Source organism: Sphingomonas sanxanigenens DSM 19645 = NX02 (genome assembly GCF_000512205.2).
Lineage (GTDB): Bacteria > Pseudomonadota > Alphaproteobacteria > Sphingomonadales > Sphingomonadaceae > Sphingomonas_D > Sphingomonas_D sanxanigenens.
In genome coordinates, this window is record NZ_CP006644.1 from 111,967 (window position 1) to 168,754 (window position 56,788).

General features: G+C 69.0%; 53 protein-coding genes and 1 tRNA gene (2 of these 54 running past the window's edge). 36 read left to right on the forward strand and 18 right to left on the reverse strand.

Annotated elements, in window-relative coordinates; genetic code table 11:
- The 3 genes from NX02_RS33845 to epsC form a co-directional block, all read left to right on the forward strand.
- On the forward strand, positions 1-539 hold the 3' portion of the coding sequence (locus tag NX02_RS33845; protein ID WP_025290265.1) for an SPOR domain-containing protein. Its footprint begins 220 nt before the window's first position; the window shows 539 of its 759 coding nt (coding positions 221-759); its start codon lies off the left edge, out of view; the stop codon is at positions 537-539.
- A gap of 146 nt (positions 540-685) precedes the next feature.
- Positions 686-775 (forward strand): ribbon-helix-helix domain-containing protein, encoded by a 90-nt coding sequence (locus NX02_RS31130; RefSeq protein ID WP_245648910.1) that lies wholly within the window; start codon positions 686-688, stop codon positions 773-775.
- A 99-nt stretch (positions 776-874) separates the two neighbouring features.
- The gene (gene epsC / locus NX02_RS00545) at positions 875-1,879 is read left to right on the forward strand and encodes a serine O-acetyltransferase EpsC (protein WP_025290266.1); all 1,005 of its coding nucleotides are present in this window, start codon (positions 875-877) and stop codon (positions 1,877-1,879) included.
- A gap of 10 nt (positions 1,880-1,889) precedes the next feature.
- On the opposite strand, the gene NX02_RS33050 is transcribed toward epsC, so the two are convergent.
- Positions 1,890-2,057: a hypothetical protein gene (locus NX02_RS33050; RefSeq protein ID WP_169787206.1), complete on the reverse strand. Its 168-nt coding sequence runs from the start codon at positions 2,055-2,057 to the stop codon at positions 1,890-1,892.
- Positions 2,058-2,159: 102 nt separating this feature from the next.
- Here NX02_RS33050 and NX02_RS00550 point away from each other — a divergent pair, with 102 nt between their 5' ends.
- The 6 genes from NX02_RS00550 to NX02_RS00575 all read left to right on the forward strand — a co-directional run bounded on the left by NX02_RS00550 (position 2,160) and on the right by NX02_RS00575 (position 8,420).
- A complete protein-coding gene (locus NX02_RS00550; RefSeq protein ID WP_025290267.1) occupies positions 2,160-4,826 on the forward strand; it encodes a bifunctional [glutamine synthetase] adenylyltransferase/[glutamine synthetase]-adenylyl-L-tyrosine phosphorylase in 2,667 nt (888 codons plus the stop codon).
- A 48-nt stretch (positions 4,827-4,874) separates the two neighbouring features.
- Entirely contained in the window at positions 4,875-5,336 is a 462-nt protein-coding gene (locus NX02_RS00555) for a peroxiredoxin (protein WP_025290268.1), read from the forward strand.
- Between the two features lie 163 nt (positions 5,337-5,499).
- Positions 5,500-6,318: a ferritin-like domain-containing protein gene (locus tag NX02_RS00560; RefSeq protein ID WP_025290269.1), complete on the forward strand. Its 819-nt coding sequence runs from the start codon at positions 5,500-5,502 to the stop codon at positions 6,316-6,318.
- A 200-nt stretch (positions 6,319-6,518) separates the two neighbouring features.
- On the forward strand, positions 6,519-7,586 hold the full coding sequence (locus NX02_RS00565) for a M23 family metallopeptidase (protein ID WP_245648725.1): 1,068 nt from the start codon (positions 6,519-6,521) through the stop codon (positions 7,584-7,586).
- A 92-nt stretch (positions 7,587-7,678) separates the two neighbouring features.
- Positions 7,679-8,011, forward strand: coding sequence for an iron-sulfur cluster insertion protein ErpA (gene erpA, locus NX02_RS00570; RefSeq protein ID WP_025290271.1), 333 nt, complete (start codon positions 7,679-7,681; stop codon positions 8,009-8,011).
- Positions 8,012-8,030: 19 nt separating this feature from the next.
- Entirely contained in the window at positions 8,031-8,420 is a 390-nt protein-coding gene (locus NX02_RS00575) for a RidA family protein (RefSeq protein ID WP_025290272.1), read from the forward strand.
- Positions 8,421-8,519: 99 nt separating this feature from the next.
- Here NX02_RS00575 and NX02_RS00580 read toward each other — a convergent pair whose 3' ends face one another.
- The 5 genes from NX02_RS00580 to NX02_RS00600 form a co-directional block, all read right to left on the reverse strand.
- On the reverse strand, positions 8,520-9,062 hold the full coding sequence (locus tag NX02_RS00580) for a hypothetical protein (protein ID WP_158013842.1): 543 nt from the start codon (positions 9,060-9,062) through the stop codon (positions 8,520-8,522).
- 68 nt (positions 9,063-9,130) lie between these two features.
- The gene (locus tag NX02_RS00585; RefSeq protein WP_039996336.1) at positions 9,131-9,979 is read right to left on the reverse strand and encodes a hypothetical protein; all 849 of its coding nucleotides are present in this window, start codon (positions 9,977-9,979) and stop codon (positions 9,131-9,133) included.
- A complete protein-coding gene (locus tag NX02_RS00590) occupies positions 9,955-11,274 on the reverse strand; it encodes an MFS transporter (RefSeq protein ID WP_158013843.1) in 1,320 nt (439 codons plus the stop codon). The genes NX02_RS00585 and NX02_RS00590 overlap by 25 nt, the downstream gene beginning before the upstream one ends.
- Before the next feature lie 81 nt (positions 11,275-11,355).
- A complete protein-coding gene (locus NX02_RS00595; protein ID WP_053000553.1) occupies positions 11,356-12,207 on the reverse strand; it encodes a phosphodiester glycosidase family protein in 852 nt (283 codons plus the stop codon).
- A 340-nt stretch (positions 12,208-12,547) separates the two neighbouring features.
- Positions 12,548-15,118: a TonB-dependent receptor gene (locus NX02_RS00600; protein ID WP_084717562.1), complete on the reverse strand. Its 2,571-nt coding sequence runs from the start codon at positions 15,116-15,118 to the stop codon at positions 12,548-12,550.
- Positions 15,119-15,340: 222 nt separating this feature from the next.
- On the opposite strand from NX02_RS00600, the gene NX02_RS00605 reads away from it, so the two are divergent.
- Positions 15,341-16,477, forward strand: coding sequence for an ROK family transcriptional regulator (locus tag NX02_RS00605; RefSeq protein ID WP_162232647.1), 1,137 nt, complete (start codon positions 15,341-15,343; stop codon positions 16,475-16,477).
- A gap of 90 nt (positions 16,478-16,567) precedes the next feature.
- On the opposite strand, the gene NX02_RS00610 is transcribed toward NX02_RS00605, so the two are convergent.
- The 3 genes from NX02_RS00610 to NX02_RS00620 all read right to left on the reverse strand — a co-directional run bounded on the left by NX02_RS00610 (position 16,568) and on the right by NX02_RS00620 (position 18,690).
- Positions 16,568-16,771: a hypothetical protein gene (locus tag NX02_RS00610; RefSeq protein WP_025290278.1), complete on the reverse strand. Its 204-nt coding sequence runs from the start codon at positions 16,769-16,771 to the stop codon at positions 16,568-16,570.
- Between the two features lie 97 nt (positions 16,772-16,868).
- Positions 16,869-18,092, reverse strand: coding sequence for a S8 family peptidase (locus NX02_RS00615; RefSeq protein ID WP_158013845.1), 1,224 nt, complete (start codon positions 18,090-18,092; stop codon positions 16,869-16,871).
- 151 nt (positions 18,093-18,243) lie between these two features.
- A complete protein-coding gene (locus NX02_RS00620) occupies positions 18,244-18,690 on the reverse strand; it encodes a hypothetical protein (RefSeq protein WP_025290280.1) in 447 nt (148 codons plus the stop codon).
- 165 nt (positions 18,691-18,855) lie between these two features.
- Between NX02_RS00620 and NX02_RS00625 the strand changes: the two genes are divergently transcribed.
- Positions 18,856-19,365, forward strand: coding sequence for a MarR family winged helix-turn-helix transcriptional regulator (locus NX02_RS00625; RefSeq protein WP_025290281.1), 510 nt, complete (start codon positions 18,856-18,858; stop codon positions 19,363-19,365).
- A 75-nt stretch (positions 19,366-19,440) separates the two neighbouring features.
- Here NX02_RS00625 and NX02_RS00630 read toward each other — a convergent pair whose 3' ends face one another.
- The 6 genes from NX02_RS00630 to folK form a co-directional block, all read right to left on the reverse strand.
- On the reverse strand, positions 19,441-19,701 hold the full coding sequence (locus tag NX02_RS00630) for a hypothetical protein (protein WP_025290282.1): 261 nt from the start codon (positions 19,699-19,701) through the stop codon (positions 19,441-19,443).
- Between the two features lie 178 nt (positions 19,702-19,879).
- Positions 19,880-20,692: a trypsin-like serine peptidase gene (locus NX02_RS00635; RefSeq protein ID WP_025290283.1), complete on the reverse strand. Its 813-nt coding sequence runs from the start codon at positions 20,690-20,692 to the stop codon at positions 19,880-19,882.
- Positions 20,689-21,429, reverse strand: coding sequence for a hypothetical protein (locus NX02_RS00640; RefSeq protein WP_025290284.1), 741 nt, complete (start codon positions 21,427-21,429; stop codon positions 20,689-20,691). The genes NX02_RS00635 and NX02_RS00640 overlap by 4 nt, the downstream gene beginning before the upstream one ends.
- 118 nt (positions 21,430-21,547) lie before the next feature.
- Positions 21,548-22,333, reverse strand: a complete 786-nt coding sequence (locus NX02_RS00645) for a hypothetical protein (RefSeq protein WP_025290285.1) — start codon at positions 22,331-22,333, stop codon at positions 21,548-21,550.
- Positions 22,334-22,784: 451 nt separating this feature from the next.
- Positions 22,785-22,860: transfer RNA gene (locus tag NX02_RS00650), tRNA-Lys, on the reverse strand.
- 49 nt (positions 22,861-22,909) lie between these two features.
- Positions 22,910-23,452, reverse strand: a complete 543-nt coding sequence (gene folK, locus NX02_RS00655) for a 2-amino-4-hydroxy-6-hydroxymethyldihydropteridine diphosphokinase (RefSeq protein ID WP_245648726.1) — start codon at positions 23,450-23,452, stop codon at positions 22,910-22,912.
- Positions 23,453-23,544: 92 nt separating this feature from the next.
- Between folK and NX02_RS00660 the strand changes: the two genes are divergently transcribed.
- The 22 genes from NX02_RS00660 (at position 23,545) to NX02_RS00765 (ending at position 50,029) form a co-directional block, all read left to right on the forward strand.
- Positions 23,545-24,549, forward strand: coding sequence for a cysteine synthase A (locus NX02_RS00660; protein WP_025290287.1), 1,005 nt, complete (start codon positions 23,545-23,547; stop codon positions 24,547-24,549).
- A 47-nt stretch (positions 24,550-24,596) separates the two neighbouring features.
- Positions 24,597-24,935, forward strand: coding sequence for a hypothetical protein (locus tag NX02_RS30465; protein WP_025290288.1), 339 nt, complete (start codon positions 24,597-24,599; stop codon positions 24,933-24,935).
- A gap of 14 nt (positions 24,936-24,949) precedes the next feature.
- A complete protein-coding gene (locus NX02_RS30470; protein ID WP_025290289.1) occupies positions 24,950-26,344 on the forward strand; it encodes a Gldg family protein in 1,395 nt (464 codons plus the stop codon).
- Positions 26,345-26,578: 234 nt separating this feature from the next.
- The gene (locus NX02_RS00675) at positions 26,579-26,992 is read left to right on the forward strand and encodes a division/cell wall cluster transcriptional repressor MraZ (RefSeq protein WP_053000554.1); all 414 of its coding nucleotides are present in this window, start codon (positions 26,579-26,581) and stop codon (positions 26,990-26,992) included.
- Positions 26,989-27,963, forward strand: a complete 975-nt coding sequence (gene rsmH / locus NX02_RS00680; protein WP_025290291.1) for a 16S rRNA (cytosine(1402)-N(4))-methyltransferase RsmH — start codon at positions 26,989-26,991, stop codon at positions 27,961-27,963. Before NX02_RS00675 ends, rsmH begins: the two co-directional genes overlap by 4 nt.
- Complete coding sequence (locus NX02_RS30475; RefSeq protein WP_025290292.1) at positions 27,960-28,580, forward strand: hypothetical protein; 621 nt, start codon at positions 27,960-27,962, stop codon at positions 28,578-28,580. Before rsmH ends, NX02_RS30475 begins: the two co-directional genes overlap by 4 nt.
- Entirely contained in the window at positions 28,577-30,274 is a 1,698-nt protein-coding gene (locus NX02_RS00690; RefSeq protein ID WP_025290293.1) for a peptidoglycan D,D-transpeptidase FtsI family protein, read from the forward strand. The genes NX02_RS30475 and NX02_RS00690 overlap by 4 nt, the downstream gene beginning before the upstream one ends.
- Positions 30,274-31,689, forward strand: a complete 1,416-nt coding sequence (locus NX02_RS00695) for a UDP-N-acetylmuramoyl-L-alanyl-D-glutamate--2,6-diaminopimelate ligase (RefSeq protein WP_025290294.1) — start codon at positions 30,274-30,276, stop codon at positions 31,687-31,689. Before NX02_RS00690 ends, NX02_RS00695 begins: the two co-directional genes overlap by 1 nt.
- Before the next feature lie 199 nt (positions 31,690-31,888).
- Positions 31,889-33,331, forward strand: a complete 1,443-nt coding sequence (locus tag NX02_RS00700) for a UDP-N-acetylmuramoyl-tripeptide--D-alanyl-D-alanine ligase (protein WP_025290295.1) — start codon at positions 31,889-31,891, stop codon at positions 33,329-33,331.
- Positions 33,332-33,335: 4 nt separating this feature from the next.
- Positions 33,336-34,406 carry a phospho-N-acetylmuramoyl-pentapeptide-transferase gene (gene mraY / locus NX02_RS00705; protein ID WP_025290296.1) on the forward strand — a complete coding sequence of 357 codons (1,071 nt, stop codon included), beginning with the start codon at positions 33,336-33,338 and terminating at the stop codon, positions 34,404-34,406.
- Positions 34,403-35,806, forward strand: coding sequence for a UDP-N-acetylmuramoyl-L-alanine--D-glutamate ligase (gene murD, locus NX02_RS00710; protein ID WP_025290297.1), 1,404 nt, complete (start codon positions 34,403-34,405; stop codon positions 35,804-35,806). The genes mraY and murD overlap by 4 nt, the downstream gene beginning before the upstream one ends.
- Complete coding sequence (locus NX02_RS00715) at positions 35,803-37,041, forward strand: peptidoglycan glycosyltransferase FtsW (RefSeq protein ID WP_025290298.1); 1,239 nt, start codon at positions 35,803-35,805, stop codon at positions 37,039-37,041. The genes murD and NX02_RS00715 overlap by 4 nt, the downstream gene beginning before the upstream one ends.
- Positions 37,038-38,177 carry an undecaprenyldiphospho-muramoylpentapeptide beta-N-acetylglucosaminyltransferase gene (gene murG / locus NX02_RS00720; protein ID WP_025290299.1) on the forward strand — a complete coding sequence of 380 codons (1,140 nt, stop codon included), beginning with the start codon at positions 37,038-37,040 and terminating at the stop codon, positions 38,175-38,177. The genes NX02_RS00715 and murG overlap by 4 nt, the downstream gene beginning before the upstream one ends.
- Complete coding sequence (gene murC / locus NX02_RS00725; protein WP_025290300.1) at positions 38,174-39,592, forward strand: UDP-N-acetylmuramate--L-alanine ligase; 1,419 nt, start codon at positions 38,174-38,176, stop codon at positions 39,590-39,592. Before murG ends, murC begins: the two co-directional genes overlap by 4 nt.
- The gene (gene murB, locus NX02_RS00730) at positions 39,592-40,488 is read left to right on the forward strand and encodes a UDP-N-acetylmuramate dehydrogenase (RefSeq protein ID WP_025290301.1); all 897 of its coding nucleotides are present in this window, start codon (positions 39,592-39,594) and stop codon (positions 40,486-40,488) included. The genes murC and murB overlap by 1 nt, the downstream gene beginning before the upstream one ends.
- A complete protein-coding gene (locus tag NX02_RS00735; protein WP_047099712.1) occupies positions 40,455-41,423 on the forward strand; it encodes a D-alanine--D-alanine ligase in 969 nt (322 codons plus the stop codon). Before murB ends, NX02_RS00735 begins: the two co-directional genes overlap by 34 nt.
- A complete protein-coding gene (locus NX02_RS00740; protein WP_025290303.1) occupies positions 41,420-42,388 on the forward strand; it encodes a cell division protein FtsQ/DivIB in 969 nt (322 codons plus the stop codon). Before NX02_RS00735 ends, NX02_RS00740 begins: the two co-directional genes overlap by 4 nt.
- Positions 42,388-43,647, forward strand: a complete 1,260-nt coding sequence (ftsA, locus tag NX02_RS00745; RefSeq protein WP_025290304.1) for a cell division protein FtsA — start codon at positions 42,388-42,390, stop codon at positions 43,645-43,647. The genes NX02_RS00740 and ftsA overlap by 1 nt, the downstream gene beginning before the upstream one ends.
- Before the next feature lie 108 nt (positions 43,648-43,755).
- Positions 43,756-45,261: a cell division protein FtsZ gene (gene ftsZ / locus NX02_RS00750; protein ID WP_025290305.1), complete on the forward strand. Its 1,506-nt coding sequence runs from the start codon at positions 43,756-43,758 to the stop codon at positions 45,259-45,261.
- 140 nt (positions 45,262-45,401) lie between these two features.
- Positions 45,402-47,378 carry a tetratricopeptide repeat protein gene (locus NX02_RS00755; RefSeq protein ID WP_158013846.1) on the forward strand — a complete coding sequence of 659 codons (1,977 nt, stop codon included), beginning with the start codon at positions 45,402-45,404 and terminating at the stop codon, positions 47,376-47,378.
- Between the two features lie 2 nt (positions 47,379-47,380).
- Positions 47,381-48,541, forward strand: a complete 1,161-nt coding sequence (locus NX02_RS00760; protein ID WP_025290307.1) for a deoxyguanosinetriphosphate triphosphohydrolase — start codon at positions 47,381-47,383, stop codon at positions 48,539-48,541.
- A 150-nt stretch (positions 48,542-48,691) separates the two neighbouring features.
- Entirely contained in the window at positions 48,692-50,029 is a 1,338-nt protein-coding gene (locus tag NX02_RS00765; protein WP_053000556.1) for a hypothetical protein, read from the forward strand.
- 29 nt (positions 50,030-50,058) lie between these two features.
- On the opposite strand, the gene NX02_RS00770 is transcribed toward NX02_RS00765, so the two are convergent.
- Positions 50,059-51,216, reverse strand: a complete 1,158-nt coding sequence (locus tag NX02_RS00770) for an HlyD family secretion protein (RefSeq protein ID WP_025290309.1) — start codon at positions 51,214-51,216, stop codon at positions 50,059-50,061.
- A 92-nt stretch (positions 51,217-51,308) separates the two neighbouring features.
- On the opposite strand from NX02_RS00770, the gene NX02_RS00775 reads away from it, so the two are divergent.
- Genes NX02_RS00775 through NX02_RS00785 form a run of 3 tightly spaced genes read left to right on the forward strand, consistent with a single transcriptional unit; the run spans position 51,309 to position 54,977 of the window.
- On the forward strand, positions 51,309-52,937 hold the full coding sequence (locus NX02_RS00775) for a DHA2 family efflux MFS transporter permease subunit (RefSeq protein WP_211258266.1): 1,629 nt from the start codon (positions 51,309-51,311) through the stop codon (positions 52,935-52,937).
- Between the two features lie 11 nt (positions 52,938-52,948).
- Complete coding sequence (locus NX02_RS00780) at positions 52,949-54,349, forward strand: efflux transporter outer membrane subunit (RefSeq protein WP_025290311.1); 1,401 nt, start codon at positions 52,949-52,951, stop codon at positions 54,347-54,349.
- A 10-nt stretch (positions 54,350-54,359) separates the two neighbouring features.
- A complete protein-coding gene (locus NX02_RS00785) occupies positions 54,360-54,977 on the forward strand; it encodes a TetR/AcrR family transcriptional regulator (RefSeq protein WP_025290312.1) in 618 nt (205 codons plus the stop codon).
- Positions 54,978-55,017: 40 nt separating this feature from the next.
- On the opposite strand, the gene NX02_RS00790 is transcribed toward NX02_RS00785, so the two are convergent.
- Both NX02_RS00790 and NX02_RS00795 read right to left on the reverse strand, forming a co-directional pair.
- Positions 55,018-55,899, reverse strand: coding sequence for an alpha/beta fold hydrolase (locus tag NX02_RS00790; RefSeq protein WP_084717566.1), 882 nt, complete (start codon positions 55,897-55,899; stop codon positions 55,018-55,020).
- A 146-nt stretch (positions 55,900-56,045) separates the two neighbouring features.
- Positions 56,046-56,788, reverse strand: partial view of a glycosyl hydrolase 115 family protein gene (locus tag NX02_RS00795; protein ID WP_025290314.1) — the final stretch only. Its footprint extends 2,017 nt past the window's final position; the window shows 743 of its 2,760 coding nt (coding positions 2,018-2,760); its start codon lies off the right edge, out of view — the gene reads right to left on this strand; its stop codon occupies positions 56,046-56,048.

Sequence of the window (56,788 nt, forward strand, 5' to 3'; positions counted from 1 at the left end):
CGGGCCCCTACAAGGTCAAGCCCGACACGCCCGGCGGTATGGAAGTGGAAGGGCAGGGCGATGCGGTGCCCGCCGCCACCGAGGGCATCGACCCCGAGGGGCGGCTGGACATGGATGCGGTGCCCGAGACGCCGGTCGCCACGCCCACCCCGACGCCCACTCCCACCCCCTTGCCGACGCGCACGCCGACCCCCAAGCCCGGCGGCGTCAGCGCGCAGGTGCCGGATTCGAGCGGCCGGCTCACCGCCCCCGCGCCGTTGCGCCGCGCGGCCAGGCCGCGCGCCCCGGGTTCGGCGAGCGGAGGATCGCTGATCCAGCTCGGCGCGTTCGGATCGGCAGCGGAGGCCAATTCGGCCTGGACGCGCATCTCCAGGCGCTTCGCGTGGATCGCCCCGCTGAACAAGCAGGTCGTGGCGGTCGAGGTCGATGGCCGCACATTGCACCGCCTCCGCGTGGCGGCGGCGTCGCATGCCGATGCGGTGTCGGCATGCAAGCGGCTGAAGGTGGCCGGGCAGGATTGCCTGATCGCGGCGCAATAGGGGCAGGCGCATCGCCGAAGGCGCGGGCGGTTCCCGGCCGCGTGGTCATGGACCGTGCCGCCGACAGGCTTATATCATAAACTGGTATCGGCTGAGGAATCGCCAGGCCGTCCAGTGTCACGCGCGGTACCCATTTCGAGGGCTTCATCAAGTCGCAGGTCGAAAGCGGCCGCTATGCCTCGGCAAGCGACGTCGTGCGCGACAGCCTGCGCCGCCTGGAAGAGACGTGGACGTGATGCGCCGATCGCGGATGGTGACGGTGTGAGGCCCAGCTTGGCCACGGCCAAGACAAGCTATATTCCAAACCCGCATCCTCCGATCGATACTCAGCGCCCATGACCAGGATCGAACCAGACAGAACCCGCCTCGACGACACGTGGAATGTCGCCGCGATCGCCGGAGAGCTCCATGCCGCGCGTGAGGATTGGCGGGCCAAGCATCGGCGGCGGGGCGATGCGGGCTTCCCCTCGCGGCGCAAGCTCGAGGCGATCATGGCGGATCTCTCGGGGGCGCTGTTTCCGTTGCGGCTCGGTACCGGCACGGTGCGGCCGCACACCGAGTGCGACTATGTGCTCGAAACGCTCGACCGCGCGCTCGGCCGGCTGCGCGAGGAGGTGCGGTTCGAACTCGCGCATCGCGATGGCGCGGCGGGTGCCGATGACCGCGCGGGCGAGATCGTCGGCGGCTTTGCGGGGTGCCTGCCCGAGATCCGCCGGCTGCTCGATCGCGATGTCGAGGCGGCCTATGCCGGCGATCCGGCGGCGCGCAGCGTGGATGAGGTGGTGCTGTGCTATCCCGGCATCGCCGCGATCCTCCATCATCGCCTCGCACATCAGCTCCACCGGCTCGGCGCGCCGCTGGTCGCGCGGATCATCGCCGAAATCGCGCATTCGACGACGGCGATCGAGATCCATCCGGGCGCCCGTATCGGCCATAGCTTCTTCATCGATCATGGCAGCGGCGTGGTGATCGGCGAGACCGCGGTGGTCGGCGATCGGGTGCGGATCTACCAGGCGGTCACGCTGGGCGCGCGCAGCTTTCCCAAGGATGATGATGGCACGCTGGTGAAGGGGATCGCCCGCCACCCGATCGTCGAGGACGATGTGGTGATCTATGCCGGCGCGACCATCCTCGGCCGCGTCACCATCGGCGCCGGCTCGGTGATCGGCGGCAATGTGTGGCTGACCGAAAGCGTCGCCGCCGGCAGCATCATCCATCAGGCCTGCGCCGAACAGGAGCGGACGGTGGTGCGCAAGGGACGATGCCCGGACGCGCTCCCGGCGGGCCACGTCGTGGGCGGCGATGCCGCGCGCGTTCAGGACGTTGGTGCCGAGCCGTGAGGCGTCGGGTTCAGTTGAGCTTGCCGAGCAGCTCGACCATTTCCGGCGGCAAACGGTCGGTGCCGCCGCGATAGGCGGAGCGCAGGGCACGGGCCACCCCCTCATGCGGTGAGGGGGCGACAATCACCATGCGCTCCGACGGGCGGTCTGGTAGGTAATTGGACGCGTGTTGCTTCATTTGGCTCCTAACGCGCATTCACTGACTAAGTTGCTAGACGTTAACTCCGTTCGTCTAAAGCTGGCCTTGTTCCCTTCGTCCCGGCGGGGCTAGAGCGCGATCATGTCGATTGTCGAAGCTCTGGCGCGCGCCGAGGCGCATTCGCCTTTCCTGCGCCGGCTGATGGTGCTGCATCCACCGATCGTCGCGCTGCTCGAAGCGGGCCGGATCGACGATGCGCTCGCGGCCGCGCGCACCGCCGCCGGCGACGCCGGGAATGTGGCGCAGGCGTTGCGGATCGAACGGCAGGGCGTCGCGCTTGCGCTCGCCATCGCCGACCTCGCGGGCGTGCAAGATCTGACCGCCACCGTCACCCGCCTCTCCGATTTTGCCGACCGCGCGCTCGACATCGCGATCGCTGCCGCGATCCGTGAGCGCACCCCGGATGCCGAACCGCGGGGCTTCGCGGTGATCGCGCTGGGCAAGCATGGCAGCCGTGAGCTCAACTATTCGTCGGATATCGATCCGATCCTGATCTTCGATCCCGAGACGCTGCCCCGCCGCGGCCGCGAGGAGCCGGTGGAGGCGGCCGTCCGCATCGGCCGCCGCGTCACCGAATTGCTGCAGACGCGCGACGGCGACGGCTATGTCTTCCGGGTCGACCTGCGGCTGCGCCCGACGCCGGAGGCGACGCCGATCGCGCTGCCGGTGGAGGCGGCGATCGGTTATTATGAATCGAGCGCCGTCGCCTGGGAGCGGGCGGCCTTCATCCGCGCCCGCGCCGCCGCCGGCGATCGTGCGCTGGGCGCATCCTTCCTCTCGGCGATCCGCCCTTTCGTGTGGCGTCGCGCGCTCGATTTCGGCGCGGTGGGGGAAATCCGCGCGATGTCGCATCGGATCCGCGACCATCACAGCAAGGGGCAGGTCTTCGGCCCCGGCTACGACCTCAAGCGCGGCCGCGGCGGCATTCGCGAGGTGGAGTTCTTCGCGCAGATCCACCAGCTCATCCATGGCGGCCGCGATCCGGCGCTGCGCGTGCCGGCGACGCTCGATGCGCTCGCGGCGCTGGCGGCGGCGGGGCGGATCGATGGTCGGGAAGCGCAAGCGCTGGCGGCGGCCTATCGTCTGTATCGCGACGTCGAGCATCGGCTCCAGATGGTCGACGATCAGCAGACGCACACCTTGCCGCGCGACCCCCGGGCGATGGAAACCGTCGCCGCGCTCGACGGCAGCGGCGATGCCGCGGCGCTGGTCGAGCGGTTGCGCCCGCACGTCACGCGGGTCGGGGCAATCTACGATGCGCTCGAGGACGAGGATGCCGGCGAACTGCCGCAGGATCCCGAGCGGCTGGGCGAAACGCTGACCGAGGCCGGCTTCGCCGATTGCACGCCGGTGGTGGCGCGGATCGAGCGCTGGCGATCGGGGACCTTGCGCACCTTGCGCAGTCCGGCGGCGCGCGAGGCGCTGGAGGCGGTGCTGCCCGGTCTCGTCCAGGCGCTGGGGCAGGCGCCCGATCCGGCGGCGGCGTTCAACCGGCTCGACGACATCGTCGAGAAGCTGCCGAGCGCGATCAACCTGTTCCGCCTGCTCGAGGCGCGGCCGGGGCTGGCGGTGCAGCTCGGCGCGATCCTCAGCCACGCGCCGCCGCTGGGCCAGGATCTCGCCCGCCGCCCCGACCTGCTCGACGGGCTGATCGATGCCAGCGCGCTCGACCTGCCGGGGACGGTCGACGAACTCGCCGCCGCCTTCCGGAACGGTGAGCGCGGCGAGGATTATGAGGCCTTGCTCGATCGCGTACGACGGCAGGTGAGCGAGCGGCGCTTCGCGCTGGGCGTGCAACTCGTCACCGGCGCGCAGGACGCGCTCGATGTCGCGCGCGGTTATGCGCGCGTCGCGGAAGCGGCTCTGGTGGTGCTGGCGGATGCCGCGATCGCGACCTTTGCCGAGGCGCATGGCCGGGTGCCGGGAAGCGCGTTCGCGGTGCTGGCGCTGGGGCGGCTGGGCGGCGGCGTGCTCACCCACGCGTCCGACCTCGACCTGATCTATCTCCACACGGGGCTCGACCTTCAGGATTCGGACGGCCGCAAGCCGCTCGGGCCGTTCCATTATTACAATCGTCTCGCGCAGCGGATCAGCGCCGCGCTGTCGGTGCCGACCGCGTCGGGCCCGCTCTACGAGATCGACACGCGGCTGCGCCCTTCCGGCACGCAAGGGCCGCTGTGCGTCTCGCTCGACGCGTTCGAACGCTATCAGCGGGAGAATGCGTGGACGTGGGAGCATATGGCGCTGTGCCGCGCGCGGCCGGTCTATGGATCCGATGCGGCGAAGGGCGAGATTGCGGCGATCGTGCGCCGCCAGCTCGAAGCGCCGCGCGATGTCGGGAAATTGCTGGCCGACGCGCGCAAGATGCGGGCGGACATCGCCAGGCACAAGCCGCCGGCCGGGCCGATGGACGTCAAGCTGATCGATGGCGGGCTGGTCGATCTGGAATTTTGCCTCCACGTGCTGCAATTGCGCCATCGCACCGGGCTCGATCCCGATCTTGGCCGTGCGGTGCGGTTGCTGGTGGGGGAGGGGTTGTTGCCGCTGGCGGTGATCGGCGCGCACGAGATCCTCGCACGGCTGCTGATCACGCTGCGGCTGGTCGCGCCCGGCGGCGGCGAGCCTCCCGAAACCGCGCGTGCGCTGGTGGTGGGCGCCTGCCGCGCGGAAAGCTGGGAGGCGTTGCTGGCGGATTATGCCGCCGCGCGCAGGACGATCGCCGAATGCTGGCGGGAGATTTCGGCGTAACTCCCCTCGCGCTGTGCGGGCGGAGAGACTTGAGGAAGGAGACCTTGCATGCTCAACGAAGGCGATAGCGCGCCCGATCCGACCCTGCTGATGGCCGACGGCACCGAAAAGCCGGTATCCGCCTGGGCGGGCAAGCCGCTGGTTCTCTATTTCTACCCCAAGGACGACACCCCCGGCTGCACCACCGAGGCGAAGGATTTCAGCGCGCTCGGGGCAGAGTTCGCGGCGGCCGGCGTGGCGGTGGTCGGCGTCTCCAAGGATCCCTCCGCCAAGCACCAGAAATTCGCCGCCAAGCACGGCCTGACCATCGATCTTGCCACCGATGCGGACGACAGCGTGTGCGAGGCGTTCGGCACCTGGGTCGAAAAGTCGCTCTACGGCCGGAAATATATGGGCATCGACCGCGCGACGTTCCTGATCGACGCGGACGGCAGGATCGCCCGGATCTGGCGCAAGGTGAAGGTGGCCGGCCACGCCCGGCAGGTGCTGGAGGCGGCGCAGGGGCTGTGAGAGGCATGCCGCACGACGCCCTCTCCCCTCCGGGGAGAGGGTTGGGGAGAGGGGCAGTCGCGCCCGGCGTACAGCCCTGTCAAACCCGGCACTCCGCAGATCGTGCGTTGCCCGATCTTCCCCTCTGCCGACCTTTCGCCGGAGGGGAAAGGGGTGGTTTGGCATGACTCTCGCCCTGGCCTGCCGCGCGGTCCTCACCGCGCCCGACCCGCGCACCAAGACCATGCTCGCCCGCCGCACGGCGCGTGACTGGCGTCTCGGCCGGCTCGAGCACGCCTTCGACGTGGCCATGCCCGATGCCCCCGCGCGCCCGGCGCGGCCCGAACTCCTGCCGCCGTCCCGCATGCCCAGGCGCGGCAAGGCGGGGTCGTTGCGCAACCGCATCGCCTTGCTCCACGCGCTGGCGCATATCGAATATTCCGCGATCGATCTCGCCTTCGATCTCATCGGCCGCTTCGGCGCGCGGTTCCCGCGCGGGTTCGCGGACGACTGGCTGCGGGTCGGTGCCGACGAGGCCATGCACTTCGCGCTGCTCGACCGGCGGCTGCGCCAGCTCGGCAGCCAATACGGTGCGCTGCCCGCGCATGACGGGCTGTGGGAAGCGGCAGACGCCACGCGCGGGGATGCGCTCGCCCGGCTCGCCGTCGTGCCGATGGTCCTGGAGGCACGCGGGCTCGACGTCACGCCGGCGACCGCCGACCGGCTGGCCGCGCTGGGCGACGGTCAGAGCGCACGCATCCTGCAGCGCATATTCACCGATGAAATTCGGCATGTGCGCGCCGGCACAGCATGGTTCCTGCGTGCATGCGAATCATCTGGATTCGCACCCCACGCACATTGGCGTTTGCTGATCGGTGTCCATTTTCGCGGTGCGCTTAAGCCGCCGTTCAACGACTCAGCGCGTGCGGCAGCCGGTCTGACGCGGGATTTTTACGGCGTGCTTGATCCCCACGATGCCGCACCGCAAACAAGCCACGTCTGATGCGGTTGGGGCAAAATCCGCAAGGGATGGGGTTTCAAAAGCGGTGCCGATCCCCGTCGGCGCCGTAAATGGTCGCCGGGGATTTGATGCTGCTTACACATTCAAACAACACGGGAGCCGCTACACGGTTCCGTTCCTTTTTCAGGACGCGAGATTTTTTTCTCCACGACGGTTCGTCGTTGCGCCGGATTCGCATCGGCTTGAAGACCCAGGTCGCCGCTGCTGGTGCTGCGGCGATTTTGTTTTGTGGGTCGGCGGTCGGCGTCGCGCAGATGACCGGGATGGGTGCCGAGACGGCGGATGCCGCCACGGGATCGAGCGACGCGCAGGTCGCGCACATGCAGTCCAAGGTCGCTGCGATGCGCGCCGATATGGAAGCGGTGAAGCGGGCCGCGGCGGTTCACGCGATGCAGATGGAGCGCCGCCAGGCCTTCCTCGCCGCGGTTCTCGCCGGTGAGGACGATCCCAAGAAGCTCGCAGCGCTGCTGCCGCAGGAAGTCGGCACCCCCGATGGCACCGCCGCTTCGGTGGTTGCCCCCCTGCAGACGGTGGCGGGCGAGCAGGGCGCGCTGGCCGAGAAGGTCCGCGCCGCGACCGAGGCGCGCTACAAGAACACCGCCCGGCTGATCCAGAAGCTGGGCCTCTCGCCGCAGCGTTTCCATGTCTCGCCGGGTGCGATGGGCGGCCCTTATGAGCCGGTCGATGCCGCTGCCGCCAAGGCGGCCGAGGGCGATACCGACGCGCAGTTCAAGGCGCTGTTCCTCTCGTGGAAGAAGCTCGACCAGCTTGAGCAGGGCGTGATCGCGATCCCCTCGCAGAAGCCGGTCGACGATGTGAAGTTCACCTCCAGCTTCGGCGTCCGTTCGGATCCGTTCCGCGGCACCGCCGCGATGCACTCCGGCGTCGATATCCCCGGTTCGCATGGCAGCGCGATCTACGCCACCGCCGACGGCATCATCGGTCGTGCCGGCTGGGCGGGGGGCTATGGCAACCTGGTCGAGATCGAGCATGGCAAGGGCATCCAGACCCGCTACGGCCATCTGTCCAAGATCCTGGTGGCACCCAACACCCGCGTGAAGCGCGGTCAGTTGATCGCGCTGATGGGCTCGACCGGCCGGTCGACCGGCTGCCACCTGCATTATGAAGTTCGGGTCGACGGCCGCGCCGTAAATCCCATTCCTTTCATGCAGCAATCTGAGTATTTGGCCGACGTGCAGCAGCACGCGGATACGGCGAAAGTGGCGCTGGGCGGCCCGCTCAACAACTGAGGCCCCCGAAAAGACCCCTCTCGCCCGCACGGTCAGGGGAGGAGAAGGGGTCGCCCATTGCAGGCGACCCCCCACTCCCCTAAATTCAAGGCATGAACGCCCCTTCCATAGCCTTGACCGACAGCGCCGCCCGGCGCGTCTCCCAGATCGCCATTAAAACCGGCAAGGCGCCGATCCTGCGCCTTGCGGTGGAAGGTGGCGGTTGTTCCGGCTTCCAGTATCGGTTCGGCCTCGCCGAGCGCGTCGAAAGCGACGACGCGGTGACCGAGAATGGCGGCGTGACCCTGGTGGTCGATTCGATGAGCCTTGATCTCGTCCAGGGCAGCGCGGTCGACTTCGTCGAATCGCTCGGCGGCTCTGCCTTCCAGGTGACCAACCCCAATGCGACCGCCGGCTGCGGCTGCGGATCGAGCTTTGCGATCTGATCGCGCGGATGCCGACGGCATGAACGACCCCATCGCGCGCATTTCCGCCGCGGTAGTCCCCGAGCCTGCCGGCCATTATGCGCAGGCGACCGCGTGGCGCGATCTCGTCTTCGTCTCGGGCCAGCTCGGCCCGCGCAGCGATGGTAGCCATACCGCCGACCAGCCGTTCGAGGTGCAGGTCCGCCAGGCGCTCACCAACCTGCTCGCGATCCTCGCCGAAGCCGGCAGCGGTCCCGATCGGGTGCTGCGCGTGACCGCCTATATCGTCGGGGTCGAAAACTGGCCGGCGTTCAACCGTATCTATGCCGAGATGTTCGGCGAGGCGAAGCCGGCGCGCACCGTGGTCCCGGTGCCGGAACTGCACCATGGCTATCTGGTCGAGGTGGATGCGATCGGAACGCGCGGGTAATTCGCCGCCGCGGCGGTAAAATCCGCATGTGCAATATAGTGCACTCTCCGAAACGCGGTTTTCCTCCCCGGGCGGCGCCCGGGGAGGCGTTGTCAGGGCTTATGGCCCGCACTGCCAGAAGCCGTTGACCTTCAGCAGCGCCTTCTCCTTCGGCGTGTCGTCCTTCGCCCCATCTGCCGGCGTATATGTCAGCCGCGCGGGCTGTGATGGGGATTCGCCGCCGCCGCGGGTGGGGGCGGTCGCCTTGACGGTGAAGGACAGGCCGTCGCCCGAGAAGCTCGCGCCCTTCACCATCGCGTTGAAGCCGCCCGCCGCCGCGACGCGGTGGATGGCGCCGCCGATGCGGACGATCGCGTCGCTCGGCTGGGTGCCGCCGACATTGCCCTTGGCCATCAGCAAGGTGCGGCCGCGGCCATCGGCGAAGCTGCAGCCCAGTTCGCCGCGCAGCGCGGTCCGCCGGTCGGCCGGGCCCAGTTCCTCGATCGCTCCCGGCTCCTGATCCTCGGGTCGTGCCGCCTTCGGCCGGCTGGTGTTGCTGATCTCGATCGCGCTGGTCTGCGCATTCTCGGCTTCGCCCGAGCAGCCCGCAAGCAGCAGTGCGGCGGTGGCGGCCGGCAGGCCGATAAGCATCCTGTTAGTCATGATGTCGTCCGTCGAAGAGGAAGGGAAGGGCCGCGCGCGGGTCAACGCGTGGGCGGCGGGATCGGTTCTCAGCGGACCTTGGGCAGGTCCATCACCACCACCTCGCCCGCCTTGCGGGTGATGCCGAAGATGCGGCGCGGGGCGGAGCGGTCCCAGGCCCAGGCCTGGCCTTCCAGCGGCGCGGCGATCGTCGCGACATGCTCCATCACCGGCCCCTCGCCGGGCGCGGCCAGCACATAGATTTCCGGCAGGTCGTGGCCGGTCAGGTAAAGCAGCCCGTCCGCGCCCCAGCTGCCACCCGAATTGCTCATCGGCGCGAAGCGCTCCAGCACGCTGTCCGGCAGGCGGTAGCCGCCGGTCATCCGCCACTGGTCGTCGAACGTGGCGACCAGGGTGAAGCGATGGTCACGGCCCGGCTCGCCGCCCTTGGTGTCATAGTTGGCGAAGCCCGCCCACCACTGGCCGTCGCGCTTTTCCACCCACGTCAGCGAGCCGAGCCGCATCCCGAACGGGATCGAGCGGATGTGGCGCATCGTCGCGGTGTCGAAAATCTCGACGCTGCTTGCCATCGGCACCTGCGGGAAGTTGGAATTGGCGCAGACGAGTTGCGCGTCCGCCGCGACGCAGCTGTTCAGATGACGGATGCGGCGCTTGTCTCCCACCCATTCGCCGAGCTTGCGGCCGCTCTGCTTGTCGTACTTGCCGATGTGGCTGTTGGTGATCGCATAGAAATGGGTGTCGTCCACCGCGACCCCCTGCCGCGCCTCGGGTGCGGTGTAGCGGCGGACCTCCTTCGCCTGGAGCTGCGCCACCGGCGGCGCCGCCGGCTCGCTGCGCGGGGAAGCAGGGGGCGCGGCAGCAGGGGACGGGGCGGGCTGCGCAGCGGCGGCGGCTAGCGCGGCGAGGGCGACAAACATGGCGTTTCTCCGGTCAGTGAGTGGCGGGACGCGCGGCGCGCGAAGAGGAACAGCAGCAGGCCGGCGGCGCCGCAGGCGGGCAGCCAGGTCATCACCGGCACCAGCACCCCCGCGCGATCGCTCGCCTCGGCGAAGCGGCTGACGTGGAGGATCTGGCCCAGCACCAGCGTCGCGACCGCGCCGGCGGTCTTAGAGGTGAAGGTGAAGGCGCCGAACAACCGCGTCGCCTGGCCGCGATGGCGATGCGCGATCGTGGCGAGGCGCGTCCACAGCAACATGCTGATCCCGCCCTGGCCGGCGCCGAGCACCAGCCCGGCGACCAACGCGGTGACGATACCGAATCCGGTGATCTGGAAGGCCGCACCGCCCAGCGCGAGCACCAGCGCCGCCTCCGCGAGCACGCCATCGGCGCTGCGATGGCGCGCCCGGGCCGTCCACAGCGGCTGCGCGACCATGCTGCCGATCGCGATCGCCATCATGAAGGCGGCGCCGTCGGTCGCCGCGCTGAACCAGTAGGCGGCGACATAGGGCTCCAGCTTGCCGACCACGCCGGTGGTGACGGTATAGGCCGCCATCATGCCCAGCAGCAGCGCGAAGCCGCGCCATTCGGGCATGCCGGTGTCGGTGGCGGCAGCGTCGGCGCGATCCTCGCCGGCGGGCAGCGGGTGCGCGGCGACGCGCGCGAGCAGCCCCGCGCTGCCGATCACGATCAGCCCGATGGCCATGCTCAGTCCCAGGAACCCGTTCCCCGCGTGCGTGGCGGGCAGCCCGCGCATCAGCAGCGCGAAGGCGGAGACGACGAGCAGTTGCGCGACGCCGGAAAGCACCAGCCGCGCCGCCGACAGCCGCATGCGCCGACGATCGTCGAGCGGAGCGAGGCTGAGGATCGCGTTCTGCGGCACGTCGAGCAGCGAATAGGCCAGCGCGAACAGCCCGAGCCCACCCGCGGCGAGCGCGACCTGTGACGGGCCCTCCAGCCGCGCGGCACAGGCGAACAGCATCAGCCCCGAGACGGAGGCGGCCGCCCCGCCGAACTGCGCGCGGCTCGCCGCGGCGAAGCCGGCGACATGGCGGGCAAGCGCACGGCCGACGACAAGGTCGGTGACCGCGTTCACCAGCAAGGCCGAAGCAAGGACGATGCCCATCAGATAGGGCGAGAAGCCGCACGCTTCGGTGAGGAAATAGGCGAAGAGCAGCTGGCTGCTGTGCCACAGCAGGCTCTTGCCGAAATGGGCCTGGCCATAAGCCCATTCGATGCGCGACACGCGCGGGATGGCCAGTCGTCGCGGCTGCACGGCGTGGGCGCTAGTGGGGAATTGCGACAGGGGGATGACGGTTCTGCTGAAGCCCACCGCGCTCGAGCGGGGGCGCTGAACTCATCGCTCCCCCGCGAACAGCAGGATATGGTTCGCCACCGGCCGTTCGCGCCCGACGACGCCGGTGTGGATCGTGCGGTTGAGCAGCTTCGGCTTCCGGTCCGGCCCCTCCACCGCGAGCGTCGAGGATCCGCCGCCGTCGAGGTTGATCGCGTCGCTCGCGCCGAGCTGGCGAAACAGCGCTGTCAGGCGCGGCAATGTCATGCCGAGGCTGTCGGGCTGGCGGCCGTCGACGGTGACGATCCACGCCGTGCGCCGGTCTTTCGAGAGGCCGAAGGCGGTGCGGGGGTGGGGTTTGATCGAATAGTCCTGCGTCGAGGGGATCGCCCGCCCGTTCGCCAGCAGGCGCGGGCCGGCGGCGACGCCGTCGGTATAGCCGGCAGGGCAGGCCTGGCCGTCGACGATCGTCGCGCGCGCGCCGGCGAAGCAGAGCATCGCGTCGACGCGTTCGTCGAGGCCGGTCTCGATCGGGGAGACGGTCCTGCCGTCCGCGATCGCCGCCCCCGAGACGTTCACCGGATCGCCTTCATGCGGATAATAATCCTCGCCGCCGCGGCTGCCGCCCTCGAAGGGCAGGAAATAGCTGGCGTTGATCGCGAGCTGCGCGTGGCGCGCCGCCATATAGGCGCTGGTCAGGTGCGCGACATGCTCCATGCCCTTGCCGGTCTCCGCCGGGGTGACCGCGAAGCGCAGGCCCGGGCGGGTGAGGCTGATCCGCACGACATGGACGTGCGCCGGGATCTCACCGGCGATGTCGCGGCGTTGATAGTCGATGCCGCCGAACAGGGGCGCTTGGCGGGTGGTGGCGCAGGCGGCGAGGGTGAGGAGGGCGAGGAGGGGGAGGGTGCGCACGATGACTGGCCTTGGTGGAGGGATGAGATAGCCCCCTCCCCTTCAGGGGAGGGGACGGGGTTGGGGAGCGACGGCGCGGGCTCGATGCCCCGTTGGCGCTGTTATCCGGCGTTGCCGGAAGCGCGCTGCGCTCGCCGTTGCACGATATGTCCTCCCCGGAACGGGGAGGGGGACCGCCGGCGAAGCCGGTGGTGGAGGGGATGGCGCCGAAGCATCCGATCACACGACAGTATGAGCGATGATGTCCGAGCCGGCCCCTCCACCACCGCCTTGCGGCGGTGGTCCCCCTCCCCGAGCAAAGCTCGGGGAGGAAAAGCGCTGGCCTTCTTTCACGCTCACCTCACAGGCGGAACGCCACGCCCAGCCAGAACTGCCGCCCGAAATAATTCTCGTCGCGCGTGCCGAAGCCGTCGAAGTTGCGGCGATTTTCGTTGGTCACGTTGCGCGCCTCGGCGATCACGTCGAACCGGTCGAAGCCGATGCGGGCCTGCAGGTCGAGCTGGTCGAAGCCCGTGTCGTAGCGGCTGGCCCTGGGGTCGGTGGCGCTGATCGCGGTGTAGAGCTTGCCGATCCGGGCATAGCTGGCGCGCGCCTTCAAAGGGCCCTGCTCATAGAACAAGGCGGCGTTGAACTGCCATTTGGGCTGCTGGATGAGCCGGCCGAAGCGGACGCCGCCGGGCAGTTCGGAGCGGCCGTCGAGCCAGGTGACGTTGCCCGACACGCCGAAATTGGCGAGGAAGCCGGGCAGGAAGTCCAGCCGGTTGCGGATCGCGCCCACCTCGACGCCGAACACGCGCGAGCCCGAGAGGTTCTGGGGCTGGGTGACGGTGTAGGCGGCACCGTCGATCACCGTCTGGCCCACCGTGGCGCTGAAGATATCGTCCTGGATATCCTTGTAGAAGGTGGCGAAGGTCAGCGCGCCGCCATTGCCGGGGAAATAATATTCCAGCGACAGGTCATAATTGTCCGCCTGGCGCGGCTTCAGTTCGGGGTTGCCGCGGCTCAGGGTGAGCGCGGTCTGGTTGAGCGTCTCGTTGGCGCCGAGCTCGCTGGGATTGGGCCGGCCGATCGCCTTGGCATAGCTCATCCGCAGCTTGAGCGCGTCGGTGAGGTCATAGTTGAGCGCGACCGAGGGCAGGAAATTCTCGTATTTGCCCTTGCGGGTGAGCGGGGTGAGCGTGCTGCCCGAGACGCGATAGCCATCGATGCTGGTGTCGGTGTGCTCATAGCGCAGGCCGAAGATCACCAGGTGCCGGTCGCCGGCATGGCGGGCGAGGGCATAGCCGGCCGCCACCTTCTCCGTGACCACATAGTCGTTGCGGCGCGCGTTGAGGGCGGTCGCCGCTTCGTCCAGCACCAGCGCGCCGGCATTGTCCGACTGGAAGGCATCGAACTTGCGATAGTCGATGATCAGCATCGGATAGTTGGAGAAGATCGGTACATAGTCGGTGGGCAGAACCACGTCCGCCAATGTCAGCGAACGGCCGGCGGCGAGGCGGTAGATCTGCTGCTGCGTATCGAAGTCGCGTTCATTCTCGCGATACTTGCCGCCTACGCCGATGCCCCAGCCCATGTCGCCCGGATCGGCGTTAAAGCGGTAATCGACCGCGCCCTCCCGGATGATGTCGGTGCTGTCGTCGCGATAGGGGTTGTAGGATCCGAAGGCGTAATTGGCCGGGTCGAGGAAGGTCGAAGCGTCATCCAGCTCGGCGGTCGGGATGCCCTTGTCGATCGCATAGTCATAGGCGTTCGCCGCCGAGGTCGGCAGGTTGAACTGGAGCTGGTTCGAATCCTCGAGGAAGGTCGCCTTCGACCAGGAGGCGCGGGCCTCGATCGTGTGATCCTCGCCGGGCTTCCAGGCGAGATCGCCCTGCACCACGGTCAGCGGCTTTTCGATCGGGAAGTCGTTGAAGCGCACGAAGCCGCCGGCGCTGCCGATGCGCGCGGTGTTGGTGCCGGTCGCGGTGCGGTTGGTGCCGGGGGTGAGCTGGTGCGACAGCCGCACCTCATGATCGTCCTGCCGGAAATGGGTGCCGCCGACCGAGAGATGCAGCGTATCGTCCGGCTGCCATTCCAGCTTGGCGGTGCCGCCATAGCGATCCACCGTGTTGGGATAGCCCTGATAGAGCAGCGAGGTGGCGACCGGCACGCCGCCGGTCAATGCATAGCCGCCGGGGTTGAACCGTTCCTGGTCGCGCCGCTTGCGGCTGAACGATCCGGTGAGGAGGATGCCGAACTGCCGATCCGGCCCGAAGCGGGTGGACAAGGTGGCGTCGCCGCGGAAGTTGAGGCCGTCATCGCTGTTGCGGCCGAAATTCTCGCCCGGCACGTCCTGGCTGTCGCCCGTGCCGATGAAGGCGCTCCCGACCAGATAGGTGCCCGGGCTGTCGAAGGCGGAGCGGGTGACGAGGTTGATCGTGCCGCCGATCGCATTGCCCTCGATATCGGGCGTGCGGGACTTGTAGACTTCCAGCCGCTTCACCGCGGTGGTCGGGATCGCTTCCATGTTGAGCTGGCGGTTGCCGCGCTCGGCGGTGGCGACCGCCGATCCGTCTAGCGTGCCGAAGGTGAAATTGGGGTTCAGGCCGCGAATGCCGACGTAGCGGCCCTCATCCTCGTCGAACACGGTCTGCACGCCGGGCAGGCGGCGGAAGCTGTCCGAGATATTATAGTCGGGCTGCTGGCCGATATCGTCGCCGGAGAGGAATTCGGCGATCTGCTCGGCATTGCGCTTGGCGGCGACGGCGCGGGCGTTCTGCGCGCCATAGCCGGTGACGACGATGTCCTCGGCGGCCGCGCCCGTCTCGTCCGGCGCCTGCTCCTCCGCCGCCTGTGCCGAGACCGTCGCCGGAACCGCGAGCGCAAGGATGGACACCGCGCCAATCATGGCGCGCTGTGCTGCACTGATCATGACTTCCCCCTGGTGAATTTACGGCGACGAAAGGCCGTATGCTCGTTCAATATCACTCTATGTAGGTGTTATATGTGACAAACCGGCGACGATTCGGCGAGAAAACCGGCCATGACACGTTGAATACGCGATCATAGCACGTCATTTGAGTGTTAAGTGACGGCAAGGCTTGATCCCGGCGGCGCGGGCGGCAAAGGTGGCGACGGTGGTGGGAGCAGCATTTTGGCGGCAAGGCTTGATCGGGCGGTGGATGCGTGGCCGGCGGTGACGACGACCGAGCGGCAGGTGCTGGCGCTGGTTTCGGGCGGTGGCGACGTGACGCAGAGCGACATCGTTGCCCGCACCGAACTCTCGCAGCAGACGGTGTCGCGCGTCGCTGGCGATCTCGTCGAGCGCGGGCTGCTGCTGCATGGCGAGCGCGTCTCGCGCGGGCGGCGCGGCCAGCCGAGCGCGCTGCTGGCGCTGAATGGGGAGCGGCTGTTCATGCTCGGCGTGTCGATCATGGCCGATGCGGTGTCCGCGACGCTGGTCGATTTCGAGGGCCGGGAACGGGGGCATGTCTTCGCCCAGCCGCAGCCGATGTCACGCGCGATGGTTCTCGAAAGCGTGCGCGCGGCGTTCGGCCGGCTGTGCGACGAGGCGGCGGTGGACCCGGCGCGGGTGCTGGGCATCGGGATCGGCATCACCGGCTATGCGCTGCCCGGCGGTCGCACCTTCAACCCGCCGCCCGCGCTGGACGACTGGGTGGGTACGGATGTCGCCGCGCTGTTCGGCGAGGCGTTCGGCCGGCCGGCCTGGGCGGACAATGACGGCAATGTCGCCGCGGTCGGCGAAAGCCTGGTCGGCGTCGGCCGCTGGGCGCGCAACTTCGCCTATCTCTACATCGCCACCGGCTTTGGTGGCGGGCTGGTGATCGACGGCCAGCTCATGCGCGGCACGCACGGCAATGCCGGCGAATTCGCCGGGCTGCTGCCGACGCAGCTCTACGCCTCCCCCACGCTCGGCCTGCTGCGCCACTGCTTCGCGCGCGCGGGCGAGGTGCATGAGACGATCGCCGACATGCTCGCCGCGATCGACGTCGACGCGCCGGCGGTGGACGACTGGCTGTGGCGGGTGGGCGACACGCTCTCGCTGGTGTGCGGCGCGAGCGCTGCAATCGTCGATCCGGAAGCGATCGTGATCGGCGGCCGCCTGCCGCGCGGCCTGGCGGAACGCATGATCACCCGCATCGACATGCGCCAGACGCCCCGCTGGGGCGTGGGCCGCCCGCAGCCGAAGATCGTGCCGGCGGAAGCGGAAGGCGACGCGACCGCGCTGGGCGCCGCGATCCTGCCGCTCAAGCTCAATTTCTTCGGGTAGATGGCAGCTTCAATAAGCGCCATCGAAACGTTCATTCTTACGCGACGTGGCGTCCTGAGCCCCGCGCGTGGACAGAGGAGACGTGCTGCGTTAGATGCTGCCGCCGTCGTACTGCTGTTCCGGCAACACCTTTGCGCCAAGCAATCTCAGCCGCTGCTTGGTAACTTCAGATAGCTCGCCCGTCGACAATGTGCGGCGGCTATCCGATATTACAAACACCTTGGCGTCCGCTACGGCCACCTTCTTCGCAGCCTCAAATGCCGCGAAGGTTTCAGCCTTGACCTTGTACCTCATAAAACATCCAACTCTGGTGCAGGCACCGAATACGCCCTATTTAGGGTTTTTGAGCCCGTCCGCCAACTCCAAATCGCGGCGGTGAATGTTGGATCGCCTACGGGCACTGGATCAGCCCCGCTCCTTGCGACGCTGGATGATGGCCAAGCGACTTCGCCGTGGAACAGATATGGGCAAATAATTCCTGTCTGGAAAGGGTCGGGCGATCGAGCGGGGCGCTGCGCGACATGATCAAAGCTGCCAGGCCGGCCGCCTGCGGGCAGCAGCCGCTGGTTCCCCACCCGACCGGCATGGTCCGAACGTCGCTGCCGAACAAAATCCGGCCATTGGCGGGTGTCATGCCTACCGCGTCGGGCTTGGCGCTTGTGCCGGGGCTTGGGTAGAATTGACCGAGCCCGCGACTTGAATAATACCACATCGCCATCCGCTCGTCGCATGCGCCGACCGTGAAGACGTCGTGCCGCCCCTTATGGAGCCAGATCGAGTTGGGCTCATGGGCGTGGGGGTCGCCGCCTGCAATGTCGTGATAATTGCCGGCGCTGAAGAACGGCATGACGCCGGCTTCGATCGCATCGTCCAGCGCAGGAAGAAAATCGCTGTCGGCGGGTTCGGGTGGTGGTGTTCCGGTCTTGCTGCCGAAGCTGTTGCTGGCGATCACCACATTGCCAGCTCTCGCCAGCGTGGTCAGCTCGTCATAGATCGCCGCCAACTCCAGATCGTAAAAGCGCGTCTTGCATGACATCAGCCGCGCATCCGGAGCAACCCCATCAAATTGCCCCCCCTCGGCTCGCGTCGCCGTGGCGATGCAAGCGCACATCGTGCCGTGACCCTGCCAGTCCTGCCAGGGATCGTCGCCGATCGGTGCCCACGATTGCGATACCCGTTTCCAAGCCGGAAATTCCGGCCGGGTTCCGTCGATACCTGTATCGACGATCGCGATGATTACATTGCGTCCACGCGACTGCGCCCATGCACTCCGTGCGCCGATCTCTTCGAGAACATCGTCGAGCGACGGAGCCTCGGCAGTGTCCGGTCCGAAGTTCAGCGGGTCGAAAAGATCCGTATCTTCAAGATCGTAGCGATAATCCTCAACCGCGGTAGCCCCATATTCGCGCTCAAGAGCTTCAATCTGAATCGACGCAAGTTCGTTGCCGTCGGCCAGATCGAAGCTGACAGCGTTTCTGCCGGCATGGTGCACCGCGAGTGGTACCGTGAGCTCGGTGGACAGTGCGGCATTCAGGTGATCGATACTTGGAAACTTCAGTTTCATACGTCGTCCCGTGTCAACGGGCCGGTCCAATACTGGAGGGTCGTCGATCATGATGCTTCCCCCTGCCCTGAAGATCATGCGAGTCGGATGACCACATCATTTCATTATCTTCTGGAAGATCCAATGGTTATTCATCTATGGTTGAAAGTCTGTTGCCGCTCGGTGCACGCATCGGCGAACCGCGGCCGCATCACACGCGCGCTCAGGCGGCGGGCAGCGGGACCATCCGGCTGGTCACGCGCGGCGCATAGGGGCGGCCGCTGCCTTCGACCAGGAAAACGCAGCGATCGGGCAGCGCCGCGGCGCGGCGGGATATGGTGGCGTTGAGGCGAACCAGCGTGTCGGGATCGTCGGCGATCTGGTTGGGCGAAAGCCGGGCGATATCCTGCTGGCCGAACAGCACCGGCACGCGGTCGGCCGGGCCATCGGGCGCCGAACAGGCGGCGATCTTCAGGTCGAGCGTGCCGCGCCGGTCGATCAGGTTGCGGAACTGGCCGGCGCGGACGTCGACCTGAAGGTCGACGCCGGCGTCGCGGCGGGAGATCGGCAGGCGCTCGACCGAAACGATGTCGATCGGCGCCTGGCCGCGATCGCAGCCGCCAACAGCGGCGAGGCCGGTAGCGGTCAGCAGGACAAGAAGCCGTCGCATGGCGTCAAGGTACGACATGCGGCGTGCGACTTCAATGCGCGCCGCAGCCGCCCTCGGAATTTGCCGATCCCGTCCGCGGCGCAGCGTCTCGGACCCCGGCGGCGGCTGGCCAAGTGCGCGCTGTGCAACTAGGGTAGGGGCCAGATCAGCCTCCAGGGAAACTCCATGCCCGTCCCGCCGAGCGCCGGCTTCCAACTCTCGTGGATCGCGCGGATGCTGCGCACGCGCTTCGATGCGCGCGCACGCACCGTCGGTCTCACGCGCGCGCAATGGACGATGATCGTCGCGGTGCGGCTGTCCGAAGGCGCGACCCAGGCGGAGGTCGCCTCGCATCTCGAGATCAACTCGGTGACGGCGGGGCGGATCATCGACCGGCTGCAGGCGGCGGAGTGGATTGAGCGGCGGCCGGATCCCGTCGATCGCCGCGTCAACCGGCTCTATGTAACCGCGAAAGCCGCGCCGGTCCTGGAGAAGCTCAGCGTGCTGGGTGCAGAGGAGGAAGAGGTCTCGCTCGCCGGCTTCTCCGCGGAAGAGCGCGATACGCTCATGCGGCTGCTCGGCCGGATCACCGACAATCTGGTCGCGGCGCCGGCGCCCAGCCTCCTGCCGATCGACGACTGCGGCGATGAGGACGAGGCCATTCCGGCCAAGCCGCTGACGCGCGCGGTCGGCTGAGCAGTATAGCGCACAAACGAAATCGGCCCCCGCCGCACGCGCTGGCGGAGGCCGCTTATCTTGCGATCACCGCGCTTATTTGATGTCGCCGATTTCCTTCTTGGTCAGCGATGTCGTCAATTTGCCATCGACAACCGACAGCGTGCTGGCGGGAACGACAACGAATTTGGAGCCGACGATCAGGCTCACGGAGCCGTCCGGACGGACCTGATCGACGCGGCCGAGGCGGACGTGGTTGGCGTCGCGAAGCATGGCGCCGGTGGTCGCAGCGGGCGGCTCGGCGAGGGCGGGCGCAGCGGACAAGGCGAGCGCCAGGGCGACGACGAAGAAACGCATTTCAAATCTCTCCCAAGATCCGGGCGGTGGTGCTGCCACCGATCGATAGCAAGCTTGCTATCGGCACGCTATCGGTGTGTCAAGCAACCTTGCTGCGGCGCAGCGTGGATCGCTGCCGCTGCCTACGAGACGGTCGTTGGGAACGTTCGGCGTCACCCGAAGCGTGGATCGTCCCACGCTAGCTGTTCATCCAGGCCCGGATGGTCCTGATCTTCGCTTCGTCGAGACGAACGCCGAAGTTGGTGTCCAGTCCGGCATCACCGGCAACGTGCACGCCGACGATCGTGTAGCCGATCGGAAGAGGCAGGTTGGCGACCGCCGCGGCGCCGCTTTCGCCCCGATAGGTGTTGATCCGGTAGAACAGGAAATGTTCATCCATACCGGTCAGCGGCTTGCGGTCGGTCCACATCGTGCCTTCGGGCTTGTCGCCCGGATAGCCGGTGATCTGGATTTCGCCGCGAAGCTCCCGGTCGGTCGCCGCGTACATCCCGAAAATGGAAAGATCGATGGGGTTGCGCAATCGTACGACGGCATAATCCTCGGTGTAGAGCGTATAGTCCTCCACCGGCACCGCGTTCGGATCGGGGGGCGACAGCGTGTAATAGTCTTCGGTGATGAAGAGCCTCGAGGCGGGCAGGAAGCCGTAGGGAACGACGTCGCCATTTCGTGCGGGCGCAAACCACACATTGCGTGCCCATCCGCCGATATCGTTGCCGAACACATTGTGTGCGGCCGTCAGCACATGCTGCCGATCGATCAGCGTCCCGGTGCCGCTATATTCCTCGCCATCGGGGAATTGCATGATCAGCTGCCCCTGGGGCTGATAGGGAAAGGCGGTGGTGTTGTGCACGCGCGTGCGGGTGTCGGGTGGAAAGACGATCGCCGGCAGCGGCGCGGTGCCTGCGCTGGCCGGCGACCGGCGTGGCCCGGCATAATCATCGCCGGACAGATCGCTCCATGCGCGGACGACATGATCGACAATATCGTTCATCCTATGTGCTCCGTCTGCTCGAGTTGTACCGCAGAGACGAGGTAGCTGGGGCGGTCGCCGAGCTTATCGATGATCGTCTGACGCACCTTGGCGTAGAGACCCTCGTTCAGTGTCAGGTCCAGCCAGGTGGTGTCGATGTCGTATTGCAGGCCCCAGGCGAGGAAGCCGGTGTTCGGCACCGCCGACTGAAATCCGCACAATGTCAGGCTGAGCGCGGTCGAACTCCCCGCCGACGGTGCGGCTGCGATCACGAAGAAGTTGCTCGCCGGGCCAACGACCGCGTCATTCCAGATGAGGATCGCGTCGGCCGTGGGCGGTAGCGCATCGCATGCGGCGATGCCCTCATCGGCCAGCCGCGCAGCTGTCCGCGACATGCGGGATGTCGCAAGCGCGGCCCAGTCCACGGCGCCGCGCGCCGTTTCCGACTTGTTCGATGTGCTTTGAACGATCCAGCCGACGATCGACAAGGTGCCGAGGAAGACTGTCGACCACTCCTGCGGCGCCGCCTTTCGATCGAACTTCTTGTCCGCCGCCAGTTGGCAAAACAATATCGAATTGGAAATATCTTCCAGCGCCTGTTCGGGTATGGACGCATCGAAGGTAATGAGCGCACCCGAATTGACCTGCGCCGAATTATCGCCTTTGCGCACCTGCGCGGGCAACCGGCGCGCTCCCGCGGTTCTGGTCGGCACGAGATCGGGCAGCGCAATCGAATCCAGGTTCGTTTCGAAGAGCATGGCCACCTCCGGGGGTCCCGGCCGCGCCCCTGCGCGGCGCGACCGGCACCCGGTTGGTCCGAATGGACCGAGCTGTTTGGGCAAATGCCGCAGCGACTTCGCTGCAGCCGCGGCGCGGTCAAATCTCGATTTCGGCCACGAGTTGCTCGGCGCGGTCGCCGAGCTTGTCGACGATCGCCTGACGAACCCGCGAATAGACGCTTTCGTTCAGCACGAACTTGTTCGCCGCGCGCTGGATCTGGATGCTCGTCGAATCCCAGGTCCACCACAGGAAGCGGTAATGGCTGCTCGTCGCGTTGAATTGCATGCCGTCGAGGATCATGACGACATCGTCATTGGCAAGACGATCCACAGGGAAGATCTGGAAGTTGCCGTTGTTACCGCTGTTGGAATTCGAATCCCAGATCAGCATCTGCTTGGAGTCGTCGGAAAGGCCCCGCAGACCTTCCATCGTTTCAGCGATCATCGCGATCTCGTTGGCGGTCGCGATCGCGGCCAGGATGCCGAGCACGGCTTCATCGAGCTTCACGGTCGTTCCGCCCGAGGTGTAGCTGTCGAACGCGAACGCCGGCTGGTTCCAGCCGATGCCGCCCAGGATATACGTATAGTGCGAATACCAATCCATCGGCTGCGTATTGCGATCGAATTTCTTGTCGGACGCAAGTTGAGCGAGCAACGTCGAGTTCTGAACATCCGCCTTGTTCTGACCCGAAAGATTTTCCGTAAATGAAGTCAGGCTTCCGGCGTTGACCTGCGCACTTTTTTCATTGTCCTGCAGCGTCAAGGATTTCGAGAACGGGCTGCTGGCGTGCTTCAGTTTCTCGAGGAACAGGCCGAGATCGCTGTCCGAAGGCAGCTGCAATTCCTTTACGAACGACACGGGGTTATCCAGGACACTCGCCATTTCAGTCTCCTCTCGGTGAAAAAACTATACTGCTCGGAAAGTCGTTATCCGACCTTACGCCATTATCTTTTGGATATGTCCGAGTCGATTTTGGTTATAACAGATTTCTAAAGGATAGATAACGAACAATCGTTCGAGATACTGATTGAACACATGGCGGATGCATTCGAACGCAGACTCGGAACGACTGAATGAATTTTAACACTATACAGTGTATCGCGCGATATTTCTGGACGTTCGTCCAGAATGCGGTGACGACGGAGCGCGTTCTGAAAGCAGCTCACCTGTTTTCGGCACATCCTCCGATCCGGAGATGGCGCAACGACCCGTCATGCCAAGCTGCGGGGCGTCAGGCGCACCGCCTTTTGGTGCAAGCGCCTGCCGAAACGCATCCGGGGCGGTTAGGGCGCTTTCGTCTCGGGAAACCCGGGCGTGCGTCGCCGCCGGGAACTGGTGGGTCCGCCGGGACTCGAACCCGGGACCTCTCGATTAAAAGTCGCTTGCTCTACCAACTGAGCTACGGACCCACACCAGTCCGATCCGCCGGGCAAATGCCGCGGATTGGAAGGCGCTGACCTAGAAGCGCCGGCGGCGCGGGTCAACGGGCTTTGCGTCGATGAGGCGCGTGCGGAGCTGACGCACGCTCCATCCGGTGGCGGGGTCGCGCCAGTCGGGAACGATCCTGGCGAGAGGGGCCAGCACAAAATCGCGCCCGCGAAAGGCGGCATGCGGTATGGCGAGTCGCCGGTCGTGCCACCGCCCGCCCGACCATAATATGATGTCGAGGTCGATGACGCGGGGCCCCCAGCGCCGACCGCGCCGCCGCCCGAACGCGCGCTCAACCGCTTTCAGCCGAGCGAGCAATGCGGGCGGATCGAGCGGGCTTTCGACCAGCGCCGCGGCGTTGGCGAAGGCGCGGCCGGCCGGGCCGAGCGCCGGGGTCGCGAGAATCGGGGAAAGCCGGATCAGCCGCGTGTCGCGTTCCGTGAGCGCGGCGGCTGCGGCGCGGATGATCGCGGCGGGCGCACCGTAACGGCCGTGGCGGCGGTTGGACCCGAGGGCGATGGCATAAAGATGGGGCACCGCCGCGCGGTAGAGCCTGGGGCGGGCCGCGATCAAGCCTTGCGCCTGCGCCGGAGGAACAGCGGCTTCATCGCCGGCAACGCACGCTTGCTTGCCCGGCGTACCCCACCCGGCCTATTGAGCGCCGCATGATCGTCACCCCCGACACGCTTTCGCTGATCGGCAACACGCCGCTCGTCCGCCTCGCCGGCCCCAGCGCCGCAACCGGGTGCGAGATCCTGGGCAAATGCGAATTCGCCAACCCCGGCGCCTCGGTGAAGGACCGTGCTGCGCTCTATATCGTCACTGACGCGGAGGAGCGCGGGCTGCTCGAGCCCGGCGGCACCATCGTCGAGGGCACGGCCGGCAACACCGGCATCGGCCTCGCGCTCGTCGCCAACGCCAAGGGCTACAAGACGATCATCGTCATGCCCGAGACGCAGAGCCGCGAGAAGATGGATACGCTGCGCGCGCTCGGCGCCGAGCTGGTGCTGGTGCCGGCCGCGCCCTATTCGAACCCCGGCCACTTCGTCCACACCTCGCGCCGCATCGCGGAAGAGACCGAGAATGCGCTGTGGGCGAACCAGTTCGACAACATCGCCAATCGCCGTGCGCACATCGCCGGCACCGCGGAAGAAATCTGGGCGCAAACCGGCGGCAAAGTGGATGGATTCACGTGCGCGGTCGGCACCGGCGGGACCTTCGCCGGGGTGGGGCTTGGCCTCAAGGCGAAGAACGAGAAGATCGTCGTCGCGCTCAGCGATCCGCACGGCGCCGCGCTCTATAATTACTACGCGAACGGCGAACTCAAGGCGGAGGGCAGTTCGGTCGCCGAGGGCATCGGCCAGGGCCGGATCACCGCCAATCTGGAAGGCGCGCCGGTCGATACCCAGTTCCGCATCGCCGATGGCGAGGGGATGGACTGGGTGATCCGCCTGCTCGCCGAGGAGGGGCTGTGCCTCGGCCTTTCGTCCGGCATCAACGTCGCCGGTGCGGTGCAGTTGGCGCGGCAGCTCGGCCCCGGTCACACCATCGTCACCATCCTGTGCGACACCGGGTTCCGCTATCTTTCGTCGTTGTGGAACCGCGATTGGATTGCGGCGAAGGGGCTGCCGATGCCGCCCTGGTTCGCCCAAACGTCTGGTCGGGCTTAACAATGCGCGGTTCCCCGTCTATCTTCGGCTTGGGGAGGCGAGGACGTATGGCGCTTGCCGATGGCAAGGAAGCGGTACCACGGGTCGATTCGATGCAGCGCGTCCGCGTGGGCCTGACTGGCCTCGCCTTCGTGATGCTCATCGTCGCGCTGGTCAGTTTCATCTTCAACGCCGCCAGCGACGAGGCACCGGTGATGCCGATGATCGACCTCGCCAACATCACCCAGCCGCCCCCCGTGCACCTCAACACCGTCGTCGAAGAGCCGAAATCGGCCGATCCGATCTCGGAGATCGGCGTGGCGCCGAGCAGCGCGACACCGTCCGCTGCCGCCGGCGGCGGCAACAGCAGCGATCCGGCCCCGGCCCCGGCGGGGCGAGCCAACTGACGCGCGCGGGCGCGGTGCGTGTCGCCGCGCTCGCAGGCGGCTGGGCGCTGGCGGAAATGCTGCTGGGGCTCACGATCGGCGAATTCGCAGCGCGCGCGCGGGCGGAGGCGGTCGCGTTTCTCGCCGTCCGCCCGCCCTTGCTCGTCGTGCTCGCCTGGGCGGCGACGCCGGCGCGCCTGCCCGAACGCTGGCGCGCCTACGCATGGGCGCTGATCGCGGCGACGCTGGGCGAGAGCGCAATGACGACATGGCTCGGCGGGCCGCCTTCGGCGGCGGCCTTGCTTCGCCAGCTTGCGCTCAGCCTGTTGTTCGTCGCGGTCGCCGATATCGTCATCCAGTTCGTCCGTCGCCGCGGCGGGCGCGTGGCGACCGTGGCGGTGGCCGTCGTGCTGCTGGCGCTGGCGAGCGTTGCGCCGTTGCGCGAGGGCGGGGTGGCGCTTGCGCTGTCGGGTCCGCCGCGCGCGGCACCCGCCGCGGCGACGCCGGGCCGCCGGCTAGCCATCCTCACCGCGCTGCCGATCGTCTGGGGTGAGGGGGATGTGTCCGACATTCTCGGCGGGCATGTGCGCGGCGCCGACATTCATCCGATCCTCCAGCGCGCCTATGCGGTGCAGCCGATCGATCGCATCGATCAGGTGACCTTGGCCAACCAGACGCTGCTGCTCATCGCCCAGCCGCGCGCGCTGGATCCCGTCGAACTCGTCGCGCTCGACGATTGGGTGCGCGGCGGGGGCCGGGCGCTGCTGCTCGCCGATCCGGCGCTGGCGTGGCCGAGCCGCTGGCCGCTCGGCGACCGCCGCCGCGCGCCCCCGACGACCTTGCTCGATCCGCTGCTGACCCATTGGGGGCTCGGCATCGCGGCACCGGCCGATGCGCATGCCCGGGCGGTGCGGATGATCGGCGGCGCGCGGCTCGAAAGCCAGGGCGTCGGACGCTTCACGCGCAAGGGCGGTGGCTGCACGCTTGCCGTCGAAGGGCTGGTCGCCGATTGCCGGATCGGCCGTGGCCGGGCGCTGCTGGTGGCGGATGCCGACTTTCTCGATGCGCGCCAGTGGCGCGGCCCCGGCCCGCGCGGCGCCGAGCGCGAGCAGCGCCGCGCGGACAATGTCGCGCTGCTGCTCGGCTGGCTCGCCGCGCTCGACGGCCGGGGTGGGGTCGCCGCGCGCCCCGAGACCCTCCCGACTCGCTGGATTGATCCCGCCGCCCATTCGGACTGGCCCTTGCTCATTGGCCTGCTGCCGGGGCTGGGATGTCTGGGGACGGCATGGGCGATCCGCGCGGGCCGGCTGGGGAAATTCGGGGAAAAGGCGGGTGAGTCACGCGATTCCGGCGTTGGCGCCGTGAACAGTCCGGGAACAGCGCCGATCGGCCCTGCAACGCAACCCGAGATTCCCAAGGGAAATTCCTAATGAATCCCTGATTTCCCCGGAAATCCCCTAAAATCCCTTGCCTGCCCCGCGGTCTGTTGGTAGCAACCAGATCGGTTGAGGGCGGTCATTCCGCATTTTTGTGATGTGTAACCGGGTCGCCTGTGCGTCCCGGCGCGGGATGGCTTGTGCCCCCGTCAGGGGCGTAACGTGGGAACAAGGGGTAAGTATTTCGGCTACGGACTGAGTGGCGTTGACGATAAGGGTCGCGTCTCGGTGCCCGCCCGACTCCGCGCCACGCTCGAAGCCAACAGCGCTGGCCGCACCCTGTTCGTCTCGCGCCATCCGGTGGCGCCCTGCCTGATGGCCTACGACCGCCTGTTCCACGAAGAGCTGCCCGATTTCCTGCTCCGGCTCGCCGAGGAAGAGGGGCAGGACAAGGATCGCAAGCCCACCCAGTCCGAACTCGCGCGCGCCGCCGGCGTGTCCGACGAGCTGCCGTTCGACGGCAGCGGCCGCTTCGTGCTGCCGCCCTTCATGCGCCGCACCGGCAAGATCGAGACCAAGGCGCTGTTCGTCGGCGCGCTCGACATCGTCGAGATCTGGAACCCCGAAATCGCCCTCACCGCCGATTGCGTTCCCGCGGCCACCCGCGAGGTCGCCGAATTCCTGCTGGAGGGCGGCAAATGACGCCCTTCAGGCCGCTCGATGCCGCCCCCCATATTCCCGTGCTCGGCCCCGAAGCGGTGGCGGCGCTCGCCATCGCACCGGGCGAAACGCATGTCGACGGCACCTTCGGCGCGGGCGGCTACACCCGGCTGATGCTGGCCGCGGGCGCGCGCGTCTATGCGTTCGATCGGGATCCCGATGCGATCGCCGAGGGCGCAGGGCTCGTCGCCGAGGCGGCCGGCGCGCTGACCCTCGTGCCTGAGCGCTTCTCGCAGATTGCCACCGCGCTCGGCGAGCGCGGCATCGCGCCCGTCGACGGCATCGTGCTCGATATCGGCGTCTCGTCGATGCAGCTCGACCGCGCCGAGCGCGGCTTCAGCTTCCAGACCGACGCCGCGCTCGACATGCGCATGGAGCAGGCGGGCGAAAGCGCCGCTGACTTCCTCAACACCGCTCCCGAGGCCGAGATCGCCGACACGCTCTATCGGTATGGCGACGAGCCCCGCTCGCGCCGGGTGGCGCGCGCGATCGTCGATGCGCGGCCGATCACCCGCACTGCCGAACTGGCGACGATCATCCGTCGCGCGCTCGGCCACCGCCCGCACGAGCCCAAGGATCCGGCGACGCGCAGCTTCCAGGCGATCCGCATGCGCGTGAACCGCGAGCTGGAGGAACTGGAAGGCGGCCTCGCCGCCGCCGAGCGGGCGCTGAAGCCCGGCGGCCGGCTGGCGATCGTGACCTTCCATTCCGGCGAGGACCGGCTGGTCAAGAATTTCCTGCGGGCGCGTTCGGGCGCCACGCCCGCGGGGTCGCGCCATATGCCAGACACGCGGGGCGCCGCGCCGCTGCCCAGCTTCGAGGCGGTGGCCAAGCCCGTCCGTCCCTCCGCCGAAGAGACCGCCCGCAACCCTCGAGCCCGGTCGGCGACGCTGCGCGTCGCGCGCCGCACCGCCGCCCCCGCCTGGCCCGCCGCGTTTGGAGAAGCCGCATGATGATCGCCCGCCGCCTCCGCCCGCTCGGATGGGCTCTCGCCATCGGTACCGCCGCGGTCAGCTTCTACCTCGTCTCGCTGCGCGTCGCCTCCGAACGCGGCGCGCTGGAGAAGGTCGAGCGCGAGATCACCGGTACGCAGCACGACATCCGCCAGCTGCAGACCGAGCTGAAGACGCGCGCCAGCATGCGTCAGCTCGAGCGCTGGAATGGCGACGTGCTTGCGCTGTCCGCGCCCAGCGCTGCCCAGTATCTCGAAGTCGCGCAGCTTGCGCGGGTCGATGCGCTGCCGGATGGCGATCCCGCGCAGCTCAACATCCCGCAGACGGTGCGGCTGGCTTCCTATGAGCCAGCGCTTGCCGCGCCCGCCGTCGTCGCGACGTCAGCCGCCGCGCCGAAGCCCGTCGCGCCGCCGCCGGTCACCGCGACGCGGACCGCCGAGGCCGATCTGCCGCCGCCGACGCGCGTGGCGAGGGTGGATGACGCGGCGGCCGCCGCCCGGCGGCGCCAGCGCGGCGAGATGCTCGCGCGCCGGCTGGTCGATGGTTCGGGCGAGATGGGCCGCGTCGCGATGCGCGATCCCGCGCGTATTCCTGCCGTGGCGCCCGCCCGGCGATGACCACGCTAGTCGCCCGGCCCCAGCGCGCGCATCTTGCGGATCAGCGCCATCAGTCGGCTGCGGTCGCGCATTTCCGGCTGATGCTGCTGATGCTGCTGTTCATCGGCGCCGTCGGTGCGGTCAGCGTGCGGCTGGTGTGGCTGACCTTCGTCAGCGACGGCCCGTCGGCACGCGGCGCGATCGGCAGCGCGCCGGTGCGCGCAGATATCGTCGATCGCAACGGCGAGCCGCTGGCGCAGACCGTCGAGGCCTGGTCGATCGGCATCCACCCCAAGAAGGTGCTGGGTGACCGCAACGAACTGGCCGAGAAGCTGGCGGAGCTGATGCCCGAGCGCAGCGACGCCGAGTATCGGCGCATCCTCAATTCCAGGGTCAACTTCACCTATCTGCGTCGCCGCGCGCTTCCCGAACTGGTGGAGCAGGTCAACGCGCTGGGCGAGCCCGCGGTCGCGCTCGCGCGCGAGCCCGAGCGCTTCTATCCGCAGACCACCCTCGCCGCGCAGGTGCTCGGCTATACCAATCGCGACGGCAAGGGCGCGGCGGGGATGGAGCGCGTGCTCGACGAGCGGCTGAGCGATCCGGCGCTGCGCGGCAAGCCGGTGCAGCTTGCCATCGACATGCGCGTGCAGGCGGCGATGGAGAGCGAACTCTATGCCGCGATGCAGAAGCACAGCGCGCTGGGTGCGGCCGGCCTGATCCTCGACGTGGATACCGGAGAGGTGGTCGCGATGGCCTCGATGCCGGTCTACAACCCGAACAAAGTACCCGCGATCCCCGCCGACGCGCAGGTCAGCCCGCTGCGCAACGCGGTGACGCAGAGCGTGTATGAGCTTGGCTCCACCTTCAAGCCGCTGACCATCGCCGCGGCGCTGGATACCGGCGTGGTGCCCTCGCTCGCCAAGCGCTACGACGCGACCGCGCCGGTGCCGATCGGCCGCTTCCGCATCAAGGACGATCACCCGCTCAACCGCTGGCTGAACATCCCCGAAACGCTCGTCCACAGCTCCAACATCGCGACTGCGCGCATCGCCGACGAGATGGGGCAGGCGCGCATGGAAAAGCTGTTCCGCAGCGTCCATTTCGATGGCCCGCCCGATATCGAGCTGAAGGAGCGCGGCTCCTCGCTGTGGCCGGTCAACTGGGGCCGCGCGACGACGCTGACCACCTCCTACGGCCACGGCATCGCGGTGACGCCGCTGCAGCTCGCCAGCGCTTATGCCGCGCTGGTCAATGGCGGCATCTGGCGGCCGGCGACGCTCTACAAGATCGAACCGGGCAAGGCGCCCAAGGGCAGCCGCGTGTTCACCGCCGAGACCAGCGAGAAGATGCGCCATTTGCTGCGGCTGGTGGTGACCGACGGCACCGGCCGCCGCGCCGATGCGCCGGGCTTCCGCGTCGGCGGCAAGACCGGCACCGCCGAAAAGGCGCAGGCGGGCGGCTATTCGCGCAGCCGCAACGTCTCCACCTTCGCCGCGGTCTTCCCGATGGACCGGCCGCGCTATGTGGTGATCGCGATGCTCGACGCGCCGGTCGGCACGTCGGACACCTATGGTTTCACCTCCGCAGCATGGACCGCCGCGCCGGTGATCTCGCGCACGATCGCGCGCGCCGGGCCGATGCTGGGCGTGCTGCCGGGCGCCGATCTCGACAACAGCGCGCTGCACGCGCTGCTGGGCAAGGACAAGGAGCACTGATGAAACTGGGCGCGCTCACCGGCACCGGCGATGACGCGACCGTCACCGGCTTCGCGATCGATCACCGCAAGGTGGCCGCGGGCACGGTGTTCGGCGCGTTCCCGGGCGCGCGCTTCAACGGCGAGGATTTCATCGCGGATGCGGTGCGGGCCGGGGCCGTCGCCATCGTCGCGCGACCCGGGGCGGCGGTCGCGGGCGCGGTCCACATCGCCGCTGCCGAGCCGCGCCAGGCGCTCGCCGCGCTGGCGGCGCGCTTCTTCGCGCCCTTTCCCGAAACCGCGGTCGCCGTCACCGGCACCAACGGCAAGACCTCCACGGTCGAGCTGACCCGCCAGCTCTGGCGGATGGCGGGGCGCCATGCGGCCTCGATCGGCACGCTGGGCGTCACCACCGCGGACGAGCAGGTCTCCACCGGCCTCACCACCCCGGACATCGTCACCTTCCTCAGCAACGTCGCGGGGCTGCGGCGCGAGGGCGTGACGCACCTCGCCTTCGAGGCGTCCTCGCACGGCCTTTCGCAATATCGCACCGAAGGGCTGCCGGTCGCGGCCGCGGCGTTCACCAACCTCAGCCGCGACCATCTCGACTATCACGGCACCATGGCGGCCTATCTCGACGCCAAGCTGCGGCTGTTCACCGAGGTGGTGGAGCCGAGCGGCACGGCGGTGATCTGGGCGGATGACGGCGCGTCGTCCGCAGTCGAATCCGCGGCCAGCGAGCGGGGGCTCCGGCGGCTGACGGTGGGCGAGAAGGGCGAGGGGCTCCGGCTCGTCGGCCGCTCGCCCACCCAGCTGGGCCAGACGTTGCAGATCGAGGTGGAGGGCAGGCCCTTCACCGTGAAGCTGCCGTTGATCGGTGCCTATCAGGCGGCCAACGCGCTGGTTTCCGCCGGGCTGGTGATCGCCACCGGCGGCGACGTGCCGACCACGCTCGCCAACCTCGCGCGGGTGCAGCCGGTACGCGGCCGGCTGGAGCGCGCGACGATCACGCGCGCCGGCGCGCCGGTCTATATCGACTATGCCCATACCCCCGACGCGATCGAGGCCGCCATCGCCGCGCTGCGTCCGCATGCGAAGGGCCGGCTGATCATCCTCGTCGGCGCGGGCGGGGATCGTGACACGGGCAAGCGCCCCGAAATGGGCGCGGTGGCGACGCGGCTGGCCGACAGGGTGATCGTGACCGACGACAATCCCCGCAGCGAGGATCCCGCGGCGATCCGCGCGGCGATCATGGCGGCCGCACCCGGTGCGACCGAGATCGGCGATCGCCGCGAGGCCATCGCCGCGGCGGTGGCCGACGCGGGCGCGGACGATATCGTCCTCGTCGCCGGCAAGGGGCATGAGCAGGGGCAGATCGTCGGCGATCTGGTGCTGCCGTTCGATGATGTTCAGGTCGCGCGCGAGGTGGCGGCGTGAGCGGGGCTGTCTTCTTTACCCCCTCCCCTTCAGGGGAGGGGTTGGGGTGGGGGCGAGCACAGCGCGCTTCCGCGCAAGCGGAAACAACGGCGCCGCCGGGGGCATTGAGCCCCCGCCGCCGCTTCCCCACCCCTTCCCCCTCCCCTGAAGGGGAGGGGCTTTGCAGCGCACCTCATCAGAGGCACGGAGGGATCGTCCCATGACGCCGCTGTGGACCGCGTTCGAGATCGCATCCGTTACCGACGGCGAGGTGCATGGCGGTTTTTCCGCCACCGGCGTCGCGTTCGATTCGCGTGAGGTCGGCCCCGGCGACCTGTTCGTCGCGCTCGCCGGCGAGAACACCGATGGCCACCGCTTCGTCGACCAGGCGTTCGCGCAAGGGGCGGCGGGCGCCATCGTCAGCCGGCCGATCGCGCAGCCGCACGTGCTGGTGAACGACGTCACCGCTGCGCTCAGCGCGATCGACGCGCGGCCGCATGTGCTGGTGCGCGATACGATGACGGCGCTCAACGAGCTCGGCGCGGCGTCGCGCGCACGCTCGGCGGGCAGGATCGCCGGCGTCACCGGCTCGGTCGGCAAGACCGGCACCAAGGAGGCCCTGTTCCAGGCGCTCGATCGCGCTGCGCCCGGGCTCGCCCACCGCTCGGTCAAATCCTACAACAACCACACCGGCGTGCCGCTCAGCCTCGCCCGCATGCCGCGCGAGGCGCACTATGGCGTGTTCGAGATGGGCATGAACCATGCCGGCGAACTCGCCGCGCTCACCCGCCTGGTGCGTCCGCACGTCGCGCTGGTCACCGCCATCGCCCCCGCGCACGCCGCCTATTTCTCGGGCGAGGAGGAAATCGCCGACGCCAAGGGCGAGATCTTCGAAGGCCTGGAGCCCGGCGGCATCGCGATCATTCCGTTCGACAGCCCGCATCGCGATCGGCTGCTCGCCAAGGCGCGCCGGCATGCCGGCACGATCTGGACCTTCGGCCGCGGCGAGGGCGCGGATGTCCGTGCGCTCTCTTCGGCGCGCACCGATCGCGGCACCGCCGTCGTCGCGCGGCTGCCGGGTGGCGAGCTGCGCTACACCGTCGCGGCGCCGGGCGATCACTGGGTCTCCAACTCGCTGGCAGTGCTGGCCGCGGTCGAGGCGCTGGGCGGGGATCTGGCCGCCGCCGGCCTCGCGCTCGCCGAGATGGAAGGGCTGGCGGGGCGCGGCGCCCGCTCGCGGGTGGCGGTCGATGGCGGCGAGGCGCTGGTGATCGACGAGAGCTACAACGCCAATCCCACCTCGATGACCGCGACGATCCGCCAACTCGGCGAGGAACCGGCCAAGCGCCGGGTCGCGGTGCTCGGCGGGATGCGCGAGCTGGGTGCAAAAAGCGACGACTATCATGCAGCACTCGTCGGCCCGCTGCTGGCGGCGGGCGTGGACTATGCACTTCTTGTCGGCGAGGAGATGGCGCCCCTCGCATCGAGGCTTGAGGGCAGCGTCGATTTCGACCATGTGCCCGACGCCGCTGCCGCGCGCGAGCGCCTGCTCGTCAGGATTCGTCCCGGGGACGCGGTTCTCGTCAAGGGTAGCAACGCCATCGGGCTCGCGCGTCTCGTGGAGGCCATGACCTCCGGAGCGATGGCGGGTGGGAAGACCTGAACACATGCTCTATCTGATCGCCGAACATCTGGGCTTTCCGGGTGTCCTCAACCTGATCCGCTATCTGAGCTTCCGCACCGGGGGCGCGGTGGCGACCGCGCTGCTGATCGGCCTGATCATCGGCCCGAAGTTCATCGGCTGGCTGCGGCTGCGCCAGGGCAAGGGCCAGCCGATCCGCGAGGATGGCCCGCAGACCCACCTCGCCAAGCGCGGCACCCCGACGATGGGCGGGCTGATGATCCTGACCGCGCTCAGCATCTCGGTGCTGCTGTGGATGGACCTTGCGAACAGCTTCACCTGGGTGTGCCTGTTCGTGACGCTGGCGTTCGGCTCGATCGGCTTCCTCGACGATTATGACAAGGTCACCAAGGCAAGCCACAAGGGGCTTTCCAGCCGGATCCGGCTGCTGCTGGAGTTCGCGGTGGCGGGCTTCGCGAGCTGGCTGGTGATCCGCCAGATCGGCACCGAACTCTATCTGCCCTTCATGACCGGCGTCTCGATCGACCTCGGCTGGTTCTACATCGCCTTTGCGGCGTTCACGATCGTGGCGTTCGGCAACGCGGTGAACCTGACCGACGGGCTCGACGGCCTCGCGACGATGCCGGTGATCATCGCCTCGGTGGCGTTCCTGATCATCGTCTATCTCGTCGGCAACGTCCGCTTCGCCGCCTATCTCGGCATCCCGCACGTGCCGGGCGCGGGTGACCTCGCGATCTTCTGCGGCGCGATCATCGGTGCCGGGCTTGCCTTCCTGTGGTTCAATGCGCCGCCGGCGGCGGTGTTCATGGGCGATACCGGCAGCCTCGCGCTGGGCGGCGCGCTGGGCGCGATCGCCGTCACCTCGCACCATGAGATCGTGCTCGGCATCATCGGCGGCCTCTTCGTGGTCGAGGCGATGTCGGTGATCATCCAGGTGTTCTACTACAAGCGCACCGGCAAGCGCATCTTCCTGATGGCGCCGATCCACCACCATTTCGAGAAGATGGGCTGGGCCGAGCCCACCGTCGTGATCCGCTTCTGGATCATCGCGCTGATCCTGGCGCTGGCCGGTCTCTCGACGCTCAAGATCCGGTGATCGCCAGCCCCGCCTTTCGCGGCAAACGCTATGCGGTTCTCGGGCTGGCACGCTCGGGCCTCGCGACCGTGCGCGCGCTGCTGGAAAGCGGGGCGGAGGTCGTGGCGTGGGATAGCCGCGCCGAGGCGCGGGAAGCGGTGCTTTCTTCCCCCTCTCCCCTGCGGGGAGAGGGGCAGTCGCGCTTGGCCTCCGAGCCTGCCGACAGCCCCCTCTCCCTGTCATCGCTGCGCGATGACGGTCCCTCCCCCCGGAGGGGGGAGGGTTTGGTGCTCGCCGACCCAATGGCCATCGATCTCGGCGGCTTCGATGGCCTCGTCGTCTCCCCCGGCGTGCCGATCAACCGCCATCCGATCGCCGCCAGGGCGCGCGAGGCGGGGGTGCCGCTGATCGGCGATATCGAACTGTTCGCACAGGCGCGCGCCGCGCTGCCGCCGCATCGCGTGGTCGGCATCACCGGCACCAACGGCAAGTCGACGACCACCGCGCTGGTCCATCATATCTGCGAGACCGCGGGGCTGCCGGCCCTGATGGGCGGCAATATCGGCGTGCCGATCCTGTCGCGCGATCCGCTGCAGCCCAACCCCAAGGGCAGCGGCGTCTATGTGCTCGAACTCTCGAGCTACCAGATCGACCTCACCACCAGCCTCGATTGCGACGTGGCCGTGCTGCTCAACATCACCCCCGATCATCTCGATCGCTATCTCGACTTCGCCGACTATGCGGCGTCGAAGGCGCGGCTGTTCCAGCTGCAGTCGAAGGCGAGCGTGGCGGTGATCGCCACCGAGGATGATCCGAGCCGCGCGATCGCGGCGCACGTCAACCACCGGCTGGTCCGCGTCGCTTCCACCGAGATCACCGATCAGTCGCGCTGGCCCAGCCTCCAGGGGCCGCACAACGCGCAGAACGCCGCCGCGGCGATCGCGGTCGCGCGCGCGCTGAACATCGCCGATGCGGTCATCGAAGCGGCACTGGAAACCTATCCCGGCCTGCCGCATCGCATGGAGCGGGTGGCGGAGCGGGACGGCGTGCTGTTCGTCAACGACAGCAAGGCGACCAACCCCACCTCGACCGCGCCGGCGCTCGCCGCCTATCCGGCGGTGCACTGGATTCTCGGCGGGCAGGCCAAGACCGACGAGCTGGATGCATGCGCGCCGTGGTTCGGCCATGTCCGCGCCGCCTACACGATCGGCGAGGCGGGGACGCTGTTCCAGAAGCTGCTCGGCCCGCACATGAAGGTCGAGGATTGCGAGATGCTGTGCGAGGCGGTGAAGCGCGCCGCGGCGGCGGCGGCCCCGGGGGAAACGGTGCTGCTGAGTCCGGCCTGCGCCTCGTTCGACCAGTTCAGGGACTATGAAGCGCGCGGCGATGCCTTCCGCGCCGCAGTGGGGGCGCTGAAATGAGCACGACATCGGCACCCGGCCGCAAGATCAGCGCCAAGCGCATCGGCGCAGCCGCCCGCACCATCGGCGGTCGTGGCGACAGCACACCGATCGGCGCCTGGTTCTGGGAGATCGATCGCGTGCTGCTGACGATGGCGCTCGTGCTCATCGTCATGGGGCTGATCGCGGTCGCCTGTGCCTCGCCGGCGGCGTCGCAGCGCTATTCGGGCGGCGGCATCACCTACGCCCCGCTCCATTATTTCTGGCGCCAGCTCATCTGGGTGGTGCTGAGCCTGCCGGTGCTGGTCGGCGTGTCGATGATGTCGAAGAACGCCGCGCGGCGCTTTTCGCTGATCGGCGCAGGCGTGTTCACCCTGCTGCTCGCGGTGGTGCCGCTGATCGGCAGCGAGGTGAACGGCGCGGTGCGCTGGATCGGCCTGGGCTTCACGCAGTTCCAGCCCTCCGAATTCCTCAAGCCGCTGTTCGTCGTCTCGACGGCGTGGCTGCTCTCGCTCAAGGCCAAGGATCCCAGCCTGCCGGTGGCGCCGCTCAGCGGCCTCGCAACCGCGGCGATCGCGGTGGCGCTGATGCACCAGCCCGATCTCGGCCAGACCATCGTCTTCATGATCATGTGGTTCGCGCTGCTGATGATCTCGGGCGTATCGGGCCGTGCGCTGGGCCTGCTCGTGGGGTCCGGCATCGGCGGGCTGATCGCCGCCTATTTCTTCTATCCGGTCGCGACCTTGCGCATCAACGGCTGGCTCGGCATCGGCGCCGATGCGGGGCAGGCGGTGGATACCTACCAGACCGACATGGCCTATGCGACGCTGACCGCGGGCGGCTTCTTCGGCACCGGCCCCGGCGGCGGCACGATGAAGTTCAAGCTGCCCGAGGCGCATACCGACTATATCTTCTCGGTGATCGGCGAGGAATTCGGCCTCATCGCCTGCCTCGCGATCGCGCTGCTGTTCCTCGCGCTCGTCGTTCGCGTGTTCGTGAAGCTGCTGGACGAGGAGGATCCCTTCACCGTCCTCGCCGCGGCCGGCCTTACCGTGCAGTTCGGCGCGCAGGCGCTGATCAACATCGCGGTCAACGTCCAGCTCGCCCCCTCCAAGGGCATGACCTTGCCGTTCATCTCCTATGGTGGCTCGTCGATGCTCGCCCTGTCGATGGGGTTCGGATTGCTGCTTGCATTCACCCGGCGAAATCCCTTTCTCACCCGCTCTCCCTATGTCGTGAAATGGAGCGGACGATGACCGCCTCTCGCCACTATGTCCTCGCCGCCGGCGGCACCGGCGGCCATATGGTGCCGGCGCATGCGCTGGGCGCCGAGCTGATCGCCCGCGGCCACAGCGTCGCGCTCGTCACCGATGAGCGCGGCGCACGCATCCCGGGCCTGTTCGAGGGCATGGCAACGCATGTCATGCCCGCCGGCCGCATCGCCGGCGGCCCGATCGGCTGGCTGCGCGCCGGCCGCTCGATCCTGGCCGGCCGGGCGATGGCGCGCGGGCTCAACCGGCAGGTGCGGCCCAGCGCCGTCATCGGCTTCGGCGGCTATCCGGCGCTGCCCGCGCTGCTCGCCGCGCTGAAGGATGGCGTGCCGGCGATGGTGCATGAACAGAATGCGATCCTCGGCCGCGTCAACCGGCTGCTCGCCGGTCGCGTCGATATCATCGCCACCGCCTATCCGGATGTGCAGCGGCTGAAGCCGGCGCATGCCGGCAAGGTCCGCCTCGTCGGCAATCCGGTGCGCAAGGAAGTGCTGGCACTGCGCGACGAGCCGTTCCCGGCGTTGACCGAGGATGGCCAGTTCCGCGTGCTGGTGACCGGCGGCAGCCAGGGTGCCACCATTCTCTCGACGGTGGTGCCCGATGGCCTCGGCTTGCTGCCGCTTGGCCTGCGCCGCAACCTCAAGGTCGTGCAGCAGTGCCGGCCGGAGGATATCGAGGATGTCCGCCGCCGCTACGCCGAACTCGGCATCGATGCGGAGCTGGCGACCTACATGCAGGACATGCCCGATCGGCTGCGCTGGTCGCAGCTCGTGATCGCGCGCGCCGGCGCGTCGACGATCGCCGAGCTGACCGTCGCCGGCCGCCCCGCGATCCTGATTCCGCTGCCTTCGGCGATGGACGATCACCAGACCGCGAACGTCGTCGAGATCGTCGACGCCGGCGGTGCGCGCGCGATCGTGCAGAGCGTCTTCACCCCCGTGGAACTCGCCAAGCAGATCCAGAAGCTGGCCGGCGAACCCGGCGCGCTCGCCGAGGCGGCGGCGCGGATGCGCGAATGCGGCCGCCCCGATGCGGCGTCGGCACTGGCGGACGTGGTCGAATCCTATGGCGTGACGGTGCGTGAAACCGCGCCGGCCCCGCGCGGGAGCGTCTACGCATGAAGGGGTTCGCAACCGATATCGGCACGATCCACTTCATCGGCATCGGCGGCATCGGCATGTCCGGCATCGCCGAGGTGATGCACAATATGGGCTATGACGTGCAGGGCAGCGACGTCGCCGAATCCTATGTCGTCGAAGGGCTGCGCAGCCGCGGCATCCGCGTGTTCATCGGCCATGAGGCGGCGAACGTGGAAGGCGCGGCGGTGATCGTCACCTCCACCGCGATCAAGCGCGGCAACCCGGAAGTCGAGCGCGCCTATCAGCTGCGCATCCCCGTCGTGCGCCGCGCCGAGATGCTCGCCGAGCTGATGCGGCTGAAGTCGACCGTCGCGGTCGCGGGCACCCACGGCAAGACCACGACCACCTCGATGATCGCCGCGCTGCTCGATGCCGGCGGCGTCGATCCGACCGTGATCAACGGCGGCATCATCAACAGCTACGGCTCCAACGCGCGCCTCGGCGCCAGCGACTGGATGGTGGTGGAGGCCGACGAGAGCGACGGCAGCTTCCTGCGGCTGGACGGCACCGTCTCGGTCGTCACCAACATCGATCCCGAGCATCTCGACCATTATGGCGGGTTCGACGCGGTCAAGGATGCGTTCGTCCAGTTCGTCGAGAATGTGCCCTTCTACGGCGCGGCGCTGCTCTGCCTCGATCATCCCGAGGTGCAGGCGATCCTGCCGCGCGTGCGCGACCGCCGCATCGTCACCTACGGCTTCTCGGCGCAGGCCGACGTCCGCGGCGAGCATGTGACGCCGGTGCCCGGCGGCAACCGCTTCGATGCGGTGATCCGCCATCGCGACGGGTCGCAACGCACCATTGCCGATATCATGCTGCCGATGCCCGGACGGCACAACGTCCAGAACGCGCTCGCCGCGATCGGCGTCGCGCTCGAACTCGGCATCGAGGACGCGACGATCGTCGAGGGCTTCTCGCGCTTCGGCGGGGTCAAGCGGCGCTTCACCAAGGTGGGCGAGGTCGATGGCGCGATCGTGATCGACGATTATGGCCATCATCCGGTGGAGATCCGCGCGGTGCTCGCGGCGGCGCGCGAAGGGGCGCAGAATCGCGTGATCGCGGTGGCGCAGCCGCATCGCTTCACCCGCCTGGAAAGCCTGATGGACGAGTTCGCGCAGGCGTTCAACGACGCCGACATCGTCTATATCAGCCCGGTCTATGCCGCGGGCGAGGCGCCGATCGCGGGCGTCGATGCGGCGGCGCTGGTCGCCGGCATCCAGCTGCGCGGCCACCGCGCCGCTGCGACCATCGCCAGCGCCGACGCGCTCGCCGCCGAACTGGCGCGCGTGGCGGAGCCCGACGACCTGATCGTCTGCCTGGGCGCGGGCGACATCACCAAATGGGCCGCCGGCCTCGCCGATGCGATCCGCGCCGCGCGCGCGGCGGCGGCGGCCTGATGGCGGCGCTCGCCCTTCCTCCGCTCTCCGGCAGCGTCGAGCCCGGCGGCAGCCTCGCCGACTTCATCTGGTTCCGCACCGGCGGGCCGGCCGAATGGCTGGTGCGCCCCGGCGACACCGCCGATCTCGCCGCCTTCATGGCGGCGCTGCCGCCGTCGCTGCCGGTGCTGCCGGTCGGCGTCGGCTCCAACCTGATCGTGCGCGACGGCGGCGTGCCGGGCGTGGTCGTGCGCCTGCCCAAGAGCTTCGCCAAGGTGGCGGTCGAACCCGGGCATCGGGTGCGCGCCGGCGGTGCGGCGATGGGCATCACGGTGGCATCGGCGGCGCGCGATGCGGGCATCGCCGGCCTCGAATTCCTGCGCGGCATCCCCGGCACGGTCGGCGGTGCGGTCAGGATGAACGCCGGCGCCTATGGCCGCGACACCGGCGATATCCTCATCGAGGCGACCCTGGTGCTGCGCGACGGCAGCGTCGAGACCTGGCCGGCGGCGAAGCTGGGCTACACCTATCGCCATTCGGCGCTGCCCGCGGGCGCGGTGGTGGTGCAGGCCTTGTTCGCCGGCACGCCGGGCGACCCCGCCACGATCGGCGCCGAGATGGACCGCATCGCCGCCGAGCGCGAGGCCAGCCAGCCGCTGCGCAGCCGCACCGGCGGCTCGACCTTCAAGAACCCGGAAGGCCACAAGGCGTGGGCGCTGATCGACGCCGCCGGCTGCCGGGGCCTGACCCGCGGTGACGCGCAGGTCTCCGAAAAGCATTGCAACTTCCTGCTCAACCTCGGCACCGCGACCTCTGCCGACATCGAGGCGTTGGGCGAAGAGGTGCGCGCGCGGGTGAAGGCGCATTCGGGAATCGAGCTGGAATGGGAAATCCAGCGGATCGGGGTGAAGGCGTGAGCACTATATTGCACATCGCGGTTCTGATGGGCGGCTGGTCGTCCGAACGCGAGGTTTCGCTGATGAGCGGCAACGGCGTGGCGGACGCGCTGGAGAGCCGTGGCCACCGCGTTACCCGCATCGACATGGGCCATGACGTCGCCGAGAAGCTCGCCGCCGCCGCGCCCGACGTCGTGTTCAACGCGCTGCACGGCACCCCGGGCGAGGACGGCACGATCCAGGGCCTGCTCGACCTGATGGGGCTCACCTACACCCATTCCGGCCTCGCCACGTCGGTGATCGCGATCGACAAGCAGCTCACCAAGATGGTGCTGGCGCCGCACGGCGTGCGCATGCCGGGCGGCCATGTCGTGACGTCGGAGAGCCTGTATCTCGGCGATCCGCTGCCGCGGCCCTATGTGCTCAAGCCGATCAACGAAGGCTCGTCCGTGGGCGTCGCCATCGTCACCGCCGGCGGCAATTATGGCGATCCGATCGGCCGCGACACCGTCGGGCCGTGGAACGCGTTCGAAAGCCTGCTGGCCGAGCCCTTCATCCGCGGCCGCGAACTGACCACCGCGGTGCTCGACGATCGCGCGCTGGCGGTGACCGAGCTCAAGCCCAAGAGCGGCTTCTACGACTATGAGTCCAAATATACCGACGGGCTGACCGAGCATGTCTGCCCGGCGAACATCCCGGAGGAGATCGCCGCGGCCTGCCTTGACATGGCGCTGAAGGCGCATCGGGTGCTGGGCTGCAAGGGCACCAGCCGCGCCGACTTCCGCTGGGACGACGAGCGCGGCGTGGACGGGCTCTACCTGCTTGAGGTCAACACACAGCCGGGGATGACGCCGCTCAGCCTGGTGCCCGAACAGGCCCGGTTCATCGGCATGGACTATGCGTCGCTGTGCGAGGCGATCGTACGGGAAGCGCTGGCGGGCAAGGGGGAACGATGAGCGCACGGACGGTCAAGCGGAAGGGGGCATCCCCCAAGCGGCGCAGCGGGCAGAGCCGGCCGTCGATACTGTCGCGCGCCGCGGCGGCGCTGCCGATCTCCTCGGCCACGCTCGATCGCCTGCTCAACGGCACGCTGGTGCTGCTGGTGGGCGGCGTCGCGCTGGTCGGCATCAGCTTCCTGGGGCTGCCGGCGATGGCCTATACCGAGGTTGCGGAAGCCGCCGGCCGCGCGGGCTTCGAGGTCAAGCGCGTCGAGGTGACCGGCATCGACAAGATGGACCGGCTGACGGTCTACGCTGTCGCGCTGGATCAGCATTCGATGGCGATGCCGCTGGTCGACCTCGAAAAGGTCCGCGCGCAGCTGATGACCTATGGCTGGATCGCCGACGCGCGCGTCTCGCGCCGCCTGCCCGATACGCTGCTGGTCGACATCGTCGAGCGCAAGCCGGTGGCGGTGTGGCAGAACAACCAGGAACTGAGCCTGATCGACGCCGACGGCGTGGTGCTGGAACAGATCGCGGCGAACGCCGTCCCCGACCTGCCGATGCTGATCGGTCCCGACGCCAACCGCCAGACCGGCCGGCTCGCGACACTGATCGAGGCCGCCCCGGCGCTGCGCCCGACCATCGCCGGCGCGAGCTGGGTCGGCCATCGCCGCTGGGACGTGCGCTTCCGTTCGGGGGAGACGCTGGCGCTGCCCGAGGGGGACGAGGCCGCCGCCAAGGCGCTCGTCACCTTCGCCCGGATGGAGGGCGTGGAACGGCTGCTGGGCCGTGGCTTCACCCGCTTCGACATGCGGGACCCGACCCGGTTCGTGGTCCGCGTGCCCGAAGGCGTGCGCAAGGCGGCGGCTGCCGCCGCCGCCGCGAAAGCCGCCGAACAGAGCGGCGTCGCGGCACCGGAGGATGAGACCGAGAAGGCGCGCCGCGAGGCGGAAACCGCTGCGTTGAAGGGAGACGCGTGATGGCACAACCTAAAGGGGAACTGATCACGGCGGTCGACATCGGCAGCTGGAAGGTCTCGGCGCTGATCGCGGAGCGCAGCGAAAGCGGCGACCTGCAGGTGCTGGGCACCGGCCAGCGCGAAAGCCGCGGCGTCAAGCGCGGCTATGTCGCCGACATGCGCGCGACCGAACTCGCGGTGCGGGAAGCGGTGGAACAGGCCGAGCGCATCGCCGGCGTCAGCATCGAGGATGTCTGGGTCAGCTTCTCGGCGGGCGGCCTGATCAGCGACATCGTCTCGGTCGAGGTCGAGATGGGCGGTCACCGCATCGAGCAGCAGGACATCGACGAGCTGCTCGCGGCGGGCAAGAGCTCGATCGATCCCGAAGGCCGCATGATCCTGCACGCGCAGCCCGCGCTCTACACGCTCGATGGCCTCACCGGCGTGAAGGACGCGCTGGGCCTCCACGCCGACCGGCTGGGCGTCGACATCCACGTCGTCGCCGCGGACGGGTCGCCGGTGCGCAACCTCGGGCTGTGCGTCGCCAGCGCGCACCTTGCGGTCAAGTCGATCATCGCCTCGCCGGTCGCGACGGGCATGGCCTGCCTGTCCGCCGAGGAGCGGGAGCTGGGCGTGGCGCTCGTCGAGATGGGCGCCGGCGTCACCAACATCTCGCTGTTCTGCGGCGGCATGCTCGTCGGCCTCACCTCGCTGCCCTATGGCGCGGCGGACATCACCGACGACCTCGCCTCCGCCTTCGGCACCAGTCGCGCGCAGGCCGAGCGGCTGAAATGCTTCTACGGATCCGCCACCGCGAGCCCGCGCGACAATCACGACATGATCGAGGTGACGCCGATCAGCTCTGAACAGGATGGCAGCGAGGGCATCCGCATCACCCGCGCGCAGCTGATCGGCGTGATCCGCCAGCGGCTGGAGCATCTGGTCGGCGAGATCGGCAAGGCGCTGAAGGATATGGGTTTCGGCGGCCCTGTCGGCCGGCAGGTGGTGCTCACCGGCGGCGGCGCCGAGCTCAAGGGCATCGCCGATTATGCGCAGGGCGTGCTCGGCCGTTCGGTGCGGATCGGCCGCCCGCGCGGGCTCGCGGCAATCCCCGATGCGCACAGCGGGCCTGCCTTCGCGACGCTGGCAGGGCTGGTGCACTACGCGGCGACCAACCCGGTTGATCTGCGCGCGATCCAGCCGGCCAATCAGATGGTCCACCGCAGCAATTCAACTGCCTGGGTTCACAAGCTTATTTCTGCGTTCAAGACCGGCTATTAGGAAAATGCGTCCACCCGTTAACTTTTGTGTCGATTTGGGGACTCGCTTGATTCATAAGAATCGAGGGGGAAGCCAGCCGTGCCGGCTCCACCGAGGGGAGAAAGTCCAGTGAGTATCGAGTTCATTCCTCCGCAGGTTGACGAACTGCGGCCGCGCATCACCGTCATCGGTGTCGGCGGCGCCGGCGGCAACGCCATTGCGAACATGATTGCGGCGCAGGTCCAGGGCGTCGATTTCGTGGTCGCCAACACCGACGCGCAGGCGCTCAACGCCAGCCCGGCGGAGCGGCGCATCCAGCTCGGTCTCCGGATCACCCAGGGCCTCGGCGCCGGCTCGCGTCCCGAAATCGGCCGTGCGGCGGCCGAGGAGACGCTGGAGCAGGTCGATCGCGCGCTCGACGGCGCGCATATGTGCTTCATCGCCGCCGGCATGGGCGGCGGCACCGGCACCGGCGCGGCGCCGGTGATCGCCAAGGCGGCGCGGGACAAGGGGATCCTGACCGTCGGCGTCGTCACCAAGCCGTTCAGCTTCGAAGGCTCGCGCCGCTCGCGCGCAGCCGAGTCCGGCATCGCCGAGCTCCAGAAGCATGTCGATACGCTGATCGTCATCCCCAACCAGAACCTCTTCCTGATCGCCAACGCGAACACGACCTTCAAGGAAGCGTTCCAGATGGCGGACGAGGTGCTGCAGCAGGGCGTGCGCGGCATCACCGACCTGATGGTCATGCCCGGCCTGATCAACCTCGACTTCGCCGACGTTCGCTCGGTGATGGGGGAAATGGGCAAGGCGATGATGGGCACCGGCGAGGCCGATGGCGACAACCGCGCCATCCTGGCCGCCGAAAAGGCGATCGCCAACCCGCTGCTCGACGGCGTTTCGATGAAGGGTGCCAAGGGCGTCATCATCTCGATCACCGGCGGCGACGACATGCGCCTGCTGGAGGTCGACGAGGCCGCGAACCACATCCGCGAACTGGTCGATCCCGATGCGAACATCATCTGGGGTTCGGCGTTCAACAACGATCTCGACGGCAAGATCCGCGTGTCGGTGGTCGCCACCGGCATCGAGGCGGAAGCGGTGGTCGCGCCCGAACCGGCGCGCGTCCTTTCCTTCCCGGGCGGCCGCAAGGACGATGCGCCTGCCGCCGCAGCAGCGCCGGCCCCGGCCGCGCCGCAGCGTTTCGATGCGCCGTCCTTCGTGCCGCGCCAGCAGGGTGTCGGGGCGCCGATTTCCGCGCCGCGCCCCGAACTGGTGCTCGACACGCCGGAGCCGGCGACCCAGCCGGCGCCGGCGCGCCCGGTGCTGCGCTTCGAGGACGATGCGGTCGCCGGCCAGCCGGTGCCCGAGGAACTGACCCTCGACACCCCGGCCGACCCCAACGAGCTGCTGCTCGACAAGGGCGAGATCCAGCCGCCGCCGGCGCGCCCTGCGGCCGGTGAGGCCGAAGCCGGGGGCCGCGGCCGCCCGACGACGACCGCGCCGCGCATCGGCAATGGCGGCGGCACCCTGTTCGAGCGCATGTCGAACATCACCCGCGGCACCGCCAAGACGCCGGGTGGCGATGAAGGCACGCCGGATATCCCGCGCTTCCTCAACCGCCAGAACAACCAGTAACGATGCTCCCCTCCCGCGTGCGGGAGGGGGACTCGTCCGTACGACGAACCGGCCCGCCGCATCTCCCCGCGCGGGCCGGTTGCCGTTTCCGGCCTTCTCCGGTCTATCGCCGCAAGATCATGACATCGTTTCGGAGAATCTTGCTGGCGGCATCGGGTACGATGGCGCTTGTCGCGTTCGCATGCCCCGCATCGGCATGGGCGCAGGCCATCGATCCGGAGGATGTGCCCGTCCGGGTGGCCCCGCGCAGCCCCACCGAGATCGTGCAGCAGCCGACGCCGATCGCCGACCAGCTGGCGGAACAGGTCCGCGCGCTCGCCCGCGATCCGCGCGATATCCGCGCGCTGCTCGGCGCCGGCCAGGCGGCGCTGCAGCTTGGCGATGCCAACGCTGCATTCGATTTCTTCTCGCGCGCCGAACGGGTCTCGCCGTCGAACGGCTATGCCAAGGCGGGGCAGGGCAGCGCGCTGCTCGCGCTCGAACGGCCGCGCGATGCGCTGCGGCTGTTCGATAGCGCCGCGGCGCTCGGCATCCCGGTGGCGCAGTTCGCCGCCGATCGCGGGCTCGCTTATGACCTGACCGGCGATCCCCGCCGCGCGCAGCGCGACTATCAGGCCGCCCTCGCGCGCAGCCCCGACGACGAAACGACCCGCCGCTACGCGCTCAGCCTCGGCATCTCGGGCGACCGCGCGGAGGCGCTCGCGCTGCTCGATCCGTTGCTCTACCGCCGCGACGTCGGCGCGTGGCGCGTGCGTGCGTTCGTGCTGGCGATGACCGGCGACGTGCCCGGCGCGCAGTCGATCGCCAATCAGGTGATGCCCGCGCGTGCCGCGGCCGCGATGGCGCCGTTCTTCGCGCGGCTCGGCGGACTGAGCCCGATGCAGCGCGCCTATGCCGTCCATCTCGGCCAGCTCCCCGCCAATGGCACGCGCTATGCGCAGGTGGAGCGCGGCGACGGCTTCCGGGCGGGTACGACCCCGCCGCCGCCGATCCCGCCGGCGCAGCCGCGGCCGGAGGATGTCACCCAGCCGGTCGTTCGCGCACCGGTTTCGCGCGCGCCGCGCCGCCGGCCGGGGTGGACCGGCGGATCGCGGATCACGCGGACGCTGGATCCCACGCCGATGCCGGCGCCCGATCCGGTGCAACCCGGTTCCCCCGTGGCGGTTACGCGCGAACGCGCCGCTGCCGGGGCGGGGACGGCACCGCAACGGGTGACGCCCCCGGCCGCCGCACCGGCGCCGGCGCCAACGCCGACACCGACACCGACACCTTCGCCCCCGGTTCCTGCACCGGTCCCGGCACCCGCCGCGCCGACCTCGGCGATCACGCCGCAGCGGGTGCCGGCACGTCCGCCGGGCGCCGCCGTTGCCGCGCCGCGTGCGCCCGCGCCGTCGCTGGCGGTCACCGCGCCCCCGACGCGCACGGCCGCCACGCCCCCCGGCGGGATTCCGCCGGCCGAGGCCGCGCGCCGCGCTGCCGAGGCGGCCACGGCGGCGCCGCTGCCCGCACCCGCGCCGACGCCACAGCCGAAGCCGGCCGTGGCGCAGACGCCGGCACCGGGTGCCGCGAAGCCGGTGGTCGGGCCGCCGGTCCCTCCGGGGATCGCCGCGCCGAAGGCTGCAGCCCCGGCGGTTGCCGCATCGACGCCTGCGGCCCCGGCGGTGCCCGCGCCGACCCCCGCGGCAACCCCCTCTCCGGCGCCGTCTCCCGCACCCGGGCCGACGCCGTCGCCGGTGCCGAAGCCCGTGGCGACGCCCAGGCCGGCGGCTGACGCCAAGGCGGCTGCAGCGGCGAAGAAGCCACCCGCCAAGCCGGTGAAGAAGGAACCGCCCAAGCCCAAGCATCCGGCGCGGGAATGGGTGCAGATCGCGGGTGGCGCCAACAAGGCGGCGCTGCCCAGGGAATGGGCGCGTTTGAAGGCGGCCGAACCCAGGCTGGTCGCCGGACTAAAAGCCTGGACAATGCCGCTGCGCGCGACCAATCGGCTGCTGGTGGGCCCGTTCGCGTCGAGCGGGGCCGCGCAGGAGTTCGTCAACCGCATGACCAAGGCCGGCCATCAGGCGTTCGCCGTCTCCAGCGAAGAGGGCCAGGCGGTCGAGCCGCTCGGCGCCAGGTGACCATGCGTAACCGCTGGGCAAGCGATCCGGCGACCAGCCGGGGGCGGCGCCATGCGGAGCCGGGCGCGGAAACGCGCGGGCCGCGCGATGCCTTCCAGCGCGACCGCGACCGCATCGTCCATTCCACCGGCTTCCGCCGGCTGCGGCACAAGACGCAGGTGTTCCTGGCGCCCGATGGCGATCATTTCCGTGTGCGGCTGACGCACAGCCTGGAAGTGGCGCAGATCGGCCGAACCATCGCGCGCGTGCTGGGGCTGAACGAGGATCTTACCGAAGCGCTGTGCCTCGCGCACGACATCGGCCATCCCCCCTTCGGCCATGCCGGGGAGGAGGCACTGCGCGACGCGCTCGCCGATCATGGCGGCTGGGATCACAACGCGCACACGCTGCGCGTGCTGACGCGGCTGGAAAACCCGTATCCGCACTGGGACGGGCTCAACCTCAGCTGGGAAACGCTCGAGGGGCTCGCCAAGCATAATGGCCCGATCGGCCGGCCGACCTGGGCGATGGCGGAAGCCGATGCCGGCTTCGCGCTCGATCTGGACAGCTGGCCGTCGCTCGAGGCGCAGGTGGCGGCGATCGCCGACGACATCGCCTATGACAATCACGACATCGACGATGGCCTGCGCGCCGGCCTGATCACGCTGGATCAGGTGCTGTCGGTGCCGCTGGTCGAGCGGCAATGGCAGCGCGTGGCGGAGCGGTGCGGCGGCAGCGAACCGCATCGCGTGCAGCGTGAACTGGTGCGCGACCTGATCGGCGTGATGGTCAATGACGTGATCGCCAGCAGCCGCGCCGCGCTGGAGGCGGCGGCGATCGACAGCGCCGATGCCGCGCGTGCGCATCGCGGGCAGCTGGTCGGCTTCTCGCCGTCGATGGCCGAGGCGGAACGGACGCTGAAGCGCTTCATGTACGCCAATCTCTATCATCATCCGCAGCAGCTGCGCGCCGCCGATGCCGCGCAGCATGTCGTCGCCGGCCTGTTCGATGCCTATCGCGCCGATCCCGGCCGTCTGCCCGAGGCGTGGCGCACGACCCTGCCCGCGGCGGACCCCGACCGCAGCCGCCACATCGCCGATTTCATCGCCGGCATGACCGATCGCTATGCGATCGCCCGCTATCGCGAGCATGTCGGCCCGGTCGAGATGCCCGAGGGTTTTTGATCGCTGACCGCGTTCTGTCATGATAATGTCGCCAAACGCTAAAGCTGACAGCGAATCGTCTGGATTTCGCCGCAATCTGCTGCCAGCTTTGCCTGCGGTGGACGGATGCGTGGGGAAATCGCGTGCCGTCGGGCGGATATTGGGTTGCTAATGGGTAAGATGACGCCGTGGCCTGCCGCGCTCGTCGCGGATCAGGGCACGCCCCCGGTTCGGGTCTGCTTCTTCTTCAACGCGCAGCGCCATCAACTGCTGCACGGCATCTCGACCGCGGTCGAACTCGCCCGCATGCCCGGCTTCGACGTGTATGTCAGTTCCCCCAACGAAGGGCATATCGATTATGCGCGGCGGCTGGTGGCGCTGCTGGGGGGCGCACCGATCCGCTTCGAGGTGCTCAGCCCGCCGCTGCTGACCTTCTTCCGCAAGCGCAGCGGCCGTTCGGTCCCGCCCAAGCTGCTCGGCCTCGCTGCGGTCGCGCACCATCTGAACGGCTTCGATGCGATCGCTGTGCCCGAGCGCACCACGGTGCAGCTCAAGCGCGTCGGCGTCCGCGGGCCCCTCTACATCCATCTCGATCATGGCGCGGGCGATCGCGCCGCCGGGTTCGATCGTCGCATCCGCCATTTCGACATGGTGCTGATGGCGGGCGAGAAGCATCGCGAGCGGCTTGGCCGGGAGGGGCTGATCCACGAGGGCGGGCACGCGGTGGTCGGCTATCCGAAGTTCGACGCAGCGGATGCGATCCGCGATGCCGCCTGGGATCCGTTCGGCAATGGCCGGCCGACCGTGCTCTACAATCCGCATTTCTGCACGCTGGGCTCCTGGGCGAAATTCGGCGTGCCGCTGCTCGAAGCCTTTGCCCGGCAGCATCGCTACAATCTGATCGTGGCGCCGCATGTCCGCATGCTCGACAGCCGCGCCAAGCGCGCGCGCTGGCAGGCGCTGACGCAGCATTTCGCGGGCGCGCGCCACCTGCTGCTCGACCCGGGCAGCGACCGCGCGATCGACATGAGCTACACCAGCTTCGCCGACATCTATGTCGGTGACGTCAGCAGCCAGGTCTATGAATTCCTGCGCACGCCCAAGCCCTGCCTGTTCCTCGACGCGCAGGGCATCGACTGGCAGAACGACGAGAATTACGGCCATTGGCGCTTCGGGCCGGTCGAGCATTCCGCCGCGGATCTGGTCGGCGCGGTCGACGCCGCGGTCGCCAGCCACGGCGCCTATCGCGCCGCGCAGTTGGAGGGCTTCAACGCCACCTTCTCCGCCGACGCCCTCTCTCCTTCCGAGCGCGCGGCCGAGGCGATCGGCGATTTCCTGCACATGCGGTTGCGCGGCGGCGCGGTGGCACGGCCGGCGGTACGCCGCCTCCAGCGCGCTGCCGCGGTTGCGCTGATGCTGGGCGCCGGCAGCGCCGAACAGGGCGCAATGACCGCCCGCGCCGCCGACGGCAGCGCGGTGCACGCGGAACCCGATCAGGGCGTCGCGTAGAAACGGCCCGTCGTCGCCGGGCCGGGTCTTCAATCCGCCAGCTTGACCTTCGCCGTTACCGACAACCCCGGCCTGAGCCGGTCCACCGCGCCTTGCCCGGGCTCGAAGCGGATCCGCACCGGCACGCGCTGGACGATCTTGGTGAAGTTCCCCGTCCCCGGCTCGAACGGCAGCAGCGCGAAGGTGGAGCCCGATCCCGGCGCGAAACTCTCGACGCGTCCCTTCAGCGCCGGCCCACCGATCGCATCGACGTCGATCGACACCGGCTGGCCCGCCCGCATGTCGCGGGTCTGGGTCTCCTTGAAATTGGCGGTCACGTAGAGCGCGTGGAGCGGCACCAGGGTCAGCAGGCGGGTGCCGGGCTGGACATAGTCGCCGATGCGGACCTGGCGGTTGCCGACCACGCCGTCGATGGGCGCGCGGACCAGGCTGTGGCGCTGGTCCTGCCGGGCGAGGTCGAGCGCGGCGGCGGCGCGCTGGCGGGCGGCTTCGGCCTGCAGCAGCGCGGCTTCCAGCATCGGCCGGCGCGCGGCGGTGACGCCGGCCTCGCTCTGCGAAACGACGAGTTGCGCGCGGGCGCGGGCGGCGGCCTGCTCGGCGTCGATCGCAGTGGTCCGATAGACGTCCGCATCGCGCTGCGCGACCGCGCCGGTCGCGACCAGCGCCTCGTAGCGCCGGCGATCGGCGCCGGCGCGATCGGCTTCGGCGATCGCCGAGCGGATGGTGGTTCGCGTCGAGACCACACCCGCCGCCGCCAGCCTTTGCTCGGCTGCGAGATGGCCAAGCGCCGCACGCGCGGCGGCGACATTGGCCTCGGCATCGGCGAGGTCGGCGGTGGCCGAGGCGAGCTTCGCGTCGAACTCTTCGGCGTCGATCCGGACCAGCGGATCCCCGGCGCGAACCCGCTGATTGTCTTTCACCAGCACCGCTGCAACCAGCCCGCGCACCTTGGGCGCCACCGTCGTCGCGTCCGCGGCGACATAGGCGTCGTCGGTCGACTCGGCGGAAGGCGCGGCGGTGATCCACGCGGCTCCGCCCAGCGCCACCGCCAGCGCGATGCCGGAAGCCACCCATATGCGGGGTATCCGCCGGCGCGGCATCGCGCTGGCGGTCGCTGCCGCACCGTCCGGCGCTGCCGCATCTTCGTGCCGCAGTTCGACCACCCGGTCCTCGATCTTCGTGCTCATGCGATGCCACCCCGAATGACGGTGCTTGATGATATGATGATCGCAATATATATGATACTCATCATTTGTCCAGTATGGAGACGCGGGTGGGGATGGCAGCTTCGGGCGCGGCATCGGGATCGGGGTGGCTGGCGGGGTTGTCGCAGGATTGGTCCGCCGATCCGGCGGCGATGCCCACCGCGCGCAAATATCTGATCTTCGGGGTGATGGCGTTCGGCCAGTTCATGGCGCTGTTCGACATCCAGATCGTCTCGGCCTCGTTGTCGGATGTGCAGGCCGGGTTGGCGGCGGGGCCGGACGAGGTGAGCTGGGTGCAGACCGCCTATCTGATGGCCGAACTCGTGATGATCCCGCTTTCCGCCTATCTGGCGCGGGCGATGTCGACGCGCTGGCTGTTCATGCTGTCGGCGGGACTGTTCACCGCCTCCAGCCTGTTGTGCGGGCTCGCCTGGAACATGGAATCGATGATCGCCTTCCGCGCGCTGCAGGGCTTCACCGGCGGCGCGATGGTGCCCCTGGTGTTCGCGGTGGGCTTCACCCTGTTCACCGGCAAGCAGCGCGCGATGATCCCGGCAATCCTCGGCACCGTCGCGGTGATCGCGCCGACATTGGGGCCGACGGTCGGCGGCCTGATCACCCAGGCGTTCGACTGGCGCTGGCTGTTCTTCATCAACATCGTGCCGGGCATCGTCGTCACCGCGCTCTCCGCGCTGATCCTGCGCGTCGATCGCGCCCAGCCGGCGATGTTCGCGCGGATCGACTGGAGCCACTTCATCGCGATGGCGGTGTTCCTCGGCGGGCTGCAGTTCGTGCTGGAAGAAGGGCCGCGCAACGACTGGTTCGGCGACCCGGAGATCGCGATCGGCGCCTGGCTCTCCTTCGTCGCCTTCCTGCTGTTCCTCGAACGCGCCTTCTTCTCGAAGAATCCGATTGTGACCTTGAAGCCGTTCCGGCGGCCGATCTTCGTCTTCGCATGCCTGTTCAGCCTCGTCATCGGTTTCGGCATGTATGCCTCGATCTATCTGATCCCGGTCTATCTGGCGCGGGTGCGCGGGTTCGACAGCCTGCAGATCGGCACGACCGTGTTCGTCGTCGGCATCGCGCAGATCGCGAGCACCTTCATCGCGGCCTCGCTCAGCCAGCGGATCGACATGCGCTGGATGATCGCGGTGGGCCTCACCCTGTTCGCGTGGAGCCTGTGGCTGACCTCGCACATGACGAGCGAATGGGGGTTCTGGGAACTCGTCTTCCCGCAGGCGGTGCGCGGTCTGGCGCTGATGCTGTGCATCGTCCCCAGCGTGAACATGGCGCTCTCCGCCTTTCCGCCGGCCGAGCTCGGCGCGGCATCGGGGCTGTTCAACCTGATGCGCAACCTGGGTGGCGCGGTGGGCATCGCGATGGTCAACACCTGGCTACAGGACGACACCCGCATCGCCGCCGCGCGGCTGGGCGAGGCGCTGGGCCACCACGCGACGAGCGCCAGCGGGCAACTGCAAGCGCTGGCCGCCCGGCTCGCCGCGACCATTCCCGATCCCGCGGAGGCACAACTCACCGCCAGCGCCGTCTTCGCACGCATCGTCGGGCGCGAGGCGCTGACGCTCGCCTTCGACGACGTGTTCCGGCTGATGGCGTGGATGTTCCTCGCCGCGCTGGCGATCGTTCCCTTCTGCCGCCCGGCGCCCGGCGCGACGCCGCCGCCCGCCGATGCCGGCGCCCATTGAGGATCATGCCGATGCGCTTCACCCTCCTTTTGCTCGGCGCCACGGCGCTTTCCGCCTGCACCCCAAGCCCCGACTACCGGCCGCCGCGGGTGGCGCTGACCGCGGCGTTCGCCACCGCCACCCCGATCGCGCCGGCCGACGCCGCTTGGTGGCAGGGCTTCGGCGATCCGCTGCTCGACCGGGTGGTGGCGCGGGTGCAGGCGCAGAATCTGGACATCGCCGCCGGCGGCGCGCGGATCGATCAGGCCCGCGGGGCAGCCCAGGGCGCGGGCGCAGCCTTGCTCCCCACCGTCGAGGCCTCTGCGTCCGCCGACGCCAATCGCCAGTCCCGCCGGACGCCGATCGGGGGCGCTTCGGCCAGCCTCGGTTTTCCGCGCAACTATGAACTCTATCAGGCCGGCGCCTCGGCAAGCTGGGAAATCGACCTGTTCGGTGGGCTGCGCCGCGGGCGGGAGGCGGCACGCGCCGACCTTGCCGGCAGCGTCGCCGATGCGGATGCGGTGCGGCTGAGCATGACCGCGGAGGCGGTGGATGCGTATCTCCAGCTGCGCGGGCTGCAGGCGCGGCTTGGCGTTGCCGAGCGACAATTGGCGGTGCGGCGCGATCTGGTGGGGCTGATCCGCCAGCGCGTCGCACAGGGCATCACCGCCGACCGCGAGCTCAACCGCGCGCTGGGCGAACAGCAGGGGATCGAGGCGGATCTACCCCGGCTGCGCGCCGGCATCGCCGCGCAGATGAACCGGCTCGACATATTGATGGGCGCGCAGGCCGGCACCTATCGCGCCGAACTGGCGCCGGCGGCAGCGATCCCGCGCGCACCCGATCCCTCGGGCAGCGCGGTGCCCGCCGACCTGATGCGCCGCCGGCCCGATCTGGTCGCCGCCGAGCGCCGGGTGGCAGCGGCGGACGCCCGGATCGGCGTGGCGCTGGCCGGCTATTATCCGCACCTCTCGCTCGGCGGGCTGATCGGTTTTGCCGGCACCACCACCGGCAGCCTGTTTACCGGCGGCGCGCTGCAGGCGCAGGGCGGGGCGGGGCTGCGCTGGCGGCTGTTCGATTTCGGCAAGGTCGATGCCGAGGTGACGCAGGCGCGCGGCCGTTCCGCCGAGGCGTTGGTCGTCTATCGCGGCACCGTGCTGCGCGCGACGGCGGAGGTGGAAACCGCGCTCGTCCGCCTGGTCCAAGGCCGCGCCGAAGTGGCGAGCCTGACCGAACAGGTCGCAGTGCTGCGCCGCGCGCGCGGGCAGGCGCAATCGGCTTACGAGAGCGGCGCGGTGGCGCTGGTCGATGTGCTCGATGCCGATCGCGCGTTGCTGGAAGCGTCGGACCGGCTGGCGGCGGCGGAGGCGGATACGGCGCGCGCCTCGGTCGCGGCGATCCGCGCGCTCGGCGGCGGCTATGCGAGCGTGTAAGGGGGGCGGCATGGCTGACAAGACTGCCCACAAGGCGAAAACCCGCGCGCGCATTCTCGACGAGGCGGCAATGGCGATGCGCGCCCGCGGATCGGACGGGATCGGCGTGTCCGAACTGATGAAGCGCGCCGGGCTGACGCATGGCGGCTTCTACGCGCACTTTGCCTCGCGCGACGATCTGGTGGCGCATGCGGTGGACCGCATGTTTCAGGACAGCGCGGCGATGGTCGCGCGTTTCCTGGGCGACGCGCCGGACGGGCCGGGGCTGGCGGCGCTGATCGACTTCTACCTCTCCGAACCGGTCATGCGCGCCGCCGACCGCGGCTGCCCGCTGCCCGCACTCAGCGGCGAAGCGGCCCGCATGCCCGCGGCCGCGCGCGCGCGGTTCGAGGCGGGGGTGGCGGGGTTCCAGAACGCGATCGCACGCGCGCTGATGGCGATGGGACGCGCGGATGCCGAGACGCTCGCGGCCTCGGTGCTGGCGGAACTGGTCGGCACGATGGCGCTGGCGCGGTCGTTTGCGGATCCGGCGGCCGGGGCGGCGATGCTGGCCGCCGCGCGAAAGGCTCTGAAGGAAAGGCTCGGCCTGGCGCCCCCTTTCCAGGGGGCGGAGGATTTGCCTGCCTGAACCCGCCGCGCCTCCGGCGCCGCGCGAACATTCGGTGGCTTTACCCCACCACCCGCGCCAGAAACCCCCGCATCAGCGGCACGATCTCGTCCAGGCGATCCTCCAGCGCGAAATGGCCGGTATCGAGCAGATGCAACTCGGCATCCGGCAGATCGCGGAGGTAGGCCTTCGCGCCGACCGGCGGGAAGATCACGTCGTTGGCGCCCCAGACGATCAGCGTCGAGGGCCGATGCTCGCGAAAATAGGCCTGAATGTCCGGATAGAGCGCCACGTTCGTCCGATAGTCATAGACGATGTCCAGCTGGATGTCGGTCATGCCGGGACGATCGAGGAAGAGCTGGTCGTGCAGCCAGGCGGTAGGGTCGAGGCGGGTGCGGTCGTGGACGCCGGTTTCATATTGGAAGCGCGTGCCCTCGATACCGAAGAAGGGGCGCATGGCGTCGCGATTGGCCGCGCTGTTGTCCGCCCACAAGGTGCGGCTTGAGGCCCAGAAGTCCTCGCCCAGCCCTTCCTCATAGGCATTGCCGTTCTGCGTGATCAGCGCGGTCACCCGTTCGGGATGCTTGAGCGCGAGGCGGAAGCCGGTCGGCGCGCCATAATCCATCACATAGAGCGCGTAGCGCGTGGCGCCGAGCTGTTCGAGCAGCGCGTCGACCGTGTCGGCGAAACCGGCGAAGCTATAGACCGGATGGCCCCGCGGCGGCGCCTCGGACAGGCCGAAGCCGGGCAGGTCGGGGGCGATCACATGATAGCGGTCGGCGAGCGCGGGGATCAGCCGGCGGTACATGTGCGAGGAGGTGGGATAGCCGTGCAGCAGCACGACCACCGGCGCGCCGGCCGGCCCGGCCTCGCGGTAGAAGATCTCGAGGCCGTTGACGGTGGCGGTACGGTGATACGTGACGGGCAGGGTGTCGGCGGACATCGGCATTCTCCTTTGCGGCAGCGGCGGCCGTTGCAGCAGGTTCTACGCCGGTTGGTCCGCCGGAATAATGCGCGAATGGTGAAAGAGATTGTTCCGGATCGCGGAATGGCTTGTGCGCGATTGCGCGCGGTCGGGCGGCGTTCCGCTCACTTCACCGGCGGCGCGCCGTAATAATCCGGGGCGCCGTCGAACCGCACGTCGATGCGGTCGAGCAGGAAGCCCGGGTCCAGCGCATAGACCCGCACCCGATGCGCGCCGGCGGCGAGCGTGCCGAGCGCTATCGTTTCCGCGCTACTGTTGGCGAGCACATTGCGTTTCCAGCGTTCGCTGCGGCCATGCGTCTCGAAGTCGAGGATGCGCGGCGCCTCGTCATCGATGCGGACGGCCAGCCGAAGCCCGTTCGCCGCGGTCAGCGGGTGGACGGGGATGGCGACGATGCGCAGTTCGGCCTCGCCGGCGGTTGCGGCGCTGAAATCCCAGGCGAGGGGGTCGAGCCCGGCGATCGTGTCTGCGGACGGGCGGGTCAGGCTGGACCGCAGCGCGGTGCCGCGGGAGCCGAGGTCGGGCACGTGTTCCCAGCTTCCGTCGGCGGGCATGCCGGCATCGTCCGGCGAGAGCGAGACGATATGGTCGAGCGCTGCGGGCGCACCGGGGGCCGGCGCCGGGAGCAGCCGTGCCGTCACCTCGATGCTGCGGTCACCGCAGGCGAGCATTCCGCCGGTGATGGCGGCGGCGCCATCATAGCGCACGATGACCCGCTGTTCGAAGCCGTTGTCTGCGTCCAGCCGGCCCATGCTGGTGAGCAGCGTGATCCCCCTGTCGAGCGAGATCGACCAGTTCCGCGGCTCACCGTTGCTCGACACGGTGAGCGTGCGGCGTGACGGCTTGC

Coding starts and splice junctions, on each gene's coding strand:
- NX02_RS00625 (WP_025290281.1), top strand. CDS start 18,856: ATGCCCGTCCCGCCGAGCGCCGGCTTCCAACTCTCGTGGATCGCGCGG.
- epsC (WP_025290266.1), top strand. CDS start 875: ATGACCAGGATCGAACCAGACAGAACCCGCCTCGACGACACGTGGAAT.
- NX02_RS00575 (WP_025290272.1), top strand. CDS start 8,031: ATGAACGACCCCATCGCGCGCATTTCCGCCGCGGTAGTCCCCGAGCCT.
- NX02_RS00580 (WP_158013842.1), bottom strand. CDS start 9,062: ATGACTAACAGGATGCTTATCGGCCTGCCGGCCGCCACCGCCGCACTG.
- NX02_RS00715 (WP_025290298.1), top strand. CDS start 35,803: ATGAGCACGACATCGGCACCCGGCCGCAAGATCAGCGCCAAGCGCATC.
- NX02_RS00690 (WP_025290293.1), top strand. CDS start 28,577: ATGACCACGCTAGTCGCCCGGCCCCAGCGCGCGCATCTTGCGGATCAG.
- NX02_RS00615 (WP_158013845.1), bottom strand. CDS start 18,092: ATGATCGACGACCCTCCAGTATTGGACCGGCCCGTTGACACGGGACGA.
- NX02_RS33050 (WP_169787206.1), bottom strand. CDS start 2,057: ATGAAGCAACACGCGTCCAATTACCTACCAGACCGCCCGTCGGAGCGC.
- NX02_RS00585 (WP_039996336.1), bottom strand. CDS start 9,979: ATGTTTGTCGCCCTCGCCGCGCTAGCCGCCGCCGCTGCGCAGCCCGCC.
- NX02_RS00770 (WP_025290309.1), bottom strand. CDS start 51,216: ATGAGCACGAAGATCGAGGACCGGGTGGTCGAACTGCGGCACGAAGAT.
- rsmH (WP_025290291.1), top strand. CDS start 26,989: ATGACGCCCTTCAGGCCGCTCGATGCCGCCCCCCATATTCCCGTGCTC.
- NX02_RS00700 (WP_025290295.1), top strand. CDS start 31,889: ATGACGCCGCTGTGGACCGCGTTCGAGATCGCATCCGTTACCGACGGC.
- NX02_RS00550 (WP_025290267.1), top strand. CDS start 2,160: ATGTCGATTGTCGAAGCTCTGGCGCGCGCCGAGGCGCATTCGCCTTTC.
- NX02_RS00695 (WP_025290294.1), top strand. CDS start 30,274: ATGAAACTGGGCGCGCTCACCGGCACCGGCGATGACGCGACCGTCACC.
- NX02_RS00640 (WP_025290284.1), bottom strand. CDS start 21,429: ATGCTCTTCGAAACGAACCTGGATTCGATTGCGCTGCCCGATCTCGTG.
- NX02_RS00735 (WP_047099712.1), top strand. CDS start 40,455: ATGGGAAATCCAGCGGATCGGGGTGAAGGCGTGAGCACTATATTGCAC.
- NX02_RS00760 (WP_025290307.1), top strand. CDS start 47,381: ATGCGTAACCGCTGGGCAAGCGATCCGGCGACCAGCCGGGGGCGGCGC.
- NX02_RS00740 (WP_025290303.1), top strand. CDS start 41,420: ATGAGCGCACGGACGGTCAAGCGGAAGGGGGCATCCCCCAAGCGGCGC.
- NX02_RS00600 (WP_084717562.1), bottom strand. CDS start 15,118: ATGATCAGTGCAGCACAGCGCGCCATGATTGGCGCGGTGTCCATCCTT.
- murC (WP_025290300.1), top strand. CDS start 38,174: ATGAAGGGGTTCGCAACCGATATCGGCACGATCCACTTCATCGGCATC.
- NX02_RS00620 (WP_025290280.1), bottom strand. CDS start 18,690: ATGCGACGGCTTCTTGTCCTGCTGACCGCTACCGGCCTCGCCGCTGTT.
- NX02_RS30465 (WP_025290288.1), top strand. CDS start 24,597: ATGGCGCTTGCCGATGGCAAGGAAGCGGTACCACGGGTCGATTCGATG.
- NX02_RS00780 (WP_025290311.1), top strand. CDS start 52,949: ATGCGCTTCACCCTCCTTTTGCTCGGCGCCACGGCGCTTTCCGCCTGC.
- NX02_RS00765 (WP_053000556.1), top strand. CDS start 48,692: ATGGGTAAGATGACGCCGTGGCCTGCCGCGCTCGTCGCGGATCAGGGC.
- NX02_RS00635 (WP_025290283.1), bottom strand. CDS start 20,692: ATGAACGATATTGTCGATCATGTCGTCCGCGCATGGAGCGATCTGTCC.
- NX02_RS00560 (WP_025290269.1), top strand. CDS start 5,500: ATGACTCTCGCCCTGGCCTGCCGCGCGGTCCTCACCGCGCCCGACCCG.
- NX02_RS00660 (WP_025290287.1), top strand. CDS start 23,545: ATGATCGTCACCCCCGACACGCTTTCGCTGATCGGCAACACGCCGCTC.
- mraY (WP_025290296.1), top strand. CDS start 33,336: ATGCTCTATCTGATCGCCGAACATCTGGGCTTTCCGGGTGTCCTCAAC.
- ftsA (WP_025290304.1), top strand. CDS start 42,388: ATGGCACAACCTAAAGGGGAACTGATCACGGCGGTCGACATCGGCAGC.
- NX02_RS00610 (WP_025290278.1), bottom strand. CDS start 16,771: ATGAGGTACAAGGTCAAGGCTGAAACCTTCGCGGCATTTGAGGCTGCG.
- NX02_RS00775 (WP_211258266.1), top strand. CDS start 51,309: ATGGCAGCTTCGGGCGCGGCATCGGGATCGGGGTGGCTGGCGGGGTTG.
- erpA (WP_025290271.1), top strand. CDS start 7,679: ATGAACGCCCCTTCCATAGCCTTGACCGACAGCGCCGCCCGGCGCGTC.
- NX02_RS00645 (WP_025290285.1), bottom strand. CDS start 22,333: ATGGCGAGTGTCCTGGATAACCCCGTGTCGTTCGTAAAGGAATTGCAG.
- murB (WP_025290301.1), top strand. CDS start 39,592: ATGGCGGCGCTCGCCCTTCCTCCGCTCTCCGGCAGCGTCGAGCCCGGC.
- NX02_RS00630 (WP_025290282.1), bottom strand. CDS start 19,701: ATGCGTTTCTTCGTCGTCGCCCTGGCGCTCGCCTTGTCCGCTGCGCCC.
- NX02_RS00790 (WP_084717566.1), bottom strand. CDS start 55,899: ATGTCCGCCGACACCCTGCCCGTCACGTATCACCGTACCGCCACCGTC.
- NX02_RS00555 (WP_025290268.1), top strand. CDS start 4,875: ATGCTCAACGAAGGCGATAGCGCGCCCGATCCGACCCTGCTGATGGCC.
- NX02_RS00785 (WP_025290312.1), top strand. CDS start 54,360: ATGGCTGACAAGACTGCCCACAAGGCGAAAACCCGCGCGCGCATTCTC.
- NX02_RS30475 (WP_025290292.1), top strand. CDS start 27,960: ATGATGATCGCCCGCCGCCTCCGCCCGCTCGGATGGGCTCTCGCCATC.
- murG (WP_025290299.1), top strand. CDS start 37,038: ATGACCGCCTCTCGCCACTATGTCCTCGCCGCCGGCGGCACCGGCGGC.